Here is a 57,024-nt window from a genome sequence, read left to right as displayed (position 1 = left end):
AAGGACCGCAGGATGAAGGTGGTGAACCTCAACAGCAGTTCGGTGACCGCCCTGGGCGAAGGCGTGCGCCCCTCCTGGATCGAAGAGGACTGGAAGCAGAGGGAGCTCCGGATCCGCTACACCCTGGACAGCCTTCGGCTTGCGGCCGCCCTGGGAATCCCCAGCGTCAGCACCGACGGGGGCGGCCCCATTCCGGAGTCCATGAACGAAAAGGAGGCGTGGCGGCTTTTCGTGGCCAACATGCACCGCGTTCTGCCCTTGGCCGCCAGGCTGGGAGTGCGCCTGCTCATCCAATGCGAGCCGGAAGGCCTTCTGCGTTCCAGCACGCAACTGAAGGCCATGGTGGACGAACTGGGCGACTTGAAGGCGCTAGGGGTGGATTTCGATGCGGGGCACGTGTGGTGCCTGGGGGAGGACCCCTGCGAGGCCTTCGAGAGGCTTCGAGACCACGTGGTCCACATCCACCTTTCCGATATTCCGAAAGACCGAAAGCACAGGCACGTAGCTTTGGGGGAAGGGGGATTGGATATTCCTTCCTTCCTCCGGTGCGTCAGGGAGTCGGGCTACGCGGGCGCCGTCACCGTGCATCTTTCCTCGGTGGAGCGGGACGCCGGGGAGGTGGTGGAGGCGGCCGCCGCGTACCTGAAGGATCGGGGGTTCTGGCAGGAGTAGTCTTTAGGGCCGGAGCCCCGGGGGCGGTTCTTTTTCACGGAAAAAGGAGAGGGCCATGAAGATCTGGGCGAAGCGGCTGGCGCTGTTCTGCGTGGGACTGATGCTTTTGGGCGGCTCGTCCGCCTGGGCGGGGGCGACCATCAAACTGGGCGTGGTGACCAAACCGGGATCGGCCCAAAACGTCTGCGCGGAAAAGTTCAAGGAGCTCCTGGAGGCCCGATCCGACTACCAGGTGAAGATCTACCACAGCGCGTCCCTGGGAACGGAAACCCAGATCCTGCAGCAGATCCAGATGAACACGGTGCAGATGGGCGTGATCACCGCCGGGCCGTTCGACGTGTTCATCCCCGAAGTCCGCGTCATCAACTACCCCTTCCTTTTCGCCGACGCCCGCGAGGTGGATCAGGTGTTGGACGGGCCCGCCGGCCAAAAGCTCCTCAAGGCCCTGGAAAAGGCCCGGTTCAAGGGACTGGCCTTTTCCGAGAACGGCTTCCGGCATCTCACCAACAATGTGCGGCCGGTCCACACCGTGGACGATGTGAAGGGGATCAAGATCCGGGTGATGGAGTCGGTGCTGCACAAGGAGCTGTGGCGGCTGTTGGGCGCCAACCCCACGCCCATGGGCTGGCCCATCTACACGGAATTGCAGCAGGGGACCATCGACGCCCAGGAAAACCCCCTGTGGGTCATCTGGACGTACAAGCTCTACGAAGTGCAGAAGTATCTGTCCCTCACCGGCCATGTCTATTCCGCTCATATCGACGTGGCCAACCTGGACTGGTTCAACGGTCTTCCGGCCGCGGATCAGGAACTCATTCAACGCTGCATGCAGGAAGCCGCCCTCTACCAGCGCCAATGGAACCGGGACAACGAGGCGGACTTTCTGAGCAAGCTCAAGGCGGCCGGCATGCAGGTGAACGAGCATCCGGACCTGGCCACCTTTCGAGCCAGGGTGTCCGACATTCGGAATCTGGACATCTACGCCGGCTCGGAAGTTCAGGCCATGCTTGAGGCCTTCCTGGATGCGGTGCGCCAAATCCGAGGGCAGTAAGCGGATGCAAACCAGGTTGGACGATTCCTTCTCGTGGTGCGGCTGTGACGGGCGTGCATAAAGCCCGCCCCCACAAGAACAGCTTGACTACCCGGGTAGGGGCGGGGTTTATCCCCGCCAGCTAAGCGCGCGGCAATGGAAAGCCCCACTGACAAAACGCTCGATCGAGGGCAGAGAAATGCACTGGCTCCTTGTGTTGAGTGACCGCATCAACGGCCTGGTGGAGCGATCCCTCTTCCTCTTCGGATTTTCCATGGCCCTCGTCACCGGCGTGCAGGTTTTCTGCCGCTACGTTCTGAACCACTCGCTTTTCTGGTCGGAAGAAGCGGGGCGCATGCTGCTGGTGTGGATCACCTTCCTGGGGGCCACGGCCGCCTACAAGAGGAAGGCCCACGTGGGGATCGACCTGGTGGTTCGCCGCTTCCCGCCCGCCCCGAGAAAGGCGGTGGAGTTGACGGTGTTGGGGCTTTCCCTCCTCTTTTTCGCTGTGCTGGTGCTCTACGGCGTCCATTTCATCCGTTTCATCGCCGGCCAAAAGACGGCGGCCCTGGGGATTCCCATGGGAATCCCCTATGCGGTCATTCCCCTGAGCGGCCTCATCTTCCTCCTGCATGCCGCCAGTCGGATCCTGGAGATGGTAAGAAAGTGAGCCTTACCGGACCATGACGGCAGCCCTTCTTTTCGGCATCATGGCGCTTCTTTTTGCGCTGAACACGCCCATCGCCCTGGCCATCGGCCTGGGATCCCTGGCCGCTTTGTGGATCCACGGGGGCTTCCCGCTCATGATGGTCATCCAGCGCCTCTACGCGGGCGTGGATTCCTTTCCGCTCATGGCCGTTCCGCTTTTCATGATCGCGGGCGCTCTGATGGAAGCCGGGGGCATCTCGCGCCGGGTGGTTTCCCTGGCGGAGGCGCTGGTGGGGTGGCTCCCGGGGGGCCTGGCGGCCGTTTCCGTGGTGTCGGCCATGTTTTTCGCAGGGATCAGCGGGTCGGCCGCGGCCGACACGGCGGCGGTGGGAACCATCCTCATCCCGTCCATGATCCGGCGCGGTTACGACAGGGGGTTTGCCGGTGCGGTGCAGGCGGCCGGCGGATCCATCGGGGTCATCATTCCACCCAGCATTCCCATGATCATTTTCGGTTTTCTCACGGGAGCGAGCATCGGAAAGCTCTTCGCCGCAGGGCTCCTGCCGGGGCTTCTCATGGGAGCGAGCCTCATTGCGGTGTCCACGTTCCTGTCCATCCGGCACCGTTACGGAACGGTGGAAGGGTTTTCCCCGTCGCGCCTCGTGCGGCGCCTCTGGGACGCCAAATGGGCCTTGGGCGCTCCGGTACTCATCCTGGGAGGCATCCTCGGAGGGATCTTCACCGCCACGGAATCGGCCGCCGTGGCCACCCTCTACGCCCTGTTCGTGGGCCTCTTCGTCCATCGCCAGCTGCACTGGCGGGATCTTCCCGCCCTCTTCATCCAGGCCACCCTCACCTCCAGCCTCATTCTCTTCATCATTGCAGCGGCCTCCATCTTCAGCTGGTTCATGGCCATCGAGGACATCCCCGCCCAGCTGGCCCAATCGCTGCTCTCCATCACCACCCATCCCACGGCTCTGCTCATTCTCATCAACGTGGTGCTCCTGGCGGCGGGCACCTTCGTGGAAACCACCGCGGCCCTCATCCTCCTGGTGCCGGTGCTTCTGCCCCTGCTTCCCAGTCTGGGAATCGACCTCATCCAGTTGGGAGCCATCGTGGTGGTCAACCTGGCCATCGGCATGCTCACGCCGCCCCTGGGGATCTGCCTCATCGTGTCCTGCAGCATCGCGGGCTGTCGGCTGGAATCGGTGGTACACAAGATCATTCCCTTCCTCTTGATCCTCCTGGTGGATCTGGTGCTCATCACCTTCTGGTCTCCTTTGACCCTGTGGATTCCGCGGCTGTTGTTCGACTGACGGATTTGTGATAAATTTTCTTTAATCACAGACCCGTCACCCGCAGACTTCCCAAATGCCGCCAAACCCCTGACGATGGGGGGGCCATGGAGTTTCTGGAGCGACTCAGGTTCAAGACGTCCATCAGCGTGGTTTCGCTGTCTCTGATCTTCCTCGTGGTGGCGGCCGCCTGGTTGGGAATCCGAACGACGATCCTCCCCGCCGTGGAAGCGTTGGTGGAAGAGAACCTGATGGGCCTGGGGGACCGCCTGGCGGACTGGGCGGCGAAAAGGGGCCGCTGGTGGTCCGTCGGGTCGGGCCGGGAGTTGGAAAGCCGCCTGAGCCTCTACCCGGGCTACCGGTACGTTCTGGTGGAAGCCCGGACGGGGGGCCGGATACTGGAATCCGGAAACGTCCAGGAACGAAACGACACCACCTGGCAGCCGGTGGCCCAGCGGGGGGCGGTGGGCCTTTTTCGCTGTACGGGTTGCGATCGCGACCTTTTTGAAGTGGTGGTGAGCCCCCAATCCTGGGCCGGGCCGGGCGGCCCCATGGTGCTCCGGGTGGGTGTCGATGCCGAGCTTCTCAGCCCCCTCCGGAAGAGGCTCCTTCAGACCCTCGCTTTTGTAACGGTTCTCATTCTGGTGGTGGGGTATTTCGTGAGCCGCTGGTTTACGGACCGGATCACAAGGCCGGTCCGGGACCTCCTGGCCATGACGGACCTGGTGGCGCGCGGACGACTTCAGGAGGTGATTCTCCGGGCGGGGACCCTGCCCGCCTGCAAGAGGACGGAAGAGACCTCCACGTGGGCCCGATCGGTTCCAACGACCGGAACGTGCCCCTATCTCATGGAGGAGGGGGGCGGCACGGGCCTCGGGCGCCGGCCGTGGGAGGGATTGGCTCTGCCGCCGCTATGGGGAAGGAAAGAGGCGGAATCCGGCGCCGACGAGATCTGCCGCGACTGCCCCGTCCGTGAAAAGGCGGGAGCCAACGAACTCAAGCGCCTGATCCTGAGCTTCCAGTTCATGGCCGCGGAACTGCGCGCGTACCAGGAAAGGCTTCGAAGACGCTATGAATTCGAGGAAAGGCTCCTGGAGGCGTGCCCGGACGGGATCATGGCAAGCGATCCCCAGGGCCGGATCATTCTCTACAACAAGGGGGCCGAACGCCTGCTGGGATATCCGGCCTCGGAAGCCCTCTACGTGCTCAACGCCAGGGACATCTATCCGGAAGACGGAGCCCGGCGCATCAAGGAGGCGCTCCTGGGCGACGGGTACGGCGGCCCGGGGATCCTGGTGGACTACAACACGGAGGTGATCACCCGGGACGGCCGGACGATTCCCATTCGCCTTTCCGCCACCCGGCTGGAAGAGGACGACGGAACGTTCAGCATTGTGGGTTATTTCCATGATTTGACCGAGATCAAGGCGCACGTGGACGCGCTGGTTGCAGCCAACCGGGAACTGGAACGGCTCAACCGGTATTACCTGGAGATGCTCAGCTTCGTCACCCACGAGCTCAAATCCCCCATCGCCAACGGGTTCATGAGTGCCAACGCCCTGCGCCAGGAAATCTTCGGGCCGTTGCTGCCCGAACAGCGGGCCATGGTGGACGCCATCTGCGCCAACCTGGACCAGTCCATGGAAATGATCCGCCACTATTTGGACCTGTCCCGCATCGAAAAGGACGAATTCGCCGTGCATCCGCGGCCTGTGAAGGTGGCGGAAGAGGTGATCGAGCCGGTGCTGTCGGGGCTGGAGCCCGCCCTCCGCGAAAAGGCCATGCACCTGGAAAAGAAGATCGCCGGGGATCTTTCCTGGACGCTGGATCCGGAACTCTTCCGGGGGGTTCTCACCAACCTGTTGAGCAACGCCGTCAAATACGGCGAAAATGAAGGCAGGATCCGTGTTTCGGCTTTCGCGACGGCGGAAGACCGCCTTCGCCTGGAAGTGTGGAACAGCGGCCCGGGCTTGAGTCCCGAGGAGCAGAGCCAACTCTTTCGAAAGTTTCGGCGGCTGCCGTCCGCAAGGCGTTCCGCCACGCGGGGTACGGGCCTGGGACTCTTCATCGCGAAGAACATCGTGGAACGCCACGGGGGAAGGATTTGGGTCGAAAGCTCGCAGGGCGAAGGAGTGAATTTCATCGTGGAGGTGCCTCCCGGGCCTGCCAGTGACCCGGATGCGCCGCGGAACGGGGAGGACAAGGCATGAGTGGAAAACGGATTCTGATCATCGACGACGATCCCAGTTTCCTGGAAATCACCGGAGCGATCCTGAAGCGGTTCGGCTATGAGGTCCTGGCGGCCGGCAACACGCAGGACGGCTTGAAGCTCCTTGAGGAAGGCCGCCCCGACCTGCTGGTGCTCGACATCATGATGGCCACGGTGGACGAAGGGCTCCAGTTCGCCGTGCAGCTGCGCCAGAAGGAGGACTTCCAGAAGCTTCCCATCATCATCGTCTCGGCGCAGCCCGAAACGGAAAAGGGCTACGGGAGGAGCGTGGAGGACGATCTGGACTGGATTGCGGCGGACATCTTCATGGAAAAGCCGGTGGATCCCCAGGCCCTTCGCCACAACATCGAGCTGCTTCTGAAACGCAGGGAATAGCGTGTAGTCCCTGATTGGGTCCCGCTGAACTTCCCGCTCCACGCACCCGCTGTTCACCCGGCCCCATTCTCCCGCCTTTTCACCATACCCGTGGGACCAGAGCCCAACGGCGGCACAGACCGCCCCATGAGTCCATACGTGAACCACCGCAGAGGGCATCTACCGGTTGCGGTTCGCGAATCCCCATAAACACGGTGCGGAGGACGGCTATGTCGAAGACGGTGACGGTCACAATCGATGGGCGGACGATACAGGCTCCCCAAGGGAGTACCATCCTGGACGCGGCGCGACGAGAAGGAATCCATGTGCCCACCCTGTGCTACACCCATCTGCTGCCCCCACTGGAAAACTGCCGGCTGTGCGTGGTGGCGGTGGAAGGGGAAAGGCAATACAAGGCCGCCTGCAGCACCTCCGTGGCGGACGGCATGGTGATCCGCACGACGGGCCCCGAACTGGATCAGACCCGCAAGCTTCTCCTGGAACTGCTCCTGGATACCCATTACGGCGACTGCGTGGCTCCCTGTTCGGTCACCTGCCCGGCCAACGTGGACATCCAGGGATACCTGGCCTTGATCCGCCACGGCGAATACCTGGAAGCGGTCAAGCTCATCAAGGAAAAGATCCCCATGCCGGCCACCATCGGCCGGGTGTGTCCGCACCCGTGCGAAAGCGCCTGCCGTCGCCATCTGGTGGATGAACCCGTGAATATCAACCACTGCAAACGGTTCGTGGCCGACTTCGAAATGAAGACGGGCCGGCGGGTGCTCCCTGAAGTGCCGGAAGACACGGGCCATCACGTGGCCGTCGTGGGAGGCGGCCCGGCGGGGCTGAGCGCCGCCTATTATCTCCGGGCTCTGGGCCACGGGGTGACCATCTTCGAAGCCCGGGACAAACTGGGGGGTATGCTCCGCTACGGCATCCCCGAATACCGGCTCCCCAAGAAGATCCTGGACTGGGAGATCGAAGGCATCCTGAGCCTGGGCGTGCGGGTTCGAACGGGCGTGACGTGGGGCCGGGATTTCACGCTGGATGATCTCAAAAAGGAGGGTTTCGGGGCCATCTTTCTCGCCATCGGCGCCTGGGCCAGCCGGAAACTGGGCATCGTGGGAGAAGACCTGGAAGGGGTGGAAAGCGGCGTGGACTTCTTGGAAAACATCGCCGCCGGAAAGCCCGTGCGGGTGGGGCGGCGGGTGGCTGTCATCGGAGGCGGCAACGTGGCCATCGATGCCGCCCGGTCCGCTCTTCGCCTGGGGGCGGAGAAGGTCACCATCCTCTACCGGCGGTCCCGAAAGGAGATGCCCGCAAGCCACGAGGAGATCGAGGCGGCCGAAGCGGAAGGGGTGGAGATCCATCTCCTGGCGGCGCCCACCCGGATCCTGGGGGAAGGAGGGCGGGCCGCCCAATTGGAATTCATCCGCATGGAACTGGGGGAACCGGACGCCAGTGGTCGGAGGCGCCCCGTGCCCATCGAGGGTTCGGAAACCCTCATGGACGTGGACCAGGTGATCAGCGCCATCGGCCAATACCCCATGGTTCTTACCAAGGAACAGGATCCGGGCATGGAGCGCATTCCCATCACCCGCTGGAGCACCATCGGCGGGGATCCGAGGAGCATGCACACGGGCCAGGAGATGATCTTCGTGGGCGGCGACCTCTTCCGGGGGCCCATGACCGTGGTGGCCGCACTGGCCGACGGACGCAAGGCGGCCTATTCCCTCAACCGCTTCTTCCAGGTGGGGGAGGTGCAACCGGAGCCGCTCCATTTCAACATCAGCAAGGGAGACCTGGAATCCATCGATCGGGAGCCTTTCGAGGTTTACAAGGTGATTCCGCGGGAACGGATGCCGGAACTGGAAGTGGCCAAGCGGGTGACGAACTTTACGGAGGTGGAGTTGGGGTTCGACGAGGCCCAGGCCCACCGGGAGGCCGAGCGGTGCCTGGTGTGCGGCTGCAGCGCCGCCTTCGACTGCCGCCTTCGGGAGCTCATGAACGAGTTCCAGGTGGATTGGAGGGATCAGCCGTCCAAGAAGATCCACTTCCAGCGGGTGGCGGCCATCGACACCCATCCGGCCATCGCCCTGGACCCCAACAAGTGCATCCGGTGCGAACGCTGCGTGGTGGCCTGCCGGGTCTTCCAGTGCAGCGACGCCATCGATTTCAAAGACTGGCCCCGATTCAACGAAAAATGCGTCTCCTGCGGCCTCTGCGTGGATCTGTGTCCCACGGGGGCCCTGATGGAAAAACGGCAGGGAAGGGCGGTGGAGCGTATCCATTGGCGCTCGGTTCCCACCCACTGCATCCAGTGCGGGTGCGGGTGCGAAGTGGACCTGAAGGTCAAGGGAGGCCGCCTGGTTTGGATCGCCGACGGACGGGACGTTCCCCCCAACCACGCTTCCACCTGTTCCCGGGGTCGGTTCCGCGCCTACGACGACCAGTGGAAGGAAAAGAGGGTGCTCAAGCCCCTGGTTCGGGAAAACGGGGAGCTGCGGGAGGCCAGTTGGGGAAAGGCGGTGGATCGCGCGGTCCAGGGGCTTCGGGCCGTTTCGGAAAAGTACGGCCCGGAAAGCGTGGGGGCCCTGGCCTCCTTCCATGGAACTTGTGAAGGGCTGTATCTCCTGCAGAAATGGATGCGCCTGGGGCTGAAGACGCCTTATGTGGACTTTCCCGAACGGGGGGCGGCGGAAGCCCTGGTTCGGTCGCTCGCCCTTTCCGGGGCGGGCTTCGGCCTTGTCCCGCCGCTTTCTTCCCTGGCCAAGGCCCGGCGGATCTTCTGCATCGGAGCGCCCCATGGAACCTCGCCGCTTTTGGGAACGCTCATGCGCCGGGCCGCCCGAAACCACGGAGCCCGGATCGTCCGGGTGGGCGGGGAAAACGGTTCGTTCCCCGAAGGCCGAACCCAACGGCTGGATGTGGAACCCGCCCAGTGGCCCGCCTTTCTCTGCGCCCTGGCTGCCCGGTTGATCCAAAGGCAAGGCCTCGGGTCCGCAACGGACCCCATCCAAAAGCTGGCGGAAGAAGTGATCCGAACGGCGGATGCCTGGTCGGTTCCGTCTTCCCTGGAAGGCCCGATGCAGGCCCTCGGCGAAGAGCTGGCAGCCGGTCCGGGAGGGGCCTTCGTGGTGGACGGCACCGCCCTGAACGGGTTGAGTCCCAAGGGCCGCGCCGCCGCCTTCCAGGCCCTGGCGGTCCTGGCCACGGCGGCGAAGGGGAACGGCCAAGTGGAAGGGGCCGGGATCTATCCCGCCTTTTGGGGATCCAACTCCCTGGGGGCGCTTCTGGTGGGCATGGCGCCGGGAATGCTTCCCGGATGGAGGCCCCTGGATGACGCCGAGGCGGTAAAGAAGGTGACGGAGGTTTGGGAGGCCGAGGCGCTTCCTTCCAAGCCGTCTGCGGATACCTTGGAGGCCCTGGAATCGGGGCGCCTCAAGGGGTTATTCGTCCAGGAAAGCCGCCATCTGGGCGCCTTGGGGAAGGCGGGGTCGGAAGGGCTCCGGAACGTGGAGTTCCTGGTGGTGCAGGAAAACGTGGCGGGCCCGGCCCTGGATCGGGCCGACGTGGTGCTGCCCCTGGCGGCCTTCGGGGAACAGGAAGGGACATTGGTGAACCAGGAAGGGCGTTTCCTCGGACTATCCCGGGCCCTGGGCGCTGCCGGGGAGTGCCTGCCCGACTGGGAGGCTTTGAGTCGCATCATGGCCGCCGACGGCACGCCCTTTCCCCAAAGCATCGAGGCCGTTCATGCGGAGTGGAAGGAATTGCTGCCCGGTTGCGGCGAGCACGAATGGGCTTCTCTGGTCCGGGAAAAGGTCCGCCTGGCGGATGTGTGCTAGGAGGCTGTCTGATAATGTGTCCGAAAGCCCTTTCCCCTGGGAGCGCGGGCCTCCGGCCCGCACAACAAGCGGGCGAGACGCCCGCGCTCCCGGGAAAACAGCGTTCTCAGACAGGCTCCTAGGAGGCTTTCCGAGAACGGGTTTCCTTCGTCACCCGGCAAGGGAGCCGGCTTCCGTTGTGGCCGCGGGGCTTCAGCCCCGCGGAAAGGCTCAGGAAAGCGTATTCCGCTGGATTGTGGGACCGGCGAAAACCGGGGAGAGGATGAATGTTCAGGGGATCACAGGCGGGGGGCTTTTGCCCCCCGTTCGGTTTTCCAGGTCTCCAGCCTCGACAAGACTCCCGCCGTTCACCCGGTCGTCCTCAGGGCGCATCGAAACGGCCCAGCGGGCGGGTGAACGTGTAGGCAAAGGGTTCGGCGATGAGGCGTCGGCTCACGTCCTGGTCGGAGTTGGACATGGCCGCGAAGGGGATGGACAGGACGCTTCCCGCAAAGCCCACGGCGCACGCGGCGATACCCAGTGGCCGCACGAACAACAGATCCGCCAGGATCCATTCTCCTTGGGGCGCCTGGTCTTCCTGGGGCCACGTGGAAGACAGCATGTCCTCTTCGGCTCGGCCCGTTTGAACCGAAAAAACTCCACAAATCAAGGCGGCGACAAGCAGAGCGGATACCAGCCGTTTCATGGTTTGCCTCCCCTTCCACGGATCCACGATGGGCCGGAGGGCCCATGGGCCCTCCACGGCGGGTTTTCCTACATCACGTCCTTGTCGCTTTCTTCCACGGCCCGGTCGATTTCCGCCTGGAGCTGCGGCGGAAGTCCCGGGATGTCCACGCTCAGGAAGCCGCGCACGATGGTGGCCACCGCATCGTCTTCGCTCAACCCACGGGACATGAGGTAGGCGATCTCTTCCTGGGCGATCTTGCCCACGGCGGCTTCGTGGCTCATTTCCACCCCGTCCGTATGGCCTTCCAGTTCCGGGATGGCGTGGATGATCCCGCCGTTCAGGATGAGGCCCTTGCATTCCAGGTGGGCCTTGATGTCCGGCACCTCGCCGATGAGATGCCCGCGGGCCACGATCTTTCCGCCGTTGGAGATGGTGCGGGCCACGATTTCCGCCCGCGCTCCCGGCTTCTTGAGATAGATCCGGCCGCCCACGTCGTATTCCGATCCCGGGCTTCCCACGATGATGCTGTAGAATCGGGCCACGGCGTTTTCCCCCACCAGGTGCGTGGTGGGGTACATCTGCAGGCTCCGCACCGGCTTCATGCAAATGTAGTTGTTGAGAAACAGCCCGCCCTCTTCCACCTGGGCCACCGATCGCGGACGGATGTCCATGTCCTCGGCCCAGTTGTGGATCATGGTGAAGCTCAGCTTGGCGTTTTTCTTGACGAAGAACTCGGAAACCCCCAGGTGGGCGCCCCGCTTCATGTGCGGCGAGGTGGAGCAGCCCGTGATGATGTGTAGCTCCGAATCCTCCTCGGCGATGATGATGTTGTGCACGTTTTGCTGGAGGTTGTTCTTGTCCATGTAGAGGCAGGCCTGGATCGGGTAGACGGACTTGGCGCCCGGAAGGGCCCGGATCACATAGCCGTCGTGGAGATCCAGCTCCGCCGCCGCCGTGTACTTGTCCGTGTCCACAGCCACCAGCTTCCAGTAGTAGTCCCAGATCCAGTCGTACTTTTCCAGGGCCTTCTTGATGGGGATGACTTCGATGCCGTCCTGCTTCACGTCGCAGTGAACCACGGCGGTGTCTTTCTGGATATAGGTGCCGCCGCGTTCCTTCTCGGTGATGTCGATCCCGGCCATGACCAGCCGCTCCTTTTCCAGGGGCGGCAGGGAAAGCAGCTCGTCGTGGTCGATGTAGCGGTGTTCCACGGGAGCCTTGTCGTATCGGCTCAAATCCAGGTCGGGTCCGATGGCGGCCGGCTTGTCCTTGGCCTTGAGAGCTCTTTCTTTCAGTTGCTCGCGAGTGTACATCGCACGCACTCCTCGTATCCCATTTCACTGATGCACTGGAGGATATCACGCGGGTTGTCGGCACAGCTCAGAACGCCGTTGTAGAGCACCTGGCCCTTGTCGGCCGTGAGGTATTCCAGGATGTGGCCCGTGTGGGTGATGATGAGACCCATCTTGGTCCGCTCCCGCTTCACCTGAAGCATGGACTTGAGGTCCGTGGGGGAGCATTCCTTCTGGAGCAGCTTGGCGATGGTGGTGCCCACCAGGGCGATGTTTTCCAGGTCCACGCCGGATTCGGGCTCATCGAAGAGCATGAGGTCCGGGTTCTGAGCCAGGAGCTGCAAAAGTTCGGAGCGCTTGATCTCGCCGCCGGAAAACCCGGCGTTCACATCCCGATCCAGGAAGTCTTCGAAATTCACCTGGCGGGCCAGGGATTCCGGGTCCACGTCGTCCCGGTTTCCCGCGCAGATCTTCACCATCTGGCGGGTCTTCAGGCCGTGGATCGTGGGAGGCCTCTGGTAGGCCATGCCGATACCCAATTGGGCGCGCTCGTTGATGGGCATATGGGTGATGTCCACACCCTTGAAGGTGATCTTCCCGCCCGTGACCTTGTATTGGGGGTATCCCATGATGGTCATGAGCAGGGAGGTCTTGCCGGATCCGTTGGGGCCGAAAAGGATGTGCGTCTCGCCCGGTTTGATCTCCAGGTCGATGTGCTTGAGGATCTGCTTTCCGGCCAATTCCACTTGTAGGTCCTCGATGACAAGCATACGGTTACTCCTCTGCATTGGCCTTTGTTCTTACATTCACGCCTCGGCAGTGCTCACGGTAAACATTTGGCGCGTGCGGCGCAAGGCCAAAGTGGCCGCCCGCGGCCTTGACTTGCCTCCCCGTGCTGAATAAGACTACTGCGCCTTCGGGCTCCGCCCCCCACGCATCCTGGACGGTAAGAAGGGAAAGATGGACAAACGCGTCGTCGATTTCGAAACCAAACGACTGGAAAAGCTTCCGCCCCGCGAGGTGGGACCTTATCTCATGAGCCTTCCGGCCAAGCAGCGGATGGAAACCATCCTCGCCCGGCCCGATGCGGAGGCCGTGGTGGCCGCCCTGCCGGAACAGGATTTTTATCTGACACTGAAAGAAATCGGTCCGGAGGATGCCCTGCCTCTGCTGGAACTGGCCCGGGTGGACCAGATCACCCACGTCTTCGACCTGGAGGCGTGGCGCCGGGACCGGATCGTTCCCGGTCCCGCCGCCCAGTGGCTGGACCGCCTTTATCGAGCCAGCGGAAGGAAGTTGCTGGCCTGGCTCTACCAGGCCGACTTCGAGCTGCTGGTGAGCGTTTTCAAAAAGTGGCTCCGCGTGGCCCACATCCCCGAGGATACGGATCCCACGGAGGCCGTGGACACGCTTCCCAAGAACACCCTGGACGACCAGTACTTCTGGGAAGCCCGCTACCCGCAGTACGAAGACCTCATCCGCAACATCCTGAGCTTTCTCTTCGAGGCCCATTACGGGTTCTACAAGGAGCTCATGAACCAGATCATCTGGGCCCTCGATGCGGAAGTGGAAGAGGAAGCCTACCGCTTTCACCGGGGACGGTTGGAAGACCGGGCCATTCCCGACTATTACGACGCCCTGGAGATCTACCGGGCCATGGAGCCCGAAGAGATCCCTTACGACAAGCTGCTGGTGGAAAGGAACGGGGAAGACCTGGAGAATCCGCCGGCGTTCGCCCTGGTGGCCGTGCCGGAAGGAGGGCTTTTCCGTCGGGCCCTAGAAGCAGTGGAAGACGCCCGCCTCCTGGAAACCCTCCAGCTGGAGATGGCCTCCATCGCCAACAAGGTGGTGGTGGCGGATGCCCTGGCGCCCGACGATGCGGAGGATCTGCGGGAAGCCGCCGGGAAGGCCGCGGCCATGGTCAACCTGGGCCTGGATCTTCTCACGGCGGGGGACGCGGCCTTGGCCGCGTCGGCGCTGGAAAGGGTGTATCTGGAGCACCTCTTTCGTCTGGGCCACAGCCGGGTGGCGGAGATCCAGCGGACCCTCAGGCGCCTCACCAAGAGCGGGTGGCTTTCCCGCTGGGCCTTCGGGCCGACCATCCTGGATTCTCCCTGGGCGGAGAGACTGGAAGGGTTGATGGGCAAAACCGCCAAGGTCACCCGGCTGCAAGGTGCGGAACGCCCGCGCCTGGTTCAATCGTTCATCCAGGATCGGCGGGATCTCCACGACGCCGCTCACTGGGTGCAGGTGACGGCGTCCCTGGGGCCGGTCTTCGACGCCCTGGAGGTGAACCCTGCGCAGCTGGCCGAGGAACTGTGGGCCGAAGGTCAGGTGCGCATCCTGGAGGAGGTAACCCTGGGGAGCCTCCTTTTCACCGCCACCGCCTGGAGCCTTTTGGGCGAATCCCGCCGCGTGGAGCCCCTGGCGGTGGATCGCTGGCCGGAGATCTTTGCCGCAGCGGCGCCGGAAGCCCTTTCCGAAACCCTTTCCGGTTTTGTGGATTCGTGCGTCGCGGGCGAAAAACGCCGCCGCCTGGTCTGGGAGTACGTGCAGGGCCTGGTGGACCGCTATGACGAGGAAACCCGGGCCTTCCGCGGCAAGGAACCTCCGGATCCCCGCCTCATGGGGCTCTTCCTCTTCCGGGCCCCCCGTTACAAGCCTGCCTGAAAACGCTGGGGATGACGGCGTTTCTCGTAGCGCAGCCCTTTAGGGCTGCGGAAGAACCTCCGGGCGTTGGATGGACCCTCGCGTATTTTCTGTCGTCTCATGGGTGTGCGACGGCCCTTTCCCACGGGGCTTCAGCCCCGCGGCGAAGGGTCATCGTAACCCATGGAGTCGCAAGCCGTATGCGATGGCCTATCCGATGGCCGCGGATTTTTCCGCAGCCACGGGAAAAGAGATCAGCCGAGACTACGGTATCCCGGCAAAAGCTGAAATTCCGAACTCCCATTACCTCCCATTGCGGAGGGCCGGAGGAGACGAAGGCGGAAGGCACCCTTAGAAAAAACGTCACGGTAGGGGCGAAGGATCCTTCGCCCCTCTCAGCCCGCGTACAGGAAGGGCGCAAAGGCGGCTTTCCATAAAAGGCCCGAAAAGGTCCGCGCCACGGCTGTTGCGGTATGCCTTAGCTTTGTAGGGGCGGTTCGCGAACCGCCCCTACGGTCGGCACCCCACTCACCGTGCCGATGTGCGGCCTAACCGGGGCACGGGATGCCGAGAAGCCCCTGTCGGGTCCGTCTTTCAATTCGCACCGGAACGATCTCTCCCACAGCGGCGCGGAAGTCGGCCGGAAGGACCACGTGGAGATAGTTTTCCGACGTTCCGGCCCAGAGCCCCTCGGACGTGCGGGTTTCCAGCAGAACCTCCAGCCGCCGTCCCACGAAGGTTTCCTCGAACGCCCGCTTCTTTTGCCTTGCCAGGTCCCGCAGGGCCTTCGCCCGCTCCTTCAGTTCCGATCCCACCACACGGCCGGACATCTCCGCCGCCGGAGTGCCGGGCCTGGGGGAGAACGGAAAGACGTGCAGGTAGGTGAGAGGAAGACTCTCGATGAGCTCGTAGGTGTTCCGAAACCGCCTCTCCGTTTCCCCGGGAAAACCCACGATCACGTCCGCACCCAGGGCGGCCTGTGGGAAGCGCCGGCGCAGGGTTAGGATCGTTTCCGCGTATCGGCGTGGCGTGTAGGGCCGTCCCATGGCTTCCAGGATATCCCCGTCGCCGCTCTGGAGCGGAATGTGAAAATGGGGGCAGATCCAGTCCAATGTTTCCAGGGCCTTGAGAAGTTCCGGCGTGACCTCGCCCGATTCCAGGGAACTCAGGCGCACCCGCTGGGGCCGCTGGGCCCGGTCCAGTTGCTGAAGCAGTTCGTGGAAGGCCGCCTCCGGTTCCAGGTCCCGGCCCCACTGGCCCAGGTGGATCCCGGTGAGGACCACTTCGCGGTATCCGGCCCGCTGGAACCGGGCCATCTGCTCCGCCACGAAGGCGGCCGGGTGGCTTCGGCTCCGGCCCCGGCTGTAGGGAACCACGCAGTAGGTGCAGAAGGCGTTGCAGCCGTCCTGCACCTTGAGGAAGGCGCGGCTTCGGTCTCCCAGCATGCGCGATACGGGCAGGGGACACAGGTGGCCGTAGGCGCGGGAATCGCTCACCGCCACCACCGGGTGATCGAAATCGCCCGGCTCTTCCAGCCAGTCCCACAACCGGAACTTTTCTTCGCTTCCGATGATGTGGGTCGCCAGCCCATCCCGGGCGAGACGCTGCCAGTCCACTTGCGCGTCGCAGCCCACCACGGCGATTCGCGCGTTGGGGCTCAGGCGCCGGGCCCGGCGTAGCAGCTGCCGGGTCTGGTAGGCGGCCTTGGATGTCACCGCGCAACTGTGCACCACGTAGAGGTCCGCCTCTTCCTGGAATTCCACCACCTGGTGGCCCCGCTCCAGAAAACCCTGCAAAAACGCGGAACTTTCGTACTGGTTCACCTTGCAACCCAAGGTTTCCAGAGCAATCTTCATGATTCCCTACTTTCCTTCCGGCGACTCTGTATGCAGAACGCCGGGCTCTCAAAAAACCGCAGTAGGGGCGAAAAATCTTTCGCCCCTACAGTATCTGCCGATCCGAATCTCACCACACCCTTCCGCTCTGCGCCCCGCTTTCCCACCGGGTCGCTTAACTCCTACCCCTCCTCCCCTGCCCTCTACCCCTTACCCCTTTACACCCTATCCCTCTAATCCTTAACCCTTAATCCTTCTAATCCTTCTCTATCACGCCTCCTCCCAGCAACAGATCCCCGTCGTAAAAAACCGCGGCCTGCCCGGGGGTGACGGCCCTCTGGGGAGCGTCGAACCGCACGTGCACCACGGTCTCCGACAGAGGCTCGAGCACGGCCGGGGCCGGCTTGTGCTGGTTCCGGATCCGCACCAGGGCGTTTCGGGAACGGGCGATGGGAGGGATGGAGACCCAATTGACCCGGGCGACCCTGGTTTCGCGGCACAGGAGCTCGTCGGCGCGGCCCACCCAGACGGCGTTTCGTTCCGGATCCAGGCGGATCACGTACCAGGGGGCGGTGGAGGGGAGGTTCAATCCACGCCGCTGGCCGATGGTGTAGTTGAAGATCCCCGTGTGCCGGCCCAGGACCTTTCCGCTCCTGTCCAGGATGGGCCCTTCCGCGGGCGGCGCCGCGCCTCCCAGCCGATCCAGCAGGAACCGGCGGTAGTCCCCGGAAGGGATAAAGCAGATCTCCTGGCTCTCCTCCGGCAAAATCCGGGCGAAGCCTTCCCGCTCGGCCCAGTTCCGGGTGGCCGCCTTGGTTTCCTCCGCCAGGGGAAAGACGGCGTGCTCCAGCTGCTCCTGGCTCAGTCCGTAGAGAAAGTAGGACTGGTCCTTGGCGGGATCCGGGGAACGCAGGAGGCCGAAGCGTCCGCCGCATTGCGAAGGATCCAGTTTGCGCACGTAGTGGCCGGTGGCCAGGCGGTCCGCTCCCAACCGGCGGGCCTCTTCCAGGAGGCGCCCGAACTTGACGGTCGGGTTGCAGAGCACGCAGGGGTTCGGCGTTCGTCCGCGTTGGTAGGCTTCCAGGAAGGGGCGGATCACCAGCCGTTCGAAGTCGCGGCTGAGATCCACCACGTGCAGGGGAATGTCCAGGCGCTGGGCCAGATGGGCCGCCAGGGCTTCATGGGGGTTCGCTTCCGGCCGAGGTGCGGATCCGTCCGGGGCGGATGGGGGAAGGAGCCGCATGTGCAGGGCGAAGACGGAATGGCCGGCCTTTTGGAGCGTCCAGGCGGCGCGGAGGCTGTCGGCTCCCCCGCTGAGGGCTACGGCGATGATCATGATATTTTAACGAGGATGCGCTCAGGCCACGTCCTCTTCCAGCTCCACCTTCCTGTCGAACATGACGATCATGGCCCGGGCCGGGCAGGTCTTCACGCACAGCTCGCAGGCGCTGCACCGTTCCGATTCGAACAAGACGGCCATCTCCGGCCTCCGGATGTGCAGGGCCCCCGTGGGGCAAACGGCCGTGCAGGCGCCGCACTGGTAGCATTTGTCTTCGTCGCGGCGGATCCCCTGGGCGATGGACTCCACCTTGACCCCGATGTCCTTCAGGTATTTCAGGCCCTTTTCATAGTCCTTCCGGTTTCCGCGCAGTTCCAGTACCATGAGGCCTTCCTTGCGCGGGAAGATCTGGGCCTTCAGGATGTTGAAGGACAGGTTGTAGTTACGGACCAGGTTGGTGACGATGGGCTTGTCCACCACCTCTTTGGGAAACCGTAAGACCAGCATGCGTGCAAACATGGCTTCATCCCCTTGCGTCCCGCCGTGGGCGGGGCGTTAGTCGAGACAATCGTGTGGGTTCTGCTTAACGGACGCGGGGTGTCGTGTCAAGTTGAGACGAAGGAGATGTCCGATGGTTCCTGATCCTTTCGGAAGACGGTTGGCGGCGGTTCGTCGCAAGGTGGAAGCACTGGACCTGGACGGGGTCCTCATCTCGCTTCCGGAAAACCGCTACTACCTGAGCGGGTTCGAAGCGGGGGATATGCAGCTTACGGAAAGCTCCGGATTTCTGGTGATCGGTTCCAGCCGCCAGATGCTCCTCACCGATTTTCGTTATCAGGAAGAAGCCGCCCATCAGGCCCGGGGCTACGACCTGGTGATCTACAAGGAAGGATGGAACCAGGTCCTTCCGGACCTGTTCCGGGACCTGGAGATCCGCCGGCTGGGCGTGGAGGCGGGACACCTGACCCACAAGCGCTTCCTGGAGGTGCAGGAGGCGCTGGAACGCGTCTGGGAAGGCAAGGCGGAAGCGGTGGGCCTGGAAGGGCTGGTGGAAGAGCTTCGGATGGTGAAGGAACCCGAAGAGCTGGACCGGATCCGGGCGGCCGTGGCCCTCACCGAGCAGGTTTTCGACCGGGTCTGGCAAGACCTTCGGCCCGGGGTCACGGAAAAGGAGGTGGCCTGGGAGATCGAGGCCGGCATCCGGAGGGCCGGAGCCGAAGCCGTCTCCTTTCCGCCCATCGTGGGTAGCGGGCCCAACGGGGCGCTCCCCCACGCCGTTCCCACCGACCGGAAAATCGCAGCGGAAGACGCCGTGGTGCTGGATCTCGGCGCGCGCCTTCGGCTCTACTGTTCGGACATGACCCGCACCTGGCTCGGCCCCCGGGTGCCGCAAAAGATGAGGGAGATCTACGGGATCGTGCGGGAGGCTCAGCTGGCCGCCATGGAAGCCATTCGGCCCGGCATTGATTCCCACGAGGTGGACCGGATCGCACGGGGAATCATCGAGCGCGCCGGCTACGGGGACGCCTTCGGCCACGGGCTGGGCCACGGGGTGGGCCTGGCCGTCCACGAAAAACCCGGGTACGGAAAGAAGAACTCCGTCATTCTCCGGGAAAACATGGTGCTTACCGTGGAGCCCGGCATCTATCTGCCGGGCCTGGGCGGCGTGCGCCTGGAAAACATGGTCCGCGTCACCGCCTCGGGCTGCGAATCCCTCAACCGCGATGCGTGGTTTCTCGAGCGGTGACCCTTATTGGCGGCCTGCGAAGTCCTGAGCAGGGCGCCGATTGCTGCACCTTTCGTAGGGAGTTTGCTGCGGTCATTTTTTAGTCAGCTCAAGCGACGAGCCTCTCTGCCGAACAAACATGGGATAGGATCTTCGTTGTGTTCGTCCCGGAGGGCTTCGGTCGCAACACGCCACGATTCGACCGGTCATGCCCGCATCTCGGGGGCGCGTTGATCTGCTAGAGTCCGGCGACTTTCAAGATGTGCAAGAAATTTCCACCTGTGCAGGAAAAGTTCGTTCCTGACTGGAAATGCTTTGCACAGCTGATCTGGGCCGCAGCGGAAGGAATTTATAACATATTGAAATTATGCAAAGGGCCAAGAAGGTTCCTGGATTCGATACTTGGCTCAAAACGTGCGAAGAGTGACTACAGCAGTTAACTGCGTCCAAAAGGAGGCCCAGATGAAACAGGCCATTGTGAAGATCATCCTGCTGATTGCAGTTTTGGTCGTTGTCGCCCCGGCGGACGCCGTGCCGAATCTGCAAATTTACATACCCGGAGCTTCCTACGACGAAGCCACTGAAACGTGGATCATCAATTCTCTGGAATACGACTTGTGGGTCGTGGGTGCAAACCAGGATATCTTCGACGTGAAGGCGGCTTTTGCTGCGCCGGTGGATGAAGATGGTTCGGTTGCTGTGACGTGGAAGCAAGGCACTACGACTTGGGCTGGATATCTGGACGATGGAAACACGGTTTCAAGAGGTCCAGGCAGCTACGAAGTTTTGAGTGAGGGGCCGGGAGGGGGAGACACGACAACAGACAGTTACTTCTTTGAAGATAACGGCACTCCCGTGATGGGGGACGGTGGGTCTGTTCCGCGCCACGGCGTTTTCCCAACATCTTACTACGAGTACTACATCGGGGATTTTGGGACCGATCAGACGGTGCAAAACTACTTTCCAGGCGAGTTCGGTGATACCGCCTCTGGCGAGATCAAACAATTCCACATTGTGGTATCCGGCTACACGTGGGTGGACATCGTGGCTTACGACCACGTGGTCAAGTCGAATGCCAAAATCCATTCGGTCTTCAGCCCGTTTTCCCACGATGGTGGCGGGGGCGTGCCGATTCCCGAGCCCATGAGTCTGGTTCTGATGGGTACGGGACTGGTTGCGGGCGCTACCGTAATGCGAAAAAGAGTGCGCTGATCCGGAGTGATGTGTGAGCAAAAAAAACCCGCGCTCTGCGCGGGTTTTTTTATGCTTTGAAATACTCGCGATACCAGTCCACGAACTTGCGGATGCCGTCCCGGATGGAGGTGACGGGCTTGAAGCCGAAGTCCCGGGTGAGGTCGTCCACGTCGGCGTAGGTGGCCGGCACGTCCCCGGGCTGGATGGGAAGGAGCTCCTTCTTGGCCTCCTTTCCCAGGCATTCTTCCAGGGTGCGGATGAATTCCATGAGTTCCACCGGCTGGTTGTTTCCGATGTTGTAGACCCGGTAGGGGGCGTAGCTGGTCCCCGGGTCGGGGGCGTCCCCGGACCAGTGGGGATCGGGCTGGGGGGCCTTTTGCATCACCCGATAGACCCCTTCCACGATGTCGTCGATGTAGGTGAAGTCCCGCTGCATCTTCCCGTAGTTGAAGACCTGGATGGGCTCGTCGTTCAGGATGGCCCGGGTGAAGAGAAAGAGCGCCATGTCGGGCCGGCCCCAGGGGCCGTACACGGTGAAGAAGCGAAGCCCCGTGCAGGGAAGGCCGTAGAGATGCGCGTAGGTGTGGGCCATGAGTTCGTTGGCCTTCTTGGTGGCCGCATAAAGCGAGACGGGATGGTCCACGTTGTGGTGGACGGAAAAGGGCATGCGGGCGTTGGCCCCGTAGACGGAACTGGAGGAAGCGAAGACCAGGTGCCGGACGCCGTGGTGGCGGCACCCTTCCAGGATGTGCAGGAAGCCGGTGAGGTTGCTGTCCACGTAGGCGTAGGGGTTCACCAGGGAGTAGCGGACTCCGGCCTGGGCCGCCAGGTGCACCACCACGCGGAAGGGATAGCGATCGAAAAGGGATTCCATGGCTGGACGGTCTTCCAGGTCGATCCGGTGAAAGGTGAATCCTTCCCGGTCTTCCAGTAGTTTCAGGCGGTCCCACTTGATCCGCACGTCGTAGTAGTCGTTCACGTTATCCAGGCCCACCACGGAATACCCTTCGTCCAGAAGGCGCCGGGCCAGGTGGAAGCCGATGAATCCGGCCGCGCCGGTCACGAGTACGGGGTGGGAGGCATCCAGGAGCATGGGCATCTGTCCTTTCATCTTCTGGAAGAGAACCGCCAATGAACGCGAATGGACAAAAATTAATGAGCGACGACGGCAACCCTGAGCAATCGGCGCCCTGGGGCGAGACCTCCGACACGGCTCACGTTCCCGCCCGGCCGATCATGGCGTTTGGACGGGTACGGGTCAAGGGGAAAGAGGTGGGGAGAAGGGCGTACGGCGTTGTCGCGACTTTGGTCAGGCGGTACCGTAGGGGCGGTTCGCGAACCGCCCCTCGCGGGTTTTCGGTGCGACGGCAAAGCTTCTGTAAGCCGGGCGGATACCGGAGCCGTCGGCAGGGGCGAAAGACTTTTCGCCTCCAGGCGGGCCGGGCCCGGGGATTGGGGTTATCGGCGGGCCGCTGGGAGCTCCCGGCGGCGTTCAGGCTTCTTCCGCCGGAGCCTGCTTGAGTCGCACGGTGAGCACCGAGCAGGGGGCCTTTCGGACCACACGGTCCGCGGTGCTGCCGAAGAGCACGTGGGCCAGGCCCGTCAAGCCGTGGGAGCCGGTGACCAGGAGATCCATCTGGTTCTTTTCCGCAAAGGAAACGATCTCCGTGGCCGGGTACCCGGAAAGCAGGTGAATCTCGTAGGGTTGCTTTTCCTTGAGGCGGCTCACGTAGCGCTCCAGGATGGCCGACCGGGCCGCTTCCGTGGCCTTTTCCACGAAGTGGGCGTCCATTTCGAGCGGCACGTACATCTCCCGGATGGGGGCCGTGGCAAAGGTCACCATCACATGGACGATGTGGAGCACGGCTCCGTAGCGCCACGCCAGATCCTTGGCCACCACGAAGGCCTGATCGGCGTTTTCGCTGAAGTCGGTGCAATAGGCGATGTGGCGGTAAAGCGTGGACCCCATGGCTTTCTCCTTTTTCGACGGATGCCGGCTAGACGTCTTCGGTGTCCACCACCCACACGGTGATTCCCTTGGCCCGGGCCGTGACGGACTTGGAGACGCTTCCCAGGAAAAGCTCCTTGACCCGAGAAAGGCCCCTTCGGCCCATGGCGATGGTGGAACATCCGAGATCCGCGGCCCGTTGGACGATGATGTGCGCCACTTCCTGGGACTCCACGGCGAAGTGCTCCTCGATCTGTTCTTCCGGGAATCCCCCTGCCACCAAGAGGCTCCGAGCCTTCCCAAACATCTCCCGCATGGCCTCTTCTTCTTCGGGCTGCCAGAAATAGCCGCTCAGATGCGGATGTTCCTCCTGGAGTTTCTCGATGCGCCGGATCACGTCCTTACCTAGCAGGTTGGGAGAGGCGGCCGGGAGCACGTGGAAAAGGAGGATGCGCACGTGGGCCGCGCCCTTCAGCATCCGGTTGATGTAGTGGACCGTCTTGAGCGATCCGGGCCGGTCGTCCAGGGCCACAAGGATCCTTTCCATGTCACAGGGCTCCTTCGATATGAGAGGACAGCGTTCTAGGTCTTAGCTGGGAGCGGCCCTGGCTGCAAGCCGGATCGCCGGCAGGCCGGCTCCCACAAAGAACCTCCCCAAGAGGTATCCTTCTTCCATGCTGCGTGGCGAGCTTCGCCGTGATCGTAAGTCGCAGGGCGTCCTTTGGCTCAGATGTCTTTGAAAACCTTGGCCAGGGAATCTCCGGCCACGTGGATCTTCCATTCGTTGAGGTACCCGAAGGGGGTTTCCATGACCTGAAACCCCGTGCGGGCGAGACGCTCCTTCACCTCGTTTACCATCCCCTGGGTCGTTTCCGCATGGGCCTTGGTGGAGGCTAGGTGGTTGAACGAATGGAGCACCACCGCTTCCGTGCCGAATTTCCGGGCCAGCCACTTGATGTTCTTGACCCACTTGACCACCACCTTGTCCCTGCGGTCCTCGTCGTGGGCTTCCGCATGGTAGAAAACCACCACCGCGTCCCGGCATTCCGCTTCTTCGTCCCGGTCGGGCACATGGTCCAGCGTCTTTTCGAAGGTGCGATACCAAAAATGGGGTGCGTAAAACATGAGAAGTTTCATGGTCCGTCCTCCACTGCTCATATACACCCCCACGGCCCGGGGAGGCAAGGAAGGCGGGCAGAAGGATAAGGGATATGGGATATGGCGTATGGGGCCAGGAGTGGAGAAGGAGGAACAGCGGGAACGAGGCATCTCCTTCTCCTTTATGCTTCCACCCTTACCCCCTCTCCCTCTATCCCTTACCCCGTATCCCTTATCCCATATCCCATACCCCGTATCCCTCCCCACGCGGCCCGGCTTTTCTTGACAACCAACGGGGGCGCCGATAGGATTTCCGCGTCACGGCCCGGTGTGGGGCCGTGCCGGACAGAGCGGCGCGCGGATCCCGCGGGGAGTGCAGCGAGGTCGGGCGCTTGGTGCGAAACCCAGAGGGGGGAGGGGAGTCAGCGTGCGAGTCCGCGTCTTTGCCATCCGAGCCTTTCTCGGCATTTTTTTTGCCCTGTTTCTCTCCCGATTTTTCTTTCCCCAAGCTCCTGCCGCCATGATCGGGGTTCTGGCGATTCTTTTGATCTTTTCCGCCTATGTTCTGGAGGCCCTTCGAAAGAAGGGGGAGTGACATAAAAGGTAAGCGGGGCGGCCCGGCGCCGTTCTGCTGAAGGCCCAAGGAGAGGAGTTTTTATGGATTGGGAACGACCACCGCACAGAGGGCAGGGACCCGGAAATGTGCCGGATCTGGAAGAGGTGCTGAATCGACTCAAAGCGCGGTTTCAATTCCCGGGACTCAAGGGCAGTCCGCTCTGGCTGCTGGTGCTGATCGGCCTGGCGGCCTTTGCGGCCTTCAACGCCTACTACACCGTGGAACCCCAGGAGACGGCCGTGGTGCAGCGTTTCGGCCGGTTCGTGCGCACGGAAGGACCGGGCCTCCACTTCAAGATCCCCTTCGGAGTGGAGACGGTCACCAAGGTGCTCACGGGCCGGGTGCTCCAGCGGGAGTACGGATATCGGACCGTGGCGCCCGGGGTGCGAACCCGGTTCGCCGAGCAGGGGTTCGAGGATGAATCCCGCATGCTCAGCGGGGACCTCAACGTGGTGGATATCCAGTGGACCGTGCAGTACAAGGTCCAGGATCCCGCCCAATACCTGTTCCAGTTGAAGGACGTGGAGGGAACCCTGGACGACATCTCCGAATCGGTGGTGCGCCGTATTGTGGGTAACCGCTACGCCGACGAGGTGCTCACGGTGGGCCGTGCATCCATCGCGGAGATGGCCCGCCAGGAAATCCAGGAGATCATGGACACCTACCATACGGGGCTCCAGATCATCACGGTGAAGCTCCAGAACGCCAACCCGCCCGATCCGGTGAAGGCCGCCTTCAACGAGGTGAACGAGGCCCGCCAGGAAAAGGAACGCATGATCAACGAGGCGGAGCAGGTCTACAACCAACGCATTCCTCGAGCCCGCGGCCAGGCGCGCCAGACCGTCACCCAGGCGGAAGGCTACGCCACCGAGAGGGTGAACCGCGCCCAGGGTGAAGTGGCCCGGTTCCAGAACATTCTGGCCGAATACCGAAAGGCCCCGGATGTGACCCGCCGGCGCATGTATTTGGAAGCCATGGCGGAGTTTGCCCGCAAGGCGGGCCGCCTCCTGGTGGTGGACACGGAAAAGACGGGCGTTCTGCCCCTGCTCAATTTGAACGACCTCGTCCGCGAATCGGCGGATGTCTCGGGCACGGCCTTCGGCGGCGGGGAGGTGAAGAAATGATACCCAAAGGCGTTCGACTTCTGGTGGTGGCCCTGTTTCTCATCGGGGCGGTGGCATCCAGCTCCCTTTTTGTGGTGAGGGAAACCGAACAGGTGGTGATCACCCAGTTGGGCCGTCCCGTGGGTGATCCCATCACCCAGGCTGGCCTGCACTTCAAGATACCCCTGATCCAAAAGGCCAACTTCTTCGAAAAGCGAGTGCTCAAGTGGGACGGCAGTCCCAACCAGATCCCCACCCGGGACAAGAAATACATCTGGGTGGACACCACCGCGCGCTGGCGCATCAAGGATCCGCTGCTTTTCCTGCAGCGCGTGGGCAACGTTCCCACCGCCATGAGTCGCCTGGACGGCATCATCGACTCGGTGGTCCGGGACCACGTGTCCAACAACAACCTGGTGGAACTGGTGCGCAGCGAAGGCTGGGAGGAGGCCCGGGAGAAGCTCATGGAAGCCGGCCTGGGGGATTATCAGCTCCTTTTGAGCACTTCCGCGCAGACGGACCCGGAGATGTCCCCGGTGCTCACCAAGGGCCGCGAGAAGATCACCCGGGAGATGCTGGCTGATGCCGCCCGCCTGGTTCCCGAATTCGGCATCGAACTGCTGGATATCCGGATCAAGCGGATCAACTACGTTCAGTCGGTGCAGCAGAAAGTCTTCGACCGGATGATTTCGGAACGGAAACGGATCGCCGCCCAGTACCGGTCGGAAGGCGAGGGGGAAAAGGCCGCCATCCTGGGGCAGATGGAGCGGGAGCTGGCCAAGATCCAGTCGGAAGCCTACCGGCAGGCTCAGGAAATCCGAGGCAAGGCGGACGCGGAAGCCACCCGGATCTACGCGGAAGTCTTCGGGCAGGATCCGGAGTTCTATCAGTTTTTCAAGACCCTGGACTTCTATCGGAATTACGACAATTCCCGCAGCCTCTTTCTGATCGGAAGCGATGCCGAGCTCTTCCGCTACCTGAAGAAGCTGGAGGGCGCCGACCAATAGGCGCGTGAGGGGTGGGGCGTAAGGCGTGAGGCGTGAGGAGTAAGGGGTCTGGAGTGAGGGAATTCCCATACCCCTTACCCCATATCCCTTATCCCTCCCCCTCGTATCCTTAAATTCTCTAATCCTTTAATCCTTGATCCTTCCTACTCGGGAGATGGGTGGATGATCCACATGGAGGAAAATCCGCAAAATGTGACGGCCGTGGACCTGGTGGTGGCCATCCCCACGTTCAATGAGGCGGCCTCCATCGGGCGGGCCGTGGAGATCGTGGGGCAGGGCCTCAAGGAGTATTTCCCGGACAGGCAGGCGGTCGTCATCAACTGCGACAACCACTCCCTGGACGGAACCCGGGATGCCTTCTTCAAGGCGAATACCTCCGTGCCGCGCATCTATCTGTCCACCGAGCCGTCCCGGCGGGGCAAGGGGGCCAACCTGCGCATGCTTTTCGAAAAGGTGCAGGAACTGAACGCCCAGGTGGTGGTGGTCCTGGAGGCGGACATCTCCAACCTGAGCCCGTCCTGGGTGCCGCTCTTCGCCGAGCCGGTCATCCGGGGGGCCGCGTACGTCACCCCGCTCTACCTGCGCCACAAGTACGAAAGCACCCTCACTTCCTGCCTGGTGTATCCGCTTTCGCGCTGCCTCTACGGACGGCGGGTCCGCCAGTTGGATGCGGGCGACTGCGCCTTCCGGGGGGAACTGGCCGCCGCTTTTCTGGAGGCTCCGGCCTGGTCCGAACCCGTGGAAGCCACCGGGATCGACGTGTGGATGGGGACGGTGGCCCTCACCTCCCGGCAGCCCGTTTGGCAGACCTTCGTGGGGGCTCCCAAGAAGCATCGCATGAAGGATCCCTTCGCCCACCTGAGCGTGCGGTTCCGGCAAGTGCTGACCACCCTGTTCGAACAGATGGCGGTCTACGAGCCGTTCTGGAGGCGCGTCAAATGGAGCAAGCCCACGGCGCTCTTCAACCTGGACGGCCAGGAGATGGATACGCCTCCCATCGTGGAAGTGAACGCGGCCAGGTTGTTTCAAAGGTTTCACGAGGGCTTCCAGGAGTTTGACGGCCTGTGGCGCGATGCGTTCGACCCCATGGGCTACAACAAGCTCCACGAGATTCGCTCCATGAGCTTCGAGCAGTTCACCTTCCCCACCCAGACGTGGGCGGCGCTGCTCTTCGATGCGGCCGCGGCCTACCGGAGATTGGGGGAGGACGACCGAGCGAAGGCGGCCCTGGTGGATTCCCTGCTGCCCTTGTACCTGGGTAAAGTGGTTTCTTACGTGAAACGAACGGAGCGGATGTCCGTCCAGCAGGCGGAAGAGCATGTGGAGGACATGTGTGCCGTTTTTGAAGAAAACAAGCCGTACCTGCTGGAACGGTGGCCTCACTAGTTCGGAAGCCGGCAAAGGAGGAGGATCATGGCGAAGATTCTGGTCGTTGACGATGAGGAACACATCCGCTTGCTTTATTCCGAAGAGTTGCGGGAAGCCGGCTACGAGGTGATCACGGCGGACAGCGGATACAAACTGCTGGAGCGCATCGAAGAGGAAAAACCCGACCTGGTGATCCTGGACATCAAGATGGTGGACTACGACGGTCTGGACCTTCTGCAGGACATACGGGCCCGCTTTTACGATCTTCCGGTGATTCTTTCCACGGCCTACGACACCTTCAAAGAAGACGCCAAGTCCATTGCCGCGGACTACTACGTGGTGAAAAGCTTCGATCTCACGGAGCTCAAGAAGAAGATCGCCATGGCGCTGGAAACCCACCTGCCTGAGAAGGATTGAAGGAGTAAGGATTGGAGGGATACGGGATATGGGATATGGAGTATGGGATATGGCAATTCGCCACACCCGCTTAATCTCAATCCTTTAACCTTTTGATCCTTAATCCTGAATGCTTTCCTTGTCACTGGGGTGCTCGAACCCACAGCGCGCATCCGAGAAGGGCAAAGAGCACGTTGGCCGTCCAGACCCCCACCACCGGCGGGACCATCTCTGAATGGGACATGGACATGCCCACCTGCAGGATCACCAGGTAGAGGAAGGTGAGGAGGAGACCGAGGGCGATCCCGAGGGCGATGCCTCCTCGATGGCCCAGGTGCAGGCTGATACTCACCCCCAGCAGGGCCAGGATGAGGGCGGTTAGGGGAACGGCCAGCCGGGAATGGAGTTCGGTCACGTAGGCCGTGGCGTCGTAGCCTTCCGCCTGAACCCGGCGAGTAAACCGGTAGAGGTCCGCCCAGCCCAGTTCCTCTGGAAGCGCCTCGGCATCCTCGAAATCCCGCGGGCGTTCCTTCAGATCCAAGTCCAGAACATCGAAGGCGTTTTGAACCGCACGCCCGTTGGGAAAGTCGGTGAGGACGCCCTGGCGGGCTTGCCATCCTTCGCCGGTCCATCGCACCGTGCGAGCGTCCAGGCGCCGATCCAGCTGGAAGTCCACGCCCAGAAAATAGAGGGTGACGCCCTGGAAGAGGGCGTGCTTGGGATCGTAGAGCCGCGCCTGGAAGAGGACCCCGTCCCCGCGGTACCACACGTTTTCATGGGTCCAGCCCAGCCGGGAGGACGCCTTGTCGATTCGTTCCTGCCAAAGGCGGGCCGCCCGGTTGTTGAGCGACCGCCCCACGGTTTCCCCGAGCCCGAAGGTGGCGGCGCTCAGGACCAGGGCCGCCGCCACCACCGGACCCGCATAGACCCAGGCGTTCAGGCCGGCCGCCCGCAACGCGATGATCTCGCGATTGCGCTGCAGCAGGCCCAGCCCGATGAGCGCGGCCAGGAGCGTGGCGATGGGAATGCCCTGGGAGAGGATAAGCGGGATCTTGAAGGCGAAATAGAGAAGAGCGTCCCCCAGGGCGGCGTTCTTTTCGATGATGTCGTCGAACTTTTCGAAAAAGTCGATGACCAGATAGATCCCCACGAAGCCGAAGAGGGACACGCCGAAAACGGAGAAAAAATGGCGCACGACGTAGCGGGTGATGATTTTCATGGCCTGGTGTTCCTACTCACTATTTGCCGGGGTGATCGTGAGAGCCGGCTGTCTTCTTGTGGGGCGGAGTGCAGATCTTGAGAGCGAGGGCGCGCACCGTGCCGCACTTATGCCACCAGTCCACGAGGGCGAACGGGGTCTCGTCATGGGCCTTTTTCCATAGATAGGCGGCCAGGGCGGCGGCCGCCATGTTGGGAAGCCAGATGCCCAGGGCGGCGGGGAGGATACCCTCTTCGCCCAGGGCTTTTCCGGCGGAAAGCACCACATAGTAGCCGAGAAAGATGGCGATGCCCAGCGTGACCCCGCTCATGCGGCTGCCGCGCTGAAAAAGGGCTCCCAGGGGCGCGGCGGCCAACCCCAGGAAGAGGCAGGCGAAGGGAAGGGCCAGCCGTTTGTGAAATTCCAGCGCGTATCTTGTTCCGTCGGAAGACTCCATCCCGCGACGAAGCTCCGCCAGGCTCATCTCGCCTTTCTTCCAGCCTCCCGCGTCGTCGCGGCCCAGCAGGTCGTCCAGATTCAGAACCAGGTCGTAGGACCCGAATCGAATGGTCTGACTTGCCTTCAGGTCGTCTCCCACGCGGCTGATGGAGCCGTTTTCGATGCGAAAGATCAGGGCGTGCTGACCGGGTGCGTCCAGAAGCCGGGCGCTTTTCGCCACGATGGTCGCCCGGGTTTGCGGGTTTCGGGTATCGTGGATGAACACGCCCCGGATCTCCCGGGTTTTCGGATTCACCCGGTCGAAGAAGAAGACCAGGTTGGGCAGCACGTCGATGAAGCGTCCTTCCTTGAGAAGGGCGGGGACCACCGCCCGCCCCAAGGCACGCAGGGTGATTTTCAGTTGCCGGTTGGCGGTTGGCACCAGGGTCAGCGACGTGTAAAAAGAGAGCGCCGTGGCGAGCAGGACCACGGTGGCCACCGCGGGCCATAGTTGGCGAAATCCCACGCCGGCACTTCGAATGGCCACCAGTTCGTTGTCTGCCGTAAGGCGCAGGAATCCCAAAAGGACGCCAATGAGGGTGGCCATGGGCAGGGCGTAGAGCGCCAGCTTGGGAAGAGCCAGGCCCATCACCCGAATCACGTCCATGAACGTGACGGATCCGGCGAAGAGATAGGTGGTGAGCTGCATCATGCGGCCTGCCAGCAGGATGAGCAGCAGTCCGGAAAAGCAGATCACCGCCGGAATCAGCTGTTCCAGGACGAGGTAGCGGTACAGGATGCGGCCCATGGGTGAAAAATCCTTCCGATGTTGTCGCCGTGATGCCGAAAGGTAATCCATTACCCAATGGACAAAGGGGGGTCAATGCTGAAAGGTGAAAACCCGGCCCGTTCCGGCTTCGAGAGCCTCCGGGATTGGCTGGAAGAACGTGAATTCCTTTTCCTGGCCGACCAGGCCCAAAAGAGCCGCCTGAGCCGCGGCCGCCGCCGGGAAGACCCGGAATGCCCCATCCGCACGGCCTACCAGAGGGACCGGGACCGGATCGTCCACAGCAAGGCTTTCCGGCGGCTCAAGCACAAAACCCAGGTCTTTCTGGCTCCCACGGGGGATCACTACCGCACGCGACTCACCCACACCCTGGAAGTCTCCCAGATCGCCCGGACCATCGGCCGGGCCCTGGCCCTGAACGAAGACCTCATCGAGGCCATCGCCCTGGGCCACGACCTGGGGCACACTCCCTTCGGCCACGGCGGGGAAAGGGTGCTCAACCTGATCCATCCGGGGGGATTCCGCCATCACGAACAGAGTCTGCGCGTGGTGGATCGCCTGGAAAAGGACGGCCGGGGCCTGAACCTCACGCTGGAAGTGCGCGATGGGATCCTCAAGCATTCCAAGGGAAAGCACCACCCGGTGCTGGTGGATTCCGGCAAAGGGCCGATTACCCTGGAAGGGCAGGTGGTTCGGGTGGCGGACATCGTGGCCTATCTGAACCACGACCTGGACGACGCCATCCGGGCCGGAGTATTGCGCCTGGACGACGTTCCGGAGGCGATCCGGCGGGGTCTGGGAGTAACCCACGCCCAGCGGATCCACGCCATGGTGGACGACACCATCCGGGCGAGCCTGGCCTGCGGGCTCGGGGAGATCCGCATGAGTCCGATCATGCTGGAACTGGTGGACAGCCTTCGGGCGTTTCTCTTCGAAAGGGTCTACGAGACGGATACGATCCGAAAGGAATTCGAGCGGGCCCGCAAGATCATCGAAGACCTCTACGGGGCGCTCCTTCGGGACGCGGATCTGTTTCGGAGGGAAATCGGGGAACGGGATGCCGAGGAATCCCGGGAACGCCAGGTCTGCGACCACATTGCCGGCATGACGGACCGCTATGCCCTGGAGCTCTACAAGAACCTTTTCCTGCCCCGCCCCTGGATGAAGCTCTGATGCGTTTCGGCTTCCATCTTTCCATCTCGGGCGGTCTTCCGGCGGTGGTGGATGCTGCGGAACGGATCGGATGCCGGGCGGTACAGTTTTTCGTTCGAAACCCACGCCAATGGAAGAACCGCCGCTTCGACGACAAAGAGGTGGAGATCTTCCTCCGGCGCCGCAGGGAGGCGGGCCTTTGGCCCGTGGTGGTGCACCTTTCCTATCTCCCCAACCTGGCCGGCCCCGATAAGGAGATCCGAAGAAAGTCGCTCCAGGCCCTGTTGGAAGAATGGCGGATCACGCTCCGCATCGGGGCGGACTATCTGGTAGTCCACCCCGGCCATCACCACGGCTCAGGTCTGGACCGGGCCCACGAAAGGGTGGCGGAAGCCCTGGCGTGGAGCTTGACACAAGAACCGGCTCGCGAAGACGGGCGCCCACGGATTCTTCTGGAAAACGCGGCGGGGCAGGGAACGGAAGTGGGGGCGGATCTGGGGGAACTTCGCCGCATCCGTGCTTTCCTGGGCCCCCTCGCAGCCCATGTGGGCTATTGCGTGGACACCGCCCATGCCGCCGCTGCTGGATACCGGTTCCGGACCCGGTGGGAACTGGATCGGTTTGTGGATGTCTTAGACTCCGTACTGGGGATGGACCGGGTGGCCCTGTGGCACCTGAACGATTCCAGGGTCCCGGTGGGCAAGCGCGTGGACCGTCACTGGCATGTGGGATGCGGTGCCATCGGCCGCGACGCCTTCCGCCGTCTCGTCCGCCACCCCCGACTGGAATCCATCCCGGCCATCCTGGAAACGCCCAAGAAAAGGGAACAGGACGATGTGGAAAACTTGGCCCGCCTGCTCAGTCTTTGAGGTGAAAGGTGAAAGGCGTGGGGCGTGAGAAGAAGGAAGCCGAAGATTGCCCCCCTTACCCCATATCCCATATCCCTTATCCCTTCACCCCCTACCCCTCTAATCCTTTAATCCTCTTATCCTTATCCCTGCCTCTGGGGGTTATGTGCTTGACACCAAAATTTTGTGCGTGCTAACGCTAGCTTGCCCTTTCCCACCCGCACCGTGAAGATTCCCGCCGAACGCGTGGAGGCGACAGGGTTTCTAAGGGCCGATCCCAGACGCTCGGGGGCGGTCGCGGGCAGAAGGAAGGCAGCACTTGGCAGTACACGGCAACCTCGTATCTGAGCCGGGAGGACAACCCATGAGCGACAAGAAGAAGCCGGACGAAAAGGACCTTCCCCTGATGGAAGATCAGGACGAAGAGGCGCGAGACCTTTTCGAAGGCTTTGACGATCTGGAAGATCTGGAGGAAGACGAAATTATCGAACTGGATGAGGTGGTGGAGGAAGGAGACGCAGATTTGGAGCCTCTGCCCGACCTGGACGACGGCCTCCCGGATCTCGATGAAATGGACCTGGATGAGGATCTGGACGGGTCGCTCTTCGATGAGGAGGATGTGACGGTCGAGCTGGCCGCCGGCAAGGACGAGGTGTCTCTGGCCGGGAAGAGCGCAGAGGAAACGCGGGAAGAGATCGCGGTGGAGGATGCGGATCTGGAGACCCTCTTCGATTCTTCGGCGGAGGAAGTTCTAAACGGACCGGAAGACTCGGCCAAGGTGGACGAGATCGGCCTGCAGGAAGCGGCGGATGACGATCTTGCCACGGAGGAGCTTTTTGAAACAGTGTCCGAACAAGCCGATCTGGACGAGTTCGAAAGGCTCGTTCAAGAGGCGGTGGGGTCGGATGAAGAGCCGGCCGAGGAAGTTTCAGTGGATCAGGGAGAGGGCAAGAAGGGGGAGCCGCCCGATACGGCGGGGGATATACCATCGGATGAAGTGGCGCTGGGAGAAGAACTTTCGGAAGTGCTCAGCGAAGACGAAGAGGCGTTTCTGCAGGAATTGGAAAAGGACGTGGGGGCAGACTTGCCGGGGTTCGAGATGGAGCTGCCCAAGCATCCTTCGCTGGAATCCGAGGATGCCGCGAGAGCAGTTCAGGATGAGTCGTCGGCTGCTGTGGGTGCCGGCCACATCGAAGAATCCGTGGCGGAACAGGAAACCGGTTCCCAACTGCCTTCGGAGGCGGTGACAGATGCGGGTGCCATGGCGGCGGCCTCAACGATCGAGAGAGAGCCTCAAGCAGCCCCCGTGCATGGCGAGGAGCCCTTTGAGGAAGGACCGTTGCCAGGATCCTCCCGGCAATCGCAAGGGAATGAGGAAGGGACGGCCCTCTTTCTGCCGATCCTGGAAATCATGGAAAAGCGATTGGAGGAACGGCTTGAGGAGCGACTGGAAAACAAGCTTGGGGAGCGTCTCGGAAAAGAGTTGGAAAAGCTGCTTGTGGAAAGCTTGCACGAAATGATACGGGAGCAGCTTCCCGGCATGGTACGGCAGGTGCTTCGGGAAGAAATCGAGCGGCTGACGAGAAACCTCAGTGCATGATCGAGTTGCGGAACGGATCGGTTTGGAGGAAATGCGTCCATGAACAAAGGCCAATTGCCGAAAGCATACGAGTTCCGGGATGTGGAGGCCCGTATCTACGCCTTCTGGGAAGAATCCGGGTGTTTCCGGGCGGATGAAAACTCGAAAAAGCCCGCCTTCAGCATCGTCATCCCCCCGCCCAACGTGACGGGCCAGCTTCACATGGGCCACGCCCTCAACAACACCCTGCAGGACATCCTGTGCCGGTACAAGCGACTCAAAGGCTTCGAGGTCCTGTGGGTGCCAGGCACGGATCATGCCGGCATCGCCACCCAGAACGTGGTGGAACGGCAATTGGCGCAACAGGGGCTGAGCCGCTACGACCTGGGGCGCGAAAAGTTCGTGGAAAAGGTCTGGGAGTGGAAGGAGGAGTACGGCGGCTACATCATCAAGCAACTGAAGCGCCTGGGCGCTTCCTGCGACTGGTCTCGGGAACGGTTCACCATGGACGAAGGCCTTTCCCGGGCGGTGCGCATCGTCTTTGTGAAACTGTATGAGGAAGGCCTCATTTACCGCGGCACCCGCATGATCAACTGGTGCCCCCGGTGCCGGACGGCCCTTGCCAACATCGAGGTGGAAGGCGAAGAGCTCCCCGGACGACTCTACCATATCCGCTACCCGCTGGCGGACGGAAGCGGCGAACTGGTGGTGGCCACCACCCGCCCGGAAACCATGCTGGGCGACACGGCCGTGGCGGTCCACCCGGAAGATCCGCGCTACCTGGAAGTGGTGGGAAAGGACGTGATCCTGCCGCTCATGGACCGGCGCATCCCCGTGATCGCCGACACCTACGTGGACCGGGAATTCGGAACCGGCGCCCTCAAGGTCACCCCGGGCCACGACTTCAACGACTTCGACCTGGGCGTCAAACACAACCTGGCGCTCATCCAGGTGATCGGAGAAGACGGCGTCATGACCGAGGCGGCCGGGCCCTACGCCGGTCTGGACCGCTACGAATGTCGAAAGCGGGTGGTGGCGGACCTGGAAGCGGGCGGGTACCTGGTGAAGATCGACGACCACCTGCACCGGGTGGGCCACTGCTACCGGTGCAAGAGCGTGGTGGAGCCTATGCAGTCCCTGCAGTGGTTCGTGCGCACCCAGCCCTTGGCCGAAAAGGCCATGGAAGCCGTGCGGGACGGCCGGACCCGGATCGTTCCGGAAAAGTGGGAGAAGGACTACTTCCAGTGGCTGGAAAACATCGAGGACTGGTGCGTGAGCCGCCAGATCTGGTGGGGCCACCGCATCCCCGCCTGGTACTGCGCCGACTGCGGCGAAGTGACCGTGGCCGTGGAGGATCCGGACCGGTGCGGATCCTGCGGATCCCCCCACATCACCCAGGAAGAGGACGTGCTGGACACCTGGTTCAGCTCGGCCCTGTGGCCTTTCTCCACCATGGGATGGCCGGAAAAGACCCCGGAACTGACCAAGTTCTACCCCACCTCCGTTCTGGTCACCGGCTTCGACATCCTCTTTTTCTGGGTGGCCCGCATGATGATGATGGGCCTCCATTTCATGAAGGACGTGCCGTTCCGAGACGTCTACGTCCACGCCCTGGTCCGCGACGCGCAGGGCCAGAAGATGAGCAAGTCCAAGGGCAACGTGATCGATCCCCTCATCATGATGGATCAGTACGGCACGGACGCCCTTCGGTTCACTCTCACGGCCTTCGCCGTCCAGGGGCGGGACGTGAAGCTTTCCGAAGAACGCATCGAAGGCTATCGCCATTTTGTCAACAAGATCTGGAACGCCACCCGGCTGGTGCTCATGAACGTGGAAGGGGCCAGGATCCTGGACGAAATCCCCGAAGACCCGGGCCGGCTGGCCCATCGCTGGATCCTCAGCCGCTTCCAGAAGGTGGTGCAGGAAGTAGAGGAGGCCCTGGAAAACTACCATTTCAACCAGTATGCCCAGAGCCTCTACCAGTTCTTCTGGCATGAGTACTGCGACTGGTACCTGGAGATGATCAAGCCGGATCTTTACGGCGACGACCCGCAGGCCAAGGTCGTGGCCCAGACCATCGCCGTACAGGTGTTGAGAAACGTGCTGGTGATGCTCCACCCGGTCATGCCGTTTGTGACCGAGGAGCTTTGGCAGAAGCTTCCCGGAACGGAGGGGAGCATCATGCAGGCGGAGTTTCCGCCGGTGGATAAGTATCGGATCGACTCCGGTGCCGAAGCGGATATGGAACTGGTCATGGGCGTGATCGGATCCATCCGAAACATCCGCGGCGAGATGAACATCTCCCCCGCCGCCCGGGTGAATGCAGTTTGTCTGTGCGCCACGGAAACGGAAAAGGGTCTGGTGGAAGCCAACGAGCGCACCGTGGTGGACCTGGCCCGGCTGGAAGGGCTCAGCGTGGCGTTGCAGGGCCAGGGGTCCAAGCCCCGACTGGCCGCCGGAGCGGTGGTTTCCGGCGTGGAAGTCTACGTGCTCCTCGATGACGTTCTGGACTTCGAAAGCGAAGCGGCCCGCCTCCAAAAGGAGATCACCAAGCTGGAAAAGGAGCTTTCCATCACCAACCGCAAGCTTTCCAACGAGGATTTCTTGACGAGGGCTCCCGCCCAGGTGGTGGAAAAGGAACGGGAAAAGGCGGAGCGGCTGGGAGAGAAGCTCGAAAAGATGCGCCGGCACCGGCAGCGGATCGAGGAACTCCGCCACGACGCGGCCGGGTCTGCCGGTTGAGAGGCTGCTTGAAAACGCCGGGGAGGACCGCTTTTCCCGCAGCGCAGCCCTTTGGAAGCGTGACCTTATGCGCTGAACATGCACGCGGAACGTAGGGGCCAATAATCGTTCGCCCCTGCGAAACGGCCCGCGCACGGTGGGCATCGTCCACGCGGAGTGGCCTAAAGGCGACCATGGCCGCTCGGAACGCCATCAAAAGCTCCGGGATGACCTGTTTTCTCATAGCGCAGCCCTTTAGGGCTGCGGGTGAGGCTCCGGGCGTCGGACAGACCGTCGGGTGCCACCTGTTCCTTCATGGGTCTGCGATAAACCATTCCCGCGGGGCTGAAGCCCCGCGGCTACGAGGAACGAACAGGTTCTTTCGCGGCTGCCGATTGAAACCTGTTCTCAGACAGCCTCCCAGCCTGGTGGCGAGAGCCCCTTTCTCTTTGAGGGTTGTACATGTTCCTGTCGCTGGACGAGAGACTTCGACTGGCCCTGCTGGAAGACGTGGGGCCCGGCGATGTGACCACCCGGGCCACGGTGCCCGCGGATCGAGTGGGGGAAGCCCGCGCCGCGGTCCGCGGGCCCTGCGTCCTTTCCGGTCTTACGGTTTTTCGTCGCGTCTTTTCCCTGGTGGACCATGCGCTGGAAATCCGGAGCTCCTGCAGGGACGGGGACCGGGTCGAGGCGGACACCGTGGTCTCGACTGTGCATGGGTCCCTTGCGTCCATCCTCACCGCGGAACGGACAGCGCTCAACCTTCTCCAGCGCCTGTGCGGCATTGCCACTCTGACGGATCGACTGGTCCAGGCGGTGGTCGGCACCCGGTGCCGCATCCTGGACACCCGGAAGACCACCCCTCTGTGGCGGGATCTGGAAAAGGCGGCGGTGCGCCACGGCGGCGGCAAGAACCACCGCTTCGGTCTCTTCGACGGCATCCTCATCAAGGACAACCACGTGGCGGCGGCGGGAGGCGTGCGCCAAGCCATCGACCGGGCCCGCCGGGGCGCTCCCCACACCCTCCGGGTGGAAGTGGAAGTGGACACCCTGGACCAGCTCCGGGAGGCGCTGGAAGCCGGCGCTGACGTGATCATGCTGGACAACTTTTCCGTGGACCAGGTGCGCCGGGGCGTGGAGCTGGCATCCGGACGGGCCCTCCTGGAAGTCTCCGGAGGCATCACCCTCGAGACCGTCCGCGCCTACGCGGAAACCGGCGTGGATTTCATCAGCGTGGGGGCCCTCACCCATTCCGCCCCGGCCGTCGACATCAGCCTGGAAGTGATCGGCTGATACCCGATCCCCGACCGAATAAGAAGCAAACCACGCCCCGGGAAGATCTTCGTGTCGATAAGATTTTTTCGTTGAAAATGCTATATTATGAAATGCCGAGAACGTTCTTTCTGATCAATGGGCGGGGTTCCGCGGGGTTTCTCGTGGCCAGTGCGCGGATGATGTTATGAAAACGACATCATACTTCAGAACTAGCGTCATGGCTCGCCGTCCTTATCGCAGGGTGGAATGGATTCAGCAAGTCCTCAACAATCCAATTCGCAGTGAGCTGCAGCCCAACGGTCGCATCCGTCACTGGGGATATGTTGCTGAGATGAACAAGTACCTGAGGGTCGTCGTGGAACCGGACGGAGAAACCGTGCACAATGCGTTTTTCGACCGTCGTTTCCGATTGTGAAAGGGAGACGGACCGATGATGTTTGAATACTTTGCCGAAACCGACATGTTGTATATCCGCCTTGCTGATGGTGTGAGCACGGAATCCGAAGAAATTGCGCCGGGGGTTGTTCTCGACTTTGATGAAAACAATCGTGTCATTGGTGTTGAAATTGAGGATGCCAGCAAGATCGTTGATCTGTCGAAGCTGGAACTGAGATCTCTCCCCTTGGTGAACCTTATCATGACTGAGAGAGTTTCCGTGCAGGCATGATCTGTTTCCGGTGTCTGTAACATGTTGTAACCACAATGCTTTCATTCCTCGTGTCAGGGGCGTCCTTGCGGCGGGCGATCTGGCAGAACAAAGGGTATGATCCCTTGTGGGTGCGGCGCAGGACGCGATGATCGACTCTTTCCTGGACTTCGGGGTAGTGGGTTGATCACGCTGATCAGACCGAATTTCCGCTTCCATCGGACCAGATATGGGTGTCCGAGCGGACGGCCGCGGCGATGCGCTCGGCTTCCCGCAGGATTTCCGGCACGTCCAGGGTGAGAAGTTGCCCGTCTCGGACCACCTGCCTCCCGTCCACCCACACGTGGTTCACGTCGGAGGACCGGGCCGCATAGACCACGTGGGAGATGGGATCGTAGAGCGGCGTAAGATGCGGTTGGTCAATCCGAAGAGCGATGAGATCCGCACGCTTTCCCGATTCCAGGCTTCCCGTCTCATGGGCCAGCCCCACGGCGCGGGCGCCGTGAACCGTGGCCATGCGGAGCACGTCCCGGGCCGGACAGACCGTGGGATCACCGGTCACGGCCTTGTGGAGCCTGGCCGTGAGGGCCATCTCCGAAAAAAGATCCAGGTCGTTGTTGCTGGCGCATCCGTCCGTTCCGAGCCCCACCGGGACTCCGGCGCGCAGGAGCGCCGCAACGGGCGCCATGCCGGAAGCGAGCTTGAGGTTGCTTTCCACGTTGTGGGAGACGGCGGCGCCCCGTTCCGCCAGAACGCCGATCTCGTCCTCATCCAGCCAGACGCCGTGGGCGCACAGGGTGAGGGAGTCCAGCACCCCGAGCTCGTCCAGGTGGAAGACGGGCCGTTTTCCGTACTTTCTTTCGATTTCCTCCACTTCCCAGCGCGTTTCGGAGACGTGGATCTGGAAAAGGATGCCGCGGCGCCGGCACAGGTCCTTCACCCACCGGAGTGTTTCCGGGCCGCAGGTGTAGGGCGCGTGGCAGAAGAGGGAAGGGCGGAGCGTTTCCGGCCAGGAACCGGCGGCTTCCAGGAAGGCCTCCACCCGGGCGCGGGCCCTGGAAGGGTCCTTGAGATCGGGAGAGGGGAAATCGAGCACCCCCTGGCCCAGCACGGCGCGAATGCCCGAGCGGGCTGCCGCCCGGGCCGCCGCCTCTTCAAAAAAGTAGCCGTCGCAAAAGGTGGTGGTCCCGCCCAGGAGCATTTCCGCGCAGGCCAGGACCGTTCCCAACTCCACGAAGGCGCCGTCCACATGGCGTGCTTCGGCGGGAAAGATCACCTCCTGGAGCCACGTCTGGAGCGGGAGGTCGTCGCCGATTCCCCGAAACAGGGTCATGGCCGCGTGGACGTGGGTGTTGACGAGACCGGGCATCACCAGGTGTCCGGGAAGGCGCACCACCTCCCGGGCCCGGTACCGCGCTTCCAGGGCATCGCAGGGCCCGGCGTCCACGATCACACCGCCGTCCACGGCCACGGCGCCCCGTTCCACCACGGTCATGTCCGCATCGCACAGGACCAGCCAATCGATGCGGGTGAGGAGAAGATCAACGGTTGCCGTATGGTCTTTCGTCATGGCTCACCGAACCTTTCGGGCGATGGCGCGCACTTCCGCGCAGATCTTTTCCACGTCCAGGGTGAGCAGCTCCCGGTCTTCCATCACCACCCGGCCGGCGATGACCGAATGGCGTACATCGGATCCCTTGGCGGCATAGACCAGGTGGCTCACGGGATCGTAGGCGGGGGTGAGATGCGGCTTTCGGAAATCCACCACGATGAGATCCGCCGCCGCGCCCTTTTCGATCCGGCCCAAGACGTCTCCGAATCCCAGGGCGCGGGCGCCCCGAACCGTGGCCATGGACAGCACGGTGCGGGCGTCCAGGACGGTGGGATCCGATGCGGCGGCCTTGTGGATCTTGGCACACACGTCCATCTCGGCGAAGAGATCCAGATTGTTGTTGCTGGCGCACCCGTCGGTTCCCAGGGCCACGTTGACGCCCCGTTCCAGCAGAGCGGGCACGGGAGCGATGCCGGAAGTGAGCTTCAGGTTGCTTTCCGGGTTGTGGACCACGTGGACCCCGTGGCGAGCCAGAAGGTCCATGTCGTTTTCATCCAGGGCCACGCAGTGATCGGCGATCACCCGGTCGTTCAGAACGCCCAAGTCCGCCAGATGCGCCACGGGCCTCTTGCCGTACCGTCGGACCACCTCCGCCACCTCCGCCTCGTTTTCGCTGAGGTGGATCACCATGGGCACGTCGTGGCGCTGGGCGATCTCGAAGCAGGTGCGGATGAGTTCCGGTGAACAGGTATAGGGAGCGTGAGGCTCCACGGCGATCCGCACCAGGGGGTTGTCTTTCCATTCCGCAATGAGATCTTCGGTGAAACGGAGCCCGTTTTCCAGCGGGCCGTAGTGGGGGGAGGGGAAGTCGTAGAGGACCTCGCCCACCAGGGCCCGCATGCCGGCTTCGTCCGCGGCCTGGGCCACCTTGTGCTCGAAAAGGTACATGTCGCAAAAGCAGGTGGTGCCGGAAAGGATCATTTCGGCGCAAGCCAGGAGAGTTCCCCAATAGACCCAATCTTCCGTGAGCTTTTCTTCGGCGGGAAAGATGTGGTTGTGGAGCCAGTCCATGAGGGGAAGGTCGTCGGCCAGGCCGCGAAACAGGGTCATGGCCGCGTGGGTGTGGGCGTTCACGAGTCCGGGAAGCACCACGGATCCCCCGGCGTCCAGGACCCTCTCGGGGCGGTAGCGGGCCGAAAGTTCCCGGGCGGGGCCCACGTCCAGGACGAGCCCGTCCGAAACGGCCACGGCGCCGTCCCGAATGCGCCGGTCGTCGGCGTCCAGGGTGAGCACTTCGCCGCGGACGATCAAAAGATCACAGGGGGTGACGTTCCCATTGTCCATTCTCGTCCATCCTCGAGAAATTCAGTGGGGGATGGGGTCATCCTCCTTGTTCGGACAAGCTCCCAGTGGGCGGGGATAAACCCCGCCCCTACCCAAGAAGGCCGACTGTCTCCGTAGGGGCTGGCTTTATGCCCGCCCGACAGGACCACACGAGGCGAGAAGAGCGTCCAAAGGACTGCTCCTCACACGCCGGGCAGAACACGCTCCAGCAGGCGCATGAGTTTGGGACCGGCGGCCGAAGCCGTTTCGATCACCTTTTCCAGCGGAACGGGCTCGTAGCAGTCCGGCCGGTTCACGTTGGAGATGACCGAGATGCCCAGGACATCGAGTCCCGCGTGCACCGCCGTGATCACTTCCATGATGGTGGACATGCCCACGGCGTCCGCTCCCAAGGCCCGGAGCATGCGGGTTTCCGCGGCCGTTTCCATGCTGGGTCCCAGCACGCCCACGTAGACCCCTTCGCGCAGGAGCAATCCCTCCGCCAGGGCTTCGCGGCGGGCCAGCGCCTGGAGGCGTCGGCTGTAGGGCTCGGTCATGTCGGGAAAGCGTGGGCCGATCTCGTCGAAATTGGGGCCCACCAGGGGATTCCTTCCGGTCAAGTTGATGTGATCCGTGATGAGCATGAGATCCCCGGGCTCGAACAGGGGGTTGAGGCCGCCCGCCGCATTGGAAATGACCAGGGTGCGGACGCCCAGCCGGGCCAGCAGGCGCACCGGAAAGGAAATCTCCAGGGGACCGTAGCCTTCGTAGAGGTGAAAACGGCCCTGAAGGGCGATGAGCTCGCGTCCGGCCCACCGGCCCCACAGGTAACGGCCTTCATGGCTTGCCACCGTGGAGACGGGATGGTGGGGGATGGCGGGGTAGGGGAGTTCTCCCTGCTTTTCCATGGCTTCGGCCACCCCACCCAGGCCGGTTCCCAACACCAGGGCGAGAGATGGCCGAAAGGGCAGGGCCTTGGAAAGGACATGGTGAGCCTCTTCCAGGTGAGCTCGAAATCGGTCTGCATCCATCAATTGACGCCTCGCTTCGTGATCCGTAATCCGTGACCCGCGCTTCGCGCTTCGTGATTGGTGATTCGTCAGCCGCGGCCCGTTCCTCCGCGCGGTGTCCAGCGACGCATCTCGGGCCGGGGCCGAATTTCCCGGGGGTCCAAACAGGCAAGAATTGACACAGGAGCTCCTTTTTGTAAAGATCCGTCGGCATTTTAGGAATTTCCCCAATCATGGCGAGGTGCTCTGTGGCGGATATCATCCTGATCTGCGGATTTCTGGCAGGGGCCTACATGGCCTGGAACATCGGCGCCAACGACGTGGCCAACGGCATGGCTTCCGCCGTGGGCGCCAAGGCCATCACCCTGCGCCAGGCGGTCTTTATCGGCGGCATCCTGGATTTTGTGGGGGCGGCTTTCATCGGATCCCATGTGACCACCACCATTCGAAAGAACATCCTGGACGCGTCAGCCATCACTAACGATCCCAACGTGATGATGCTGGGGCTGCTGGCGGCGCTGCTGGCGGCGGCCTTCTGGGTCTTCTTTTCCACCTGGAGTCAGTTTCCCGTCTCCACCACCCACTCCATCGTGGGGGCTCTGCTGGGCTTTGGCATCGTGGCCGGCGGTTTCAAGGCTGTGCAGTGGGTCAAGGTCATGGCCATCGTCATCAGCTGGATCGTTTCTCCCATCTTTGCCGGGTTCCTGGCCTACGTGATCTTCCAATTCATCCGCAGGATGATTCTGGAGCGGCGTAATTCCTTCGTGCGAGCCCTGGCCTGGTCGCCCCTCTTCGGTGGAATGACGGTCTTCATCGTGGTCATGTCGTTTCTGATGAAGACACCCCTCGGCGAAAGCCTGAATTTGGGACGGGGAACTTCCATTTTTTGGGCCGCGTTGCTGGGGATCGCCCTGGGTTATGCGGCCAAGAAGTGGCTGGGCCGAACCGTTCGCAAGATCGACGAAGAGGGGGTGGAGGAGATCTTCAAGCGCTTCCAGGTCTTCACTTCCTGCTACGTGGCCTTGGCCCACGGAGCCAACGACGTGGCCAACGCCATCGGGCCCGTGGCCGGCATCTACGCCATCTACACCACCCACACCGTTTCGCCCAAGGCGCCGGTGCCCTGGTTTCTCCTGGTCCTGGGGGGCCTTTTCATCGCCGTGGGCGTCTTCACGTGGGGCTATCGCGTGATCGAAACGGTGGGATCCAAGATCACCACGCTCACCAACACCCGGGGGTTCGCCGTGGATTTCGGTACGGCCACGTCCGTTCTCGTAGCCTCCAAGATGGGGCTTCCCGTTTCCACCACCCATGCGGCGGTGGGCGCCGTGATCGGAGTGGGGCTGGCGGGTGGTCTTTCCGCCGTGGATTTCAAGGTGGTGGGCAAAATCGTGGCCTACTGGGTGATCACTCTTCCTTTGGCTGCGATCCCGACTATGATAATATTCAAAATACTTACATTTATCTTCCTCTAGGAACAAGGAGACGGGTGATGCGGTCTGCGTTTCTCGGTATTTTCAGAAAGTCCCCCTTTGAAGGGCTTCTGCGCCATGCGGAACTCATCCGGGAGGCCGGGCCTTTGTTCAAGATGGCCATGATCTCCTACCTGGATGAGAACTTCGAGGATTTCGAAAAATACCACAACAAGGTCATCGTGGTGGAGAGCGAAGGGGATGCGGTCAAGCGCAATATCCGCGGACATCTGCCCAAGGGCATCCTGATGCCCGTGGACAAGTTCCAGCTGCTCTGGTACCTGCGCGAACAGGACAAGATCCTGGATTCCACCCAGGACGCTCTCCACTGGCTGTCGTACCGCAAGACGCCCATTCCCGACGAATACGTGGACGACCTGCTCCTCATGGTGGAAAAGATCACCTATGTGCTGAAATCCGTGCATCCCCTGGTACTGGCGGCGGAGAGCTACTTTCAGAGCTTTTCAGAAAATCACCGGGCCATGGTGAAAAGCGCCATCAAGCAGATCCGCGAGTATGAATTCGAATCCGATCAGGTGGAAAGAAAGCTCTTGGCGGACTTCTTCAACTATCCCTTTGAGAACCCCACCTCCGCGTTCCACCTGGTACGCCTGGTGGAGCACATGGGAGACATCTCCAACCACGCCCAGAACGCAGGGGACATGATGCGGGCCATGATCGCCCGCTAGGAGGCCGAAAGCTTCCAGATGAACCGTCAGGACCGCGCAGACCGAACCATCCGGCGGGGGAAGCCTTCCCGAGGCTTCCCCCGCCGTCGTCAGGAGCTCCGGCCCGAGGAGATCCCACCCTTCCGGTATCCGGACGAGCTGCCCATCTCCGAAAAGAAGGACGAGATCGTCCAGGCGATCCGCGACCACGCGGTGGTGGTGGTGACGGGCGATACGGGCTCGGGGAAAAGCACCCAGCTTCCCAAGATGTGCCTGGAAGCCGGGTGCGGCCGCCGCGGCTTCATTGGATCCACCCAGCCGCGACGCATCGCCGCCGTGACTCTGGCCCGCCGGGTGGCCGAAGAAATGGGCGTTCCGCTGGGCGGCTTCGTGGGCTACAAGATCAGGTTCCAAGAGCGTCTTTCTTCCGCCACCCGGATCAAGTTCATGACCGACGGGATCCTGCTGGCCGAGGCCCAATCGGACCGTTTCTTCAAGGCCTACGACACCCTCATCATTGACGAAGCCCACGAACGAAGTCTCAACATCGACTTTCTGCTGGGCCTGCTTCGCCGTGTTCTCGCCCGGCGCCATGATCTCAAGGTGGTGATCACCTCGGCCACCATCGACCCGGAAAGCTTCTCCCGCGCCTTCGATCAGGCGCCGATCATCCATGTGTCCGGAAGGACCTACCCGGTGCGAATCGTCTACAGGCCCGGGCAGGACGAATCGGACGAAGAAAGCACTTACGTGGACCAGGCCGTGGAGGCGGTGGGCGAGATCCGCCGGGAAGGGGGCCGCGGCGATATTCTGGTCTTCATGCCGACGGAAAGCGACATCCGGGAGACCGTGGCGCGTCTGGAGGAAAAAAGATTTCTCCACACGGTGGTGCTGCCGCTTTTCGGCCGCCTGGCCGGATCGGACCAAGAGCGGGTCTTTCGTCCCCTTTCCCAGGACAAGATCGTGGTGGCCACCAACGTGGCGGAAACCTCGGTGACCATCCCCGGCATCCGGTTCGTGGTGGACACCGGGCTGGCGCGCCTGGCCATGTACAACCCGCGGAGCCGCACCCAGGGCCTTCCCATCGTGCCCATCTCCCGGGCCAGCGCCGACCAGCGAAAAGGCCGCTGCGGCCGGGTAGGCCCCGGCGTCTGCGTGCGCCTCTATTCGGAAGAAGACTACCTGAGTCGCCCGGAATTCACTCCGCCCGAGATCCAGAGATCCAACCTGGCCGAGGTCATCCTGAAGATGCTGGCGGGACGGTTGGGGGACATCCGGACCTTCCCGTTTCTGGATCCGCCGTCGCCCGCCGCCGTGAAAGACGGGTATGCCGTTTTGCAGGAACTGGGGGCCGTGGACAACCGGAGGCGGCTCACCGCGCTGGGACGCGAAATGGCGCGGTTCCCTCTGGATCCCCGTCTTTCCCGCATGCTCATCCAGGCCCGAAAGGAAGGGGCGCTGGAAGAGATGATCGTGCTGTGCGCGGCCCTGAGCATCCAGGATCCGCGGGAGCGGCCTTTGGAGCAGGAAGCCCAGGCGGACCAGGCCCATGCCCGGTTCAAGGACCGGCGGAGCGATTTCCTCACCCTTCTCAACATCTGGAAGGCCTACCAGCAGAGGTGGCGGGAAGCCGGCTCCCAGAACCAGCTTCGCAAGTTCTGTCGCGAAAACTTCCTATCCTACCGGCGCATGCGAGAATGGGTGGACGTGGCCCAGGAAATCCGCGACATCCTGGCGGAAGCAGGGGATTTCAAGCCTTCCGGGACGGGCGAGGAACCAGCCTCCTATGAAGCGATCCACCGGTGCGTGGTGAGCGGTTATTTGAGCCACGTGGCCCTGAAGAAGGAAAAGAACATCTATCAAGGCACCAAGGGCCGGCAGCTCATGATCTTTCCCGGCTCCGCCCTCTTCAACAAGGGAGGCGACTGGATCGTCGCGGCGGAAATCGTGCAGACGAGCCGCCTCTTCGCCCGGACCACGGCCGTGATCGATCCCGCCTGGCTGGAGGAGCTGGGCCGGCACCTGGTCAAGCGCCAGGCCGTCGAGCCCCACTGGGAAAAGAAACGCGGAGAGGTGACGGCCTACGAACGGGTGACTCTCTTCGGACTTCCCATCGTGGAGCGGCGCAAGGTCAACTACGCTCGGTACGCGCCGGAGGAGGCCCGGGCCATCTTCATCCGGTCCGCCCTGGTGGAGGGGGAGACCGCCAAGCCCTACGGCTTTCTGGAACACAACCGGAAGCTCCGGGAAGAGCTGGAGCGCATGGAAGACAAGCTGCGCCGCCGGGAACTTCTGGTGGACGATGACACCCTGTTCGCCTTTTACGACAAGCGAATTCCGCAGGTGGCGGACATCCGGTCCTTTGAAAAGTGGCTCAAGGACCAGGGAAGCGACGCCGTTCTCCGCATGACGGAAGAAGACCTGCTTCGGACCGGTCCGGACTGGGAAGCGCTGGAGCATTTCCCGGATTCCTTCCAGGCCGGCGACGTGCGGCTGCCGTTGAGCTACGCCTTTTGTCCGGGAGAGGAAGAGGATGGCGTGACGGCCACGGTACCCATCCACGTGCTGCCGCGCCTGGAACCCGAACCCTTCGAATGGCTGGTCCCGGGTCTTCTTTCCGAAAAGATCCTCCATCTGCTTCGTTCTCTTCCCAAGTCCTACCGGCGCCGGCTGGTGCCCATCCCGGAGACGGGGCGCAAGGTGATGGAAGAACTGGCCTACGGAGACGGGGACTTTTATGCGGCGCTCAGCGCCGCCCTGGAGCGGGCCACGGGGGTGCGGGTTCCCGTGGCTGAATGGGACCGCTCGGGGCTTCCGGAACACCTGAAGATGCGGTTCCGCGTGGTGGACGGGGAAGAGAAGGTGATCCAAACCGGCCGGGACCTGCTGCGGCTGCAGGGAACGGCGGTGGGATCCCACCAGGACGCCGTGTGGCGGAAAGCCCGGCAACATTGGGAACGACAAGGGCTCACTTCCTGGGATTTCGGAAGACTTCCCGAGCGGATCGAGCTGGGCCGGGACGCCTTCGGGGTCATGCGCTGCGCCTACCCGGGCCTGGCCGCCGAAGGAACCACCGTGGCGGTGCGTCTGTACGCCGATCCCCAGGAGGCCATGAAGGCCACACGGGACGGCCTCCTGGTGCTTTACCAGTGGACCTTTTCTCCGGTGCTCAAGAACCTGAAAAAAGAGTGGATCTTTCCGGTGCCGGGAAGAACCCGGCCCGGCATGACGCCGCTGCCGCCGGGGGCCTGCACCTTCCTGGGGGATTTCAAGGAGGCGGAACGCCGACTGCAGATCTATATTCTGCGGGAACTCTTCGATCTCCACGACCCCCAGCCGCCCGACGAGGACAAATACCGACGCACGGTCCGGGAGCTTCCCGCTCAAATCGGGCCTCGATCCCGCAAGCTGTGGGAAGAGGTGCTGGAAGTGGTGCGGGAGCGTTACCAGGTGACCTCGACCCTGTTCAAGTACCGGGAAAGGAGCCGCGGGAATCCGCCGGCGGTGGCCCAACTGGATGCGGTGGCCCGTGAGGTGGAAAGACTGGTGCCGGCCGATTTTCTTTTGCGCTACCGCCGGGAACAGATGCGCCGGATACCTCGATACCTTAAAGGGCTTCGCATCCGCACGGAACGGGCATACGTGGCTCCGGAAAAGGACGCCCAGAAGTGGCGGGACGTGGAGCCCTTTCAGATCCGCTACGACCAGGCGCTGGAGCGCTTCGGCCCCGACGCCTCACGGGAGATCCTTCAGTTTCTTGACGAATTTCGGTGGATGTTGGAAGAATAAAAACTGAGTCTTTTTGCGCCGGAGATCAAGACGCGATTTCCCGTGTCCGCCAAGAGGTTGGAAGCCAAATGGGCCGAACTGTCCACCCTGAAGATCTGAACGCCGCCGGAAATGGCACACGGCATGGCTGGTGGGACGAGCTGCTGCGCCACCCCGAGGAACTCCAGCTTCATATCCAGGACCGGCTGGCTTCCTGCCTGAACGAGCAGGCGGTGGCCGCCGCCGCCCGCCTCTACCCGGACGCTTCCTCCAGCGTTCTGCTTCTGCTGGGCTGTGGCCTGTCTGAAAGCGGCTGCGCGCAGGATGCGTGCGTCATCCTGAATCGGCGGTCGCGGCGGGTGCGCCAGGCGGGCGACCTGTGCTGTCCCGGCGGGGCGGTGGAAAAGGGGCTGGACCCCATCCTGGCGCGCCTCCTGACCCTGCCGCCCCTTCCCCTGGGCCGCTGGCCCCATTGGAAGCGTCTTAAACAACGCTGCCCGTGCAAGGCCCGGATCACCGCCGTGCATCTCGCCACGTGCCTTCGGGAAAGCTGGGAGGAGATGCGCCTGAACCCCCTCAAGGTCCGTTTTCTCGGCCCGCTTCCTCCCGAACGGCTGCGGCTTTTCACCAAGGTGATCCATCCCCTGGTGGGCTGGATCGAAGGGGTCCACCGGTTCGTTCCCAATTGGGAGGTGGACCGGATCGTGGCCATCCCGATCCGAAAGCTGCTGGACCCCGAAAACTACTACCGCTACCGCCTCTACGTGGACCCCGACATGGCGGAACATGTGGATCCCACCCCCAGGGACTTTCGCTGTTTCCTGCACCAGGACGGCGCTCAGGTGGAAGTTCTTTGGGGGGCCACCTTCCGCATCGTGACCCTCTTTCTGGAACGAGTCTTCGATTTCGTCCCGCCCGACGTGTCCCAAAGGCCGTTCGTTCCGGGGCTTCTCAATCACACCTATCTGAACGGCACCCGCGCCTGACCACTCTCTTTTGGCGAACTCCCCGCGGGAGCGTTGCCGTTATGTTCTGCGGGCTGTACGGTCATACAGAGCCCGCTTCATTCGGCTCCGGAGCGGGTCGGAAGCGGGAAGGATCGGCCCAGACCATCGGGGAGCTTCGTCGAGAGGTGGGTCTCGATGAGCCCGTCTGAGTCGAGAGGGGAGAGAGATGCCGTATTTCACCCTGAATTCAGGGAGGATTTGCGATACTGGGTGGAGACGGATCGGAGAACGGCTCTTCGCATCTTCAAATTGATTGAAGCGGTCATGCGGGATCCGTTTCAGGGTGCCGGCAAGCCCGAGCGCCTGAAATTTCTTGGTTCCGGCGTCTGGTCGCGCCGCATCACCCAGGGGAACATCGTCTGGTTTTCTTATATGAAAGTCTCTGTAACACGACGCAACTACAAGACTCTCACCTGAATTGGACGGTTCTTTCTAATGGACAGCTCCTGAAGGGCGGGCGTAAAGCCCGCCCCTACAAAAAGCCCCGGACCCATTGGGTAGGGGCGGGGTTTATCCCCGCCCGCTAATCACGCGGTGTAAGAGACACCCGAAGAAAAAATCGCGCAGATTAGGTTTCATGCTTCGTCGTCAAGGGCATCCCGTGATGGGGGTTTATGTGGTGAGCCACGGGAGAATCGATTTCGTCCAGTGCCGCTACCATTATTGACCAGCTGCGGCTTCCCCATGGGACAGGACAACCCGTTGCTTTCTCATGGAGATGCGGAAGACAGGTCGGCGGGCTGGGAGGCGGCGTCCCTGAAGTGCCGGCAGAAGACGTTGACTAGGGCCCAGATGGTGTCGAGCGCTTCCAGCTGCCGGGATATGGACGGGTCGAAACGCAGGTGCAGGGACGCCTTGAACTCGTCGTCCCCTTCCCAGAAGACGGCCTGGACGGGAATCCGCGGAAGCACCCAGAAGCGGTAGGCCGCGTCTCCCGCCTCCACGGGAACGCCTCCGAGCCGTTCGGCCGCCTCACAGAACCGGTTCAGGTCGTGATCCAGACTCTTGAGCACCCACGGCAGAGGAAAGGCGTGGGGGCCGGCAAAGAACTGAAGCCCTCCGGGGATTTCCTTTTCGCTGATCCAGCGACCTTCCAGGGGCACCGGCCGGGCTTCCAGAAGGTAATGGAGCAGGAACAGGCCGGTCTGAAAGTCCACGCGGGAAGACGGCAGGGGCTCCAAAACGTCCACGGCCTCTTCTTCGGGGCGGCAGGCGTAGGCGCCGTTGAGAAACGGAATTCGGTAGGCCCGGAGATCCTCCAGCCACTGGACCTGGGCTCGGCGGCACACCTCTTCGGTGTCCAGCTTCCGCAGGCGTTCCCAAAGGAGCGGGTCCAGTTCTTCTAGGTTCTGGTAGGGCCCCTGGGCCTCCAAGGTTTCCAGAAGCGGGGCGATCACGGCACGGGCACGGGTGATGTCCTGGGCCGGGACCAGGATCTGGCCCCATCCACGCTGCGGCACAAAGAGGCCGTCGTAGGCGGTTTCTTCAAAGGATCGGACCAGGATCGGGATGCCTTCCTTTTCCAGGGCGTCGGTGAGGAGATCCGCTTCGAAGCGGTTCGCCAGCGTGTGGCAGAGCATCCAGCGAGGGGCGTCTTCCTTCGTCATGATGGAGCCTCCCTGTTCAGGAACCGGCGGGGAAACCTTGGGCGGCCAGTTGGTTCACGAAACGGCTGATTTCGGGGTCTTCGGGGCGGATTTCCGGACATGAGGTGAAAGGAACCTCGCGGCGGAAAACCCGGGCGGCGAAGGCCATGCAGGTGGCGTCCCCGCAGGCGCCGCAGTTGGTTTGAGGCAGGCGGCGGTAGATTTCCAGCACGGTCAGGGACACCTGCCGGCGCTCCACGGGTTGGATGGAATCTTTGCGCCGCCTCACGTCCTCGATCCGGGCCACGTACCTTTCGCACCACTCCTGCGCATCATCCAGGCCCGTCACGTCCGTGATGGTGATCCGGTCGCCGTAGATGCCCACGATGTGGCCTTCTTCCATGAGGTTGATCACGCCGGTTCCGTGCACGTAGGTGCAGGCGGGAAGGACTGCCGCCAGGTAGGGAAGCAGATCGTCGATGGGCTCTTCCAGGGCCATGATCACGTTGTAGTGGTCCGACTGGGGCATGCATTCGATGTTGACCAGCTGGAAGGAGTATCCGTCCCGCCGATGAATTCCGCCCACCAGCACGTCGCTCATGCTCGACCGTCCTTTCTTTGCTTGGCAAGAATGTCGTAGGCCCATTGAATTTCCTGAAATTTTTTGTGGGCCAACTGCTGGAATTCCTCGCCCAGGTGGCTCACCTTGTCCGGGTGGTAGCGGTTGGCCATCCGATGGTAGGCCTTCTTGATGGTCTCCCAGTCCGCATCCGGGGCCACTCCCAGCACCTGATAGGGATCCTGGGGGCCGGAAGACTCTCGGCTCGCGTTGGAGCGGTGAGATCCTCGGCCTGCCCCCGATTCCGCCGATCCGGCGGAGCCGCTCGTGGAGCCGGTCCGGGACCCGGAATCCCCGGTTCTTCCCCAAGGAGCCCCCTTTTTGAAGAAAAGGTAGTAGAGGGCGACCAGCAACAGGAGATCGTCGGTCCAGCCGGGTCCTATGAACGCATCGGGAAAGAGATCCGTCGGCAGAATGAGGTAAGCAAACCAGGCGATCAGGGGCCAGTAGCGTCCGAACATGGCGCTCTCCGCGAAGCATAAACATTTCCAGCAAACGGCCGTTTATTGTAGCCTATGGAGCGCTCAAAGGGGAGTGAGTATTGGAGGAATAAAGGATTCAGGATTGAAGGACGGTAAAGAAGGAAAAGAGAGGTGATGGGGCGGGGGACGATGAAGGGAGGAGTGGGGGTGAAATTGGAAGGGATTGGGGTTCCGACGCTTCTGGTGGATGAAGGAAAGGTGCGGCGCAACATTTCCGCCATGGCGGAAAAGGCCGAAAGATGCGGGGTGCGGTTCCGACCCCATTTCAAGACGCACCAGTCCAGAGAGATAGGGCAATGGTTCAGGGAAGTGGGCGTGAGGGCCATCACGGTTTCTTCGCTCACCATGGCCAGGTATTTCGCCGACGACGGCTGGGACGACATCACCGTGGCCTTTCCTGTCAACCTCCGGGAGGTGGACCTCATCAACGACCTGGCAAGCCGCATCCATCTGAATCTGCTGGCCGTCCACCCGGAGACGGTGCGGTCGCTGGAAGCGGGCCTGCGGGCCCCCGTGGACCTCTTGGTCAAGGTGGACTCCGGTTACCATCGAACGGGGGTGGATCCGGACGACACTCCCACCCTGGAGCGGTTCGCGGAGGAGCTGGCGGCGTGCCGGCGGGTGAGGTTTCGCGGGATCCTCACCCACGCGGGCCACAGTTACAAGGCTCGAAGCCTGGACCGGATCCTGGCCGTGCACCGCCAGTCCCTGGACGCCATGGCCCGGGCGAAGGATGTGCTGGCTTCCCGGTATCCGGACCTGGAGGTTTCCGTGGGGGATACGCCCACGTGCAGTGTGGCGGATGATTTCCCGGGTGTGGACGAAATCCGGCCCGGCGCCTTCGTCTTTTACGACCTCATGCAGTTTCGCATCGGAGCCTGCCGGCTGGAGGAGGTGGCCATGGTGGCGGTCTGTCCCGTGGTGGCCCGGCATCCGGACCGTGGGGAAGTGGTGATCTACGGCGGTGCGGTGCATCTTTCCAAGGACGCCGTGGAAGGTCCCGACGGCCGACCCGTCCATGGCTGGGTGACGGAACTTGACGAAGCAGGCTGGAAAACACCCACAGGGTGCTGTTCCGTGAGTGCGGTGTCCCAGGAACACGGGATCGTGCGGGCGTGTCCGGAACATTTGGAACGGATGCGGGTGGGAGACCTGGTGGCGGTGGTGCCCGTGCACTGTTGCCTTACGGCCAACCTGATCGGGGCCTATCGAACCCTGGACGGGCGGGTGATTTCCAGGCTGTGACCCGATCCTCGGGTCGGTGGGCCGCGGGGCGGACCCCCGCGACCAGCACCCCCGTCACCCATCACCCGTCACCCATCACTCATCACCCATCACTCGTCACTCATCACTCGTCACTCATCACGCCACCGTGCCCGCGGCGCTCATGCTCACTCCCGCCTTGCGAAGCAACAGCTCCCAGTCCTCGTTGACCATCTCCTGGATCTGCTCCAAGTCGTTGTCGGTCAGATGCTTGAATCGCCCCTGCAGCTTGAAGTATTCCCGCACCAAATATCCCTTGGGCATGTAGTTGATGGTGTAGCGCACGCCGTTTTCCACCTCGTAGAGGGGGAAGATGTTGGTCTGGACGGCCATGCGGGCGATCTTGATGGCCATCTCGGACGGGATGCGCCATCCCGTGGGGCACGACGCATAGATGTGCAGAAACCGGGATCCCTTGATGCCCTTGGCCTTCTTCACCTTGCGCACCAGGTCTTCCGGGAAGGCGATGCTGGCCGTGGCGGCGTAGGGAATGCGGTGGGCCACCAGGGCCTCCACGATGTTCTTCTTGCGAAGGCGCTTCCATTCCTGTCCCGGCGTGGTGGTGGTCCAGGCGCCGTAAGGGGTGGAGGAGCTGCGCTGCACGCCGGTGTTCATGTAGGCCTCGTTGTCGTAGCAGACGTAGATAAAATCCTCGTTCCGCTCCACGGCGCCGCTCAGGGCCTGGAAGCCGATGTCGAAGGTGCCGCCGTCCCCGGCCCAGGTCACCACGGTGGTCTCCGTGTCTCCCTTGGCGTCCAGGGCGGCCCGGATCCCGCTGGCCACGGCGCCTCCGGTTTCGAAGGCCGTGTGGAGGACGGGCACCTTCAGGGTGGACTGGGGATGGGGCCCGGCGATGATGGACCAGCAGCAGGCGGGAATCACCATCATGGTCTTTTCGCCCAGGGCCTTCAGAAGAAAACGCATGGCGATGGCCGCGCCGCAGCCCGGACATCCCACGTGCCCCGAACACATGTAGTCGCGATCCAAAACGTCCAGTTCCATGGTGTCACCCCTTTCGCGCCGCGTCAGGCGGCGGGAGCCGGTTGATGCAGGCCGATCCAGATGCTTTCGCCTTCCGGATGGGCGCTGGTCTTGGTCCTCCAATAAATGTCCTCGATCACGTCCGTGGTCACGTCCCGGCCGCCCAGACCCGCCACGTAACCGAAGACCAACGGGCGCCGGGCCAGGTTGCACAGGGCCGAACGGATTTCCTGGGCGAAAATGCCCCCGGCGCCGAAGGAGAAGTTGCGGTCGATGACGGCCAGCTTCTTCGCATGGGCCGTGTGCTTTCGCAGCGCCTCGAAGGGGAAGGGCCGAAAGGCCTTCATCTTGAGAAGCCCCACCTTTTCGCCCTTTTCCCGAAGCTGCCGGAGCACCAGCCGGCTGGTGCTGGTGACCGTTCCCGACGTCACCAAGATAATGTCCGCATCGTCGCATTGCACGGCTTCCACCGCTCCGTAGCGCCGACCGAAAAGTTTCTCGTAGTCGTCTTCGATGGTATCCAGCACGTCCAAGGCCGATTCCATGGCGTCCTGCAGGCTCCGGCGCATCTCCATGTAGACGTTGGGCGGCGCAAGCTGGTTGAAGGCCGACGGGTTTTGCGTATCCAACTGAAAGGCGGGCTTGAAAGGCGGCAGGAACCGGTCCGCCTCTTCCTGCTCCGGAATGTCCACCGGTTCATAGGTGTGGGACAGAAAGAAGGCGTCCAGCACCACCATCACGGGTAGATAGACCGTTTCCGCCAGACGGAAGGCCTGCAGGGTGGTGTCCAGCGCCTCCTGGGCGTCCTCGCAGTAGAGCTGGATCCATCCCGTGTCCCGCTGGGCCAGGCTGTCGGTCTGTTCCGTCCAGATGTTCCATCCGGGGGCCAGGGCCCGGTTCACTTCCGCCATGACGATGGGAAGGCGCGCGCCCGCGGCCCAGTGGAGCAACTCGTGCATGAGGGCCAGGCCTTGGGACGAGGTGGCCGTAAAGGTGCGAACGCCCGCCGAAGCGGCGCCGATGAGGGCCGCCATGGCCGAATGTTCGCTTTCCACTCTCAGGAACTTGGCGTTCAGGGTGCCGTCCGAACAGTATTCGGAAAGCAGCTCCACGATATGGGTCTGCGGCGTGATGGGATAGGCCGAAATCACGTCCGCACGAGCCAGCCGCACCGCTTCCGATACGGCATGACTTCCTTCCACAACCTTCTTCATCTTTATCCTCCCGGATCCAAGCGCCTCACAGAGCGGCTGATTCCCGGCCGCAAAGCCCTTGGATCCCCCGCCCCATGAGAAGCTGGTCCTTAATCCCTAATCCTCTAATCCTTCAATCCTGTTCCAACGCCATGGCGTTTCGGGGGCATTCCACCACGCATACGCCGCATCCCTTGCAGTAGTCGTAGTTGATGCGCCGTCCCTGGGGATTGTCGTCCCGGCACACGGCCAGGTCGGGACAAAAGAGGCGGCAGTTGTCGCACTGGTTGCAGATGCCGCAGTTGAAGCAGCGCTCCGCTTCCCGAAGGGCCAGGGCCGCGGAGATCTTGAGATCGATCTCGGAAAAGCCCTGGATGCGCTCTTCTTTGAGCAGCCTGGGCTGGGCCAGGCGCGGCGAGAAGAGGAAATAGTCGGTATTGATCTCCTGAAAGGCCACCACGTGAGGATTGCGCCGGCACCGTTCACCGCCCAGGTACATTTCCATGGAAAGGGAAGGGCCCTGGCCCACGCGGCATGCGGAAACCTTCGATTCGATGGCGTCCCAGCCGTCCTGGAAATAGGTGTCCAGGGCCATGGCGGCCTCCTTCCCGGAGGCCACCGCGTGGGCCACCGACTTTTCCAGGGCCGCCAGGTCCCCCCCGTACACGAGGACGGGACCGTCGTCTCGACGCACAAGGGCGGTGTTGGCCAGCCGCAGGAGCTTGCCGTCGCCTTCGGGCGGCTCCATCCAGGCCTCCTCCGCGGCGTTTCCGATGGCCTTGAGGACCTTGGAAACCACCATCTCCCGGGTTTCGCCGGGAACAGGCCTGACTTGCGCCCGCGGCCCTTCCTCTGCGGCCACTTCCATCTTCTGGAGCACCAGGCGATAGCCGTCGGCATGGGGAGCGATCTCCAGGGGAGCCCACAGCTCCATGAGCTCCACGCCTTCCTCCAGAGCCATCTCGATCTCGTGTTCGAACGCGGGCATGTCCTGCCTTCGCCGACGATAGACGATGACGGGCTTGGCTCCGAGCCGCAGCGCGCAGCGGGAGACGTCCACGGCGGTGTTCCCGCCGCCGATGATCGCCACCGCCCCGGAAAGGTCGGGGCGTTCTCCGGCCCGCACCCTCTCCAGGAAAGGCAGGCCTTCCTCCACCCCGTCCAGGTTCTCTCCAGGGATGCCCAAGTCCACGTTGCGGTG

Annotated in this window: 47 protein-coding genes and 2 pseudogenes (2 of these 49 running past the window's edge); 28 read left to right on the top strand and 21 right to left on the bottom strand. The window is 62.6% G+C overall.

Annotated elements, in window-relative coordinates; translation table 11 throughout:
- The 7 genes from BUB04_RS02620 to BUB04_RS02590 form a co-directional block, all read left to right on the top strand.
- A protein-coding gene (locus BUB04_RS02620; RefSeq protein WP_073036670.1) for a sugar phosphate isomerase/epimerase family protein crosses the window boundary here: on the top strand, positions 1-672 show its 3' portion. 168 nt of this gene lie to the left of the window's left edge; 672 of the gene's 840 nt are visible here — the last part of the coding sequence; its start codon lies beyond the left edge, outside the window; its stop codon occupies positions 670-672.
- A 55-nt stretch (positions 673-727) separates the two neighbouring features.
- Positions 728-1,723, top strand: a complete 996-nt coding sequence (locus BUB04_RS02615) for a TRAP transporter substrate-binding protein (RefSeq protein WP_073036669.1) — start codon at positions 728-730, stop codon at positions 1,721-1,723.
- Between the two features lie 178 nt (positions 1,724-1,901).
- Complete coding sequence (locus tag BUB04_RS02610; RefSeq protein ID WP_073036668.1) at positions 1,902-2,372, top strand: TRAP transporter small permease; 471 nt, start codon at positions 1,902-1,904, stop codon at positions 2,370-2,372.
- 13 nt (positions 2,373-2,385) lie between these two features.
- Positions 2,386-3,666 (top strand): TRAP transporter large permease, encoded by a 1,281-nt coding sequence (locus BUB04_RS02605; protein ID WP_073036667.1) that lies wholly within the window; start codon positions 2,386-2,388, stop codon positions 3,664-3,666.
- Positions 3,667-3,752: 86 nt separating this feature from the next.
- Complete coding sequence (locus BUB04_RS02600; RefSeq protein ID WP_073036666.1) at positions 3,753-5,855, top strand: PAS domain-containing sensor histidine kinase; 2,103 nt, start codon at positions 3,753-3,755, stop codon at positions 5,853-5,855.
- Positions 5,852-6,250: a response regulator gene (locus BUB04_RS02595; RefSeq protein ID WP_073036665.1), complete on the top strand. Its 399-nt coding sequence runs from the start codon at positions 5,852-5,854 to the stop codon at positions 6,248-6,250. Before BUB04_RS02600 ends, BUB04_RS02595 begins: the two co-directional genes overlap by 4 nt.
- 209 nt (positions 6,251-6,459) lie before the next feature.
- Positions 6,460-10,077, top strand: coding sequence for an FAD-dependent oxidoreductase (locus BUB04_RS02590; RefSeq protein WP_073036664.1), 3,618 nt, complete (start codon positions 6,460-6,462; stop codon positions 10,075-10,077).
- A 361-nt stretch (positions 10,078-10,438) separates the two neighbouring features.
- Here BUB04_RS02590 and BUB04_RS02585 read toward each other — a convergent pair whose 3' ends face one another.
- The 3 genes from BUB04_RS02585 to BUB04_RS02575 form a co-directional block, all read right to left on the bottom strand.
- A complete protein-coding gene (locus tag BUB04_RS02585; protein WP_143156325.1) occupies positions 10,439-10,762 on the bottom strand; it encodes a hypothetical protein in 324 nt (107 codons plus the stop codon).
- A gap of 68 nt (positions 10,763-10,830) precedes the next feature.
- Positions 10,831-12,057, bottom strand: coding sequence for a SufB/SufD family protein (locus tag BUB04_RS02580; RefSeq protein ID WP_073036662.1), 1,227 nt, complete (start codon positions 12,055-12,057; stop codon positions 10,831-10,833).
- The gene (locus BUB04_RS02575) at positions 12,036-12,806 is read right to left on the bottom strand and encodes an ABC transporter ATP-binding protein (protein WP_073036661.1); all 771 of its coding nucleotides are present in this window, start codon (positions 12,804-12,806) and stop codon (positions 12,036-12,038) included. Before BUB04_RS02575 ends, BUB04_RS02580 begins: the two co-directional genes overlap by 22 nt.
- Before the next feature lie 190 nt (positions 12,807-12,996).
- Between BUB04_RS02575 and BUB04_RS02570 the strand changes: the two genes are divergently transcribed.
- A complete protein-coding gene (locus BUB04_RS02570; RefSeq protein WP_073036658.1) occupies positions 12,997-14,706 on the top strand; it encodes a DUF6178 family protein in 1,710 nt (569 codons plus the stop codon).
- 527 nt (positions 14,707-15,233) lie between these two features.
- Here BUB04_RS02570 and mtaB read toward each other — a convergent pair.
- The 3 genes from mtaB to BUB04_RS02555 form a co-directional block, all read right to left on the bottom strand.
- Positions 15,234-16,541: a tRNA (N(6)-L-threonylcarbamoyladenosine(37)-C(2))-methylthiotransferase MtaB gene (gene mtaB / locus BUB04_RS02565; RefSeq protein ID WP_073036656.1), complete on the bottom strand. Its 1,308-nt coding sequence runs from the start codon at positions 16,539-16,541 to the stop codon at positions 15,234-15,236.
- A gap of 235 nt (positions 16,542-16,776) precedes the next feature.
- Positions 16,777-17,856 (bottom strand): tRNA 2-thiouridine(34) synthase MnmA, encoded by a 1,080-nt coding sequence (gene mnmA, locus BUB04_RS02560; protein WP_073036655.1) that lies wholly within the window; start codon positions 17,854-17,856, stop codon positions 16,777-16,779.
- 21 nt (positions 17,857-17,877) lie between these two features.
- Positions 17,878-18,318, bottom strand: coding sequence for an NIL domain-containing protein (locus BUB04_RS02555; RefSeq protein WP_073036654.1), 441 nt, complete (start codon positions 18,316-18,318; stop codon positions 17,878-17,880).
- Positions 18,319-18,430: 112 nt separating this feature from the next.
- On the opposite strand from BUB04_RS02555, the gene BUB04_RS02550 reads away from it, so the two are divergent.
- Both BUB04_RS02550 and BUB04_RS02545 read left to right on the top strand, forming a co-directional pair.
- On the top strand, positions 18,431-19,546 hold the full coding sequence (locus tag BUB04_RS02550; protein ID WP_073036653.1) for a M24 family metallopeptidase: 1,116 nt from the start codon (positions 18,431-18,433) through the stop codon (positions 19,544-19,546).
- Between the two features lie 441 nt (positions 19,547-19,987).
- The gene (locus tag BUB04_RS02545) at positions 19,988-20,737 is read left to right on the top strand and encodes a choice-of-anchor N protein (RefSeq protein ID WP_073036652.1); all 750 of its coding nucleotides are present in this window, start codon (positions 19,988-19,990) and stop codon (positions 20,735-20,737) included.
- 49 nt (positions 20,738-20,786) lie between these two features.
- On the opposite strand, the gene BUB04_RS02540 is transcribed toward BUB04_RS02545, so the two are convergent.
- The 4 genes from BUB04_RS02540 to BUB04_RS02525 form a co-directional block, all read right to left on the bottom strand.
- Complete coding sequence (locus BUB04_RS02540; RefSeq protein WP_245795106.1) at positions 20,787-21,830, bottom strand: NAD-dependent epimerase; 1,044 nt, start codon at positions 21,828-21,830, stop codon at positions 20,787-20,789.
- Positions 21,831-22,211: 381 nt separating this feature from the next.
- Positions 22,212-22,688, bottom strand: coding sequence for a universal stress protein (locus BUB04_RS02535; protein ID WP_073036650.1), 477 nt, complete (start codon positions 22,686-22,688; stop codon positions 22,212-22,214).
- A gap of 28 nt (positions 22,689-22,716) precedes the next feature.
- Positions 22,717-23,214 carry a universal stress protein gene (locus BUB04_RS02530; protein WP_073036649.1) on the bottom strand — a complete coding sequence of 166 codons (498 nt, stop codon included), beginning with the start codon at positions 23,212-23,214 and terminating at the stop codon, positions 22,717-22,719.
- Positions 23,215-23,393: 179 nt separating this feature from the next.
- Positions 23,394-23,804: a threonyl-tRNA synthetase editing domain-containing protein gene (locus BUB04_RS02525; protein ID WP_073036648.1), complete on the bottom strand. Its 411-nt coding sequence runs from the start codon at positions 23,802-23,804 to the stop codon at positions 23,394-23,396.
- A 388-nt stretch (positions 23,805-24,192) separates the two neighbouring features.
- On the opposite strand from BUB04_RS02525, the gene BUB04_RS19230 reads away from it, so the two are divergent.
- The 5 genes from BUB04_RS19230 (at position 24,193) to BUB04_RS02505 (ending at position 28,276) form a co-directional block, all read left to right on the top strand.
- A complete protein-coding gene (locus BUB04_RS19230; RefSeq protein ID WP_178371883.1) occupies positions 24,193-24,360 on the top strand; it encodes a hypothetical protein in 168 nt (55 codons plus the stop codon).
- 62 nt (positions 24,361-24,422) lie between these two features.
- The gene (gene hflK, locus BUB04_RS02520; RefSeq protein ID WP_073036647.1) at positions 24,423-25,505 is read left to right on the top strand and encodes an FtsH protease activity modulator HflK; all 1,083 of its coding nucleotides are present in this window, start codon (positions 24,423-24,425) and stop codon (positions 25,503-25,505) included.
- Entirely contained in the window at positions 25,502-26,491 is a 990-nt protein-coding gene (hflC, locus tag BUB04_RS02515) for a protease modulator HflC (RefSeq protein WP_073036646.1), read from the top strand. The genes hflK and hflC overlap by 4 nt, the downstream gene beginning before the upstream one ends.
- Positions 26,492-26,653: 162 nt before the next feature.
- Positions 26,654-27,877 (top strand): glycosyltransferase family 2 protein, encoded by a 1,224-nt coding sequence (locus tag BUB04_RS02510; protein ID WP_073036645.1) that lies wholly within the window; start codon positions 26,654-26,656, stop codon positions 27,875-27,877.
- 27 nt (positions 27,878-27,904) lie between these two features.
- Complete coding sequence (locus tag BUB04_RS02505) at positions 27,905-28,276, top strand: response regulator (RefSeq protein ID WP_073036643.1); 372 nt, start codon at positions 27,905-27,907, stop codon at positions 28,274-28,276.
- Between the two features lie 121 nt (positions 28,277-28,397).
- On the opposite strand, the gene lptG is transcribed toward BUB04_RS02505, so the two are convergent.
- Both lptG and lptF read right to left on the bottom strand, forming a co-directional pair.
- Positions 28,398-29,474 (bottom strand): LPS export ABC transporter permease LptG, encoded by a 1,077-nt coding sequence (gene lptG / locus BUB04_RS02500; protein WP_073036641.1) that lies wholly within the window; start codon positions 29,472-29,474, stop codon positions 28,398-28,400.
- Between the two features lie 19 nt (positions 29,475-29,493).
- Entirely contained in the window at positions 29,494-30,699 is a 1,206-nt protein-coding gene (gene lptF / locus BUB04_RS02495) for an LPS export ABC transporter permease LptF (protein ID WP_073036639.1), read from the bottom strand.
- Between the two features lie 75 nt (positions 30,700-30,774).
- Between lptF and BUB04_RS02490 the strand changes: the two genes are divergently transcribed.
- The 7 genes from BUB04_RS02490 (at position 30,775) to BUB04_RS02460 (ending at position 38,920) form a co-directional block, all read left to right on the top strand.
- A complete protein-coding gene (locus BUB04_RS02490; protein ID WP_073036637.1) occupies positions 30,775-31,851 on the top strand; it encodes a deoxyguanosinetriphosphate triphosphohydrolase in 1,077 nt (358 codons plus the stop codon).
- Positions 31,851-32,699: a deoxyribonuclease IV gene (locus BUB04_RS02485; RefSeq protein ID WP_073036635.1), complete on the top strand. Its 849-nt coding sequence runs from the start codon at positions 31,851-31,853 to the stop codon at positions 32,697-32,699. The genes BUB04_RS02490 and BUB04_RS02485 overlap by 1 nt, the downstream gene beginning before the upstream one ends.
- A 343-nt stretch (positions 32,700-33,042) precedes the next feature.
- A complete protein-coding gene (locus BUB04_RS02480) occupies positions 33,043-34,278 on the top strand; it encodes a hypothetical protein (protein ID WP_073036633.1) in 1,236 nt (411 codons plus the stop codon).
- Positions 34,279-34,317: 39 nt separating this feature from the next.
- Positions 34,318-36,999, top strand: coding sequence for a valine--tRNA ligase (locus tag BUB04_RS02475; protein ID WP_073036631.1), 2,682 nt, complete (start codon positions 34,318-34,320; stop codon positions 36,997-36,999).
- Between the two features lie 441 nt (positions 37,000-37,440).
- The gene (gene nadC, locus BUB04_RS02470) at positions 37,441-38,271 is read left to right on the top strand and encodes a carboxylating nicotinate-nucleotide diphosphorylase (RefSeq protein WP_073036630.1); all 831 of its coding nucleotides are present in this window, start codon (positions 37,441-37,443) and stop codon (positions 38,269-38,271) included.
- 166 nt (positions 38,272-38,437) lie between these two features.
- Complete coding sequence (locus BUB04_RS02465) at positions 38,438-38,668, top strand: hypothetical protein (RefSeq protein WP_073036629.1); 231 nt, start codon at positions 38,438-38,440, stop codon at positions 38,666-38,668.
- A gap of 15 nt (positions 38,669-38,683) precedes the next feature.
- On the top strand, positions 38,684-38,920 hold the full coding sequence (locus tag BUB04_RS02460) for a DUF2283 domain-containing protein (RefSeq protein ID WP_073036628.1): 237 nt from the start codon (positions 38,684-38,686) through the stop codon (positions 38,918-38,920).
- 175 nt (positions 38,921-39,095) lie between these two features.
- On the opposite strand, the gene BUB04_RS02455 is transcribed toward BUB04_RS02460, so the two are convergent.
- The 3 genes from BUB04_RS02455 to BUB04_RS02445 form a co-directional block, all read right to left on the bottom strand.
- On the bottom strand, positions 39,096-40,469 hold the full coding sequence (locus BUB04_RS02455) for an amidohydrolase family protein (protein ID WP_073036627.1): 1,374 nt from the start codon (positions 40,467-40,469) through the stop codon (positions 39,096-39,098).
- 3 nt (positions 40,470-40,472) lie between these two features.
- Positions 40,473-41,795, bottom strand: a complete 1,323-nt coding sequence (locus tag BUB04_RS02450) for an amidohydrolase (RefSeq protein WP_073036626.1) — start codon at positions 41,793-41,795, stop codon at positions 40,473-40,475.
- Between the two features lie 182 nt (positions 41,796-41,977).
- Complete coding sequence (locus BUB04_RS02445; protein ID WP_073036625.1) at positions 41,978-42,805, bottom strand: purine-nucleoside phosphorylase; 828 nt, start codon at positions 42,803-42,805, stop codon at positions 41,978-41,980.
- Between the two features lie 212 nt (positions 42,806-43,017).
- Here BUB04_RS02445 and BUB04_RS02440 point away from each other — a divergent pair, with 212 nt between their 5' ends.
- The 5 genes and pseudogenes from BUB04_RS02440 to BUB04_RS02420 all read left to right on the top strand — a co-directional run.
- Complete coding sequence (locus BUB04_RS02440) at positions 43,018-44,259, top strand: inorganic phosphate transporter (protein ID WP_073036624.1); 1,242 nt, start codon at positions 43,018-43,020, stop codon at positions 44,257-44,259.
- A gap of 17 nt (positions 44,260-44,276) precedes the next feature.
- A complete protein-coding gene (locus BUB04_RS02435) occupies positions 44,277-44,945 on the top strand; it encodes a TIGR00153 family protein (RefSeq protein WP_073036623.1) in 669 nt (222 codons plus the stop codon).
- A gap of 18 nt (positions 44,946-44,963) precedes the next feature.
- A pseudogene (hrpA, locus tag BUB04_RS02430) lies at positions 44,964-48,812 on the top strand (ATP-dependent RNA helicase HrpA).
- Positions 48,782-49,678 (top strand): NUDIX hydrolase, encoded by an 897-nt coding sequence (locus BUB04_RS02425; protein ID WP_073036622.1) that lies wholly within the window; start codon positions 48,782-48,784, stop codon positions 49,676-49,678. The pseudogene hrpA and the gene BUB04_RS02425 overlap by 31 nt, the downstream one beginning before the upstream one ends.
- Positions 49,679-49,834: 156 nt before the next feature.
- Positions 49,835-50,070, top strand: a pseudogene (locus BUB04_RS02420) (Txe/YoeB family addiction module toxin); the annotation flags it as partial.
- 339 nt (positions 50,071-50,409) lie between these two features.
- On the opposite strand, the gene BUB04_RS02415 reads toward BUB04_RS02420, so the two are convergent.
- From BUB04_RS02415 to BUB04_RS02405, 3 genes are read right to left on the bottom strand one after another with little or no spacing between them, the layout of a single operon-like run.
- Positions 50,410-51,306, bottom strand: coding sequence for a DUF3786 domain-containing protein (locus tag BUB04_RS02415; protein WP_084075952.1), 897 nt, complete (start codon positions 51,304-51,306; stop codon positions 50,410-50,412).
- A 16-nt stretch (positions 51,307-51,322) separates the two neighbouring features.
- Positions 51,323-51,886: a (Fe-S)-binding protein gene (locus tag BUB04_RS02410; protein ID WP_073036620.1), complete on the bottom strand. Its 564-nt coding sequence runs from the start codon at positions 51,884-51,886 to the stop codon at positions 51,323-51,325.
- Entirely contained in the window at positions 51,883-52,365 is a 483-nt protein-coding gene (locus tag BUB04_RS02405) for a DnaJ domain-containing protein (protein ID WP_073036618.1), read from the bottom strand. The genes BUB04_RS02410 and BUB04_RS02405 overlap by 4 nt, the downstream gene beginning before the upstream one ends.
- Before the next feature lie 168 nt (positions 52,366-52,533).
- Between BUB04_RS02405 and BUB04_RS02400 the strand changes: the two genes are divergently transcribed.
- On the top strand, positions 52,534-53,631 hold the full coding sequence (locus tag BUB04_RS02400; RefSeq protein WP_218588352.1) for an alanine racemase: 1,098 nt from the start codon (positions 52,534-52,536) through the stop codon (positions 53,629-53,631).
- 117 nt (positions 53,632-53,748) lie between these two features.
- Here the strand turns inward: BUB04_RS02400 and BUB04_RS02395 are convergent, their stop codons facing one another.
- From BUB04_RS02395 to BUB04_RS02385, 3 genes are all read right to left on the bottom strand, one after another.
- Positions 53,749-54,651 (bottom strand): 3-methyl-2-oxobutanoate dehydrogenase subunit beta, encoded by a 903-nt coding sequence (locus BUB04_RS02395; RefSeq protein ID WP_073036614.1) that lies wholly within the window; start codon positions 54,649-54,651, stop codon positions 53,749-53,751.
- A 23-nt stretch (positions 54,652-54,674) separates the two neighbouring features.
- Complete coding sequence (gene porA, locus BUB04_RS02390; protein WP_073036612.1) at positions 54,675-55,844, bottom strand: pyruvate ferredoxin oxidoreductase; 1,170 nt, start codon at positions 55,842-55,844, stop codon at positions 54,675-54,677.
- A 112-nt stretch (positions 55,845-55,956) separates the two neighbouring features.
- Positions 55,957-57,024: the 3' portion of an FAD-dependent oxidoreductase gene (locus BUB04_RS02385; RefSeq protein WP_178371882.1), read on the bottom strand. The gene runs 681 nt beyond the window's last position; only the last 1,068 of its 1,749 coding nucleotides appear in the window; its start codon lies off the right edge, out of view; it ends in the stop codon at positions 55,957-55,959.

Source organism: Desulfacinum infernum DSM 9756, from assembly GCF_900129305.1.
Classification (GTDB): domain Bacteria; phylum Desulfobacterota; class Syntrophobacteria; order Syntrophobacterales; family DSM-9756; genus Desulfacinum; species Desulfacinum infernum.
Note: the sequence above shows the minus strand (reverse complement) of the source record. Positions and strands in the feature narration are given on the sequence as shown.

What these genes read in the sequence shown, in the direction of transcription:
- BUB04_RS02615 (WP_073036669.1), top strand. Translation starts at nt 728, where the DNA reads ATGAAGATCTGGGCGAAGCGGCTGGCGCTGTTCTGCGTGGGACTGATG.
- BUB04_RS02610 (WP_073036668.1), top strand. Translation starts at nt 1,902, where the DNA reads ATGCACTGGCTCCTTGTGTTGAGTGACCGCATCAACGGCCTGGTGGAG.
- BUB04_RS02605 (WP_073036667.1), top strand. Translation starts at nt 2,386, where the DNA reads ATGACGGCAGCCCTTCTTTTCGGCATCATGGCGCTTCTTTTTGCGCTG.
- BUB04_RS02600 (WP_073036666.1), top strand. Translation starts at nt 3,753, where the DNA reads ATGGAGTTTCTGGAGCGACTCAGGTTCAAGACGTCCATCAGCGTGGTT.
- BUB04_RS02595 (WP_073036665.1), top strand. Translation starts at nt 5,852, where the DNA reads ATGAGTGGAAAACGGATTCTGATCATCGACGACGATCCCAGTTTCCTG.
- BUB04_RS02590 (WP_073036664.1), top strand. Translation starts at nt 6,460, where the DNA reads ATGTCGAAGACGGTGACGGTCACAATCGATGGGCGGACGATACAGGCT.
- BUB04_RS02585 (WP_143156325.1), bottom strand. Translation starts at nt 10,762, where the DNA reads ATGAAACGGCTGGTATCCGCTCTGCTTGTCGCCGCCTTGATTTGTGGA.
- BUB04_RS02580 (WP_073036662.1), bottom strand. Translation starts at nt 12,057, where the DNA reads ATGTACACTCGCGAGCAACTGAAAGAAAGAGCTCTCAAGGCCAAGGAC.
- BUB04_RS02575 (WP_073036661.1), bottom strand. Translation starts at nt 12,806, where the DNA reads ATGCTTGTCATCGAGGACCTACAAGTGGAATTGGCCGGAAAGCAGATC.
- BUB04_RS02570 (WP_073036658.1), top strand. Translation starts at nt 12,997, where the DNA reads ATGGACAAACGCGTCGTCGATTTCGAAACCAAACGACTGGAAAAGCTT.
- mtaB (WP_073036656.1), bottom strand. Translation starts at nt 16,541, where the DNA reads ATGAAGATTGCTCTGGAAACCTTGGGTTGCAAGGTGAACCAGTACGAA.
- mnmA (WP_073036655.1), bottom strand. Translation starts at nt 17,856, where the DNA reads ATGATCATCGCCGTAGCCCTCAGCGGGGGAGCCGACAGCCTCCGCGCC.
- BUB04_RS02555 (WP_073036654.1), bottom strand. Translation starts at nt 18,318, where the DNA reads ATGTTTGCACGCATGCTGGTCTTACGGTTTCCCAAAGAGGTGGTGGAC.
- BUB04_RS02550 (WP_073036653.1), top strand. Translation starts at nt 18,431, where the DNA reads ATGGTTCCTGATCCTTTCGGAAGACGGTTGGCGGCGGTTCGTCGCAAG.
- BUB04_RS02545 (WP_073036652.1), top strand. Translation starts at nt 19,988, where the DNA reads ATGAAACAGGCCATTGTGAAGATCATCCTGCTGATTGCAGTTTTGGTC.
- BUB04_RS02540 (WP_245795106.1), bottom strand. Translation starts at nt 21,830, where the DNA reads ATGAAAGGACAGATGCCCATGCTCCTGGATGCCTCCCACCCCGTACTC.
- BUB04_RS02535 (WP_073036650.1), bottom strand. Translation starts at nt 22,688, where the DNA reads ATGGGGTCCACGCTTTACCGCCACATCGCCTATTGCACCGACTTCAGC.
- BUB04_RS02530 (WP_073036649.1), bottom strand. Translation starts at nt 23,214, where the DNA reads ATGGAAAGGATCCTTGTGGCCCTGGACGACCGGCCCGGATCGCTCAAG.
- BUB04_RS02525 (WP_073036648.1), bottom strand. Translation starts at nt 23,804, where the DNA reads ATGAAACTTCTCATGTTTTACGCACCCCATTTTTGGTATCGCACCTTC.
- hflK (WP_073036647.1), top strand. Translation starts at nt 24,423, where the DNA reads ATGGATTGGGAACGACCACCGCACAGAGGGCAGGGACCCGGAAATGTG.
- hflC (WP_073036646.1), top strand. Translation starts at nt 25,502, where the DNA reads ATGATACCCAAAGGCGTTCGACTTCTGGTGGTGGCCCTGTTTCTCATC.
- BUB04_RS02510 (WP_073036645.1), top strand. Translation starts at nt 26,654, where the DNA reads ATGATCCACATGGAGGAAAATCCGCAAAATGTGACGGCCGTGGACCTG.
- BUB04_RS02505 (WP_073036643.1), top strand. Translation starts at nt 27,905, where the DNA reads ATGGCGAAGATTCTGGTCGTTGACGATGAGGAACACATCCGCTTGCTT.
- lptG (WP_073036641.1), bottom strand. Translation starts at nt 29,474, where the DNA reads ATGAAAATCATCACCCGCTACGTCGTGCGCCATTTTTTCTCCGTTTTC.
- lptF (WP_073036639.1), bottom strand. Translation starts at nt 30,699, where the DNA reads ATGGGCCGCATCCTGTACCGCTACCTCGTCCTGGAACAGCTGATTCCG.
- BUB04_RS02490 (WP_073036637.1), top strand. Translation starts at nt 30,775, where the DNA reads ATGCTGAAAGGTGAAAACCCGGCCCGTTCCGGCTTCGAGAGCCTCCGG.
- BUB04_RS02485 (WP_073036635.1), top strand. Translation starts at nt 31,851, where the DNA reads ATGCGTTTCGGCTTCCATCTTTCCATCTCGGGCGGTCTTCCGGCGGTG.
- BUB04_RS02480 (WP_073036633.1), top strand. Translation starts at nt 33,043, where the DNA reads ATGAGCGACAAGAAGAAGCCGGACGAAAAGGACCTTCCCCTGATGGAA.
- BUB04_RS02475 (WP_073036631.1), top strand. Translation starts at nt 34,318, where the DNA reads ATGAACAAAGGCCAATTGCCGAAAGCATACGAGTTCCGGGATGTGGAG.
- nadC (WP_073036630.1), top strand. Translation starts at nt 37,441, where the DNA reads ATGTTCCTGTCGCTGGACGAGAGACTTCGACTGGCCCTGCTGGAAGAC.
- BUB04_RS02465 (WP_073036629.1), top strand. Translation starts at nt 38,438, where the DNA reads ATGAAAACGACATCATACTTCAGAACTAGCGTCATGGCTCGCCGTCCT.
- BUB04_RS02460 (WP_073036628.1), top strand. Translation starts at nt 38,684, where the DNA reads ATGATGTTTGAATACTTTGCCGAAACCGACATGTTGTATATCCGCCTT.
- BUB04_RS02455 (WP_073036627.1), bottom strand. Translation starts at nt 40,469, where the DNA reads ATGACGAAAGACCATACGGCAACCGTTGATCTTCTCCTCACCCGCATC.
- BUB04_RS02450 (WP_073036626.1), bottom strand. Translation starts at nt 41,795, where the DNA reads ATGGACAATGGGAACGTCACCCCCTGTGATCTTTTGATCGTCCGCGGC.
- BUB04_RS02445 (WP_073036625.1), bottom strand. Translation starts at nt 42,805, where the DNA reads ATGGATGCAGACCGATTTCGAGCTCACCTGGAAGAGGCTCACCATGTC.
- BUB04_RS02440 (WP_073036624.1), top strand. Translation starts at nt 43,018, where the DNA reads ATGGCGAGGTGCTCTGTGGCGGATATCATCCTGATCTGCGGATTTCTG.
- BUB04_RS02435 (WP_073036623.1), top strand. Translation starts at nt 44,277, where the DNA reads ATGCGGTCTGCGTTTCTCGGTATTTTCAGAAAGTCCCCCTTTGAAGGG.
- BUB04_RS02425 (WP_073036622.1), top strand. Translation starts at nt 48,782, where the DNA reads ATGGGCCGAACTGTCCACCCTGAAGATCTGAACGCCGCCGGAAATGGC.
- BUB04_RS02415 (WP_084075952.1), bottom strand. Translation starts at nt 51,306, where the DNA reads ATGACGAAGGAAGACGCCCCTCGCTGGATGCTCTGCCACACGCTGGCG.
- BUB04_RS02410 (WP_073036620.1), bottom strand. Translation starts at nt 51,886, where the DNA reads ATGAGCGACGTGCTGGTGGGCGGAATTCATCGGCGGGACGGATACTCC.
- BUB04_RS02405 (WP_073036618.1), bottom strand. Translation starts at nt 52,365, where the DNA reads ATGTTCGGACGCTACTGGCCCCTGATCGCCTGGTTTGCTTACCTCATT.
- BUB04_RS02395 (WP_073036614.1), bottom strand. Translation starts at nt 54,651, where the DNA reads ATGGAACTGGACGTTTTGGATCGCGACTACATGTGTTCGGGGCACGTG.
- porA (WP_073036612.1), bottom strand. Translation starts at nt 55,844, where the DNA reads ATGAAGAAGGTTGTGGAAGGAAGTCATGCCGTATCGGAAGCGGTGCGG.